The organism is Kordiimonas sediminis (genome assembly GCF_014656395.1).
GTDB classification, from domain to species: domain Bacteria; phylum Pseudomonadota; class Alphaproteobacteria; order Sphingomonadales; family Kordiimonadaceae; genus Kordiimonas_A; species Kordiimonas_A sediminis.
Map to the genome: position 1 here is coordinate 1611920 of NZ_BNCI01000001.1, position 57671 is coordinate 1669590.

The following is a 57671-nucleotide window of genomic DNA, read 5'->3' on the forward strand; positions in this document are numbered from 1 at the left end:
AGCGCATAGCCGTCCATTGCAGAATTGGCGAAAGGCGGTACCTGCACAGAGGAGATAATATCTTCAGCTAGCACCATGCTGATCGCATCGGTCAGGGCGATTTCTGTGTGGGGGAGAGGGGATGCCTCCGCCATTATAATATTTAATGCATCTGTGTAAGAAATCATGATGATGATGCTTGCGTGCCTTGCCAGCGTTGAACCAGGTCCGTGTCGATATCCAGCAAGTCCAGAATGCGACCAACACTATGATTGATTATGTCGTCGACTGATTGCGGACGGGTGTACATGCCGGGCATTGGGGGGGCAATAATGGCGCCAATGGAACTGGCCCGCGCCATTAATTCAAGGTGCCCGGAATGCAGGGGCGTTTCCCGCGGCATCAGTATCAGTTTACGGCGTTCTTTCAGGCACACATCTGCTGCCCTGGCGATGAGATCATCTGCATAGGAATTTGCAATGGCGGAAAGGTTTTTCATGGCACAAGCGGCGACAATCATGCCGTCTGTTTTAAAGGAGCCACTGGCGATGGCTGCACCAATATCACTGTTTTTATATGTCGTGGTCGCCAGTTCTTCGACGCTTTTGATCGTGTGATCCGTTTCAATGCCGATATTCATGCGTGCAGTTTTAGACAGGACAAGGTGTGTTTCTACGCCGGGCACAGCTTTAAGTGCCTCCAATAGACGTATGCCGTAAATACAGCCACTTGCACCACCTATGGCGACGATCAGTTTCATTGCGGTTCCTTCTTGCGGGTTCTTTTTATTTATACAGGAACCATGCCAAGGGGCTAGAGAAATATCAATCTCTCCCTCTTCTCTCACAAAGAGTTTAGCTAGTTCATCTCGGGCATATTGAAGGCGTTTATATTGCCTAAACCTTGAGTCGTAAAAGATGTTGTGGCGTGGATTGGTTTGGACATGAAAAGGCCCCTGGCGAACCAGGGGCAGTCTCGAGCAAGGCGGAATTAGTTCCAAAATCCAGGACTAAAGCACCGCATCCGGGTAGTATCCCGGATGCGGTCACCATGTAGTAATCGGTCAGCTTTGTCTAGCATTAATTATGGTATATTAATAAATATTGATAAAATTAAAGTATACAGTATGAAAATTAATAGTTTTATTTCATTTTTATTTCATTGTGTCTGAATAGTTGTATTAATAGCATGCATTCATAAGTCTGGACGGTGGTTTTTAAACACTTTATGGTGGGCATTGTAGGGTTAGTTCAAGAGTAGTGGGGACAATATGCCAAATGGTCTGGAAGCAATTGACAGTGCGATTGTCGCGATTGAGCCGGTAACGCAGCTGGGGCTGGCACTTATTCTGATAATCGTGATGTTCAGTGTGGCACTTGGGCTGGGGATTGGGGACTTTCGTCTGGTGTCAAAGCGGCCTATGGCTGTTTTTATCGGTGCGGCCGCACAGATGGTTGGCTTGCCTCTGATGACGCTACTATTGATCAAGGTCATTCCTCTGCCTGCGTCTGTTGCCCTTGGTATGATCATTGTTGCCAGTTGTCCGGGGGGTAATGTTTCAAACTTTTACACAGTTCTGGCGCGCGGCGATGCCGCTTACTCGGTGACGTTAACGACCATATCCAGTTTGGCCGGGGTTGTGTGGGTTCCGTTTTCTATTTTATTCTGGTCTTCTTTTCATGCCCCTGTCGAATCGCTGGTTGATGCTATCGCGCTGGATAAAGTTACCTTTATCCTGCGGATCGTTGGATTGTTGGGGGTGCCGCTCCTGCTTGGGATGTGGATACGTCATAAACGGCCAGACCTCGCCAGAAAGATACAAAAGCATGCAGTGCCCGGTTCGGTTATTTTATTACTGATGGTAATCCTGATTGCGTTATTTGATAATGTCGAGCTGTTTACAGACTTTGGCCCCTTATTGTTACCTGTAGTCGCGGGACATAACGCCCTGGCCTTTCTCCTTGGATGGGGTGTGGGGTGGGTCTTTGTTGCCTCGGGCAAAGACAGACGCGCGCTGACTTTTGAAGTCGGCCTGCAGAATGCTGGCTTGGGGTTGTTGATTATTCTAAGCCATTTCGAACATGCTGCGGGCGCAGCGGTTGTGACAGCAATGTGGAGCATGTGGCATTTTGTAGGCGGTTTCTCAGTATTGGCGCTGTACCGCATACGGGACAAAATTGCAAAACGGCCCGAATGACGCGCATATTTGAACCTTCGGTATGTTTGGGCTTGTCAGGCTGGCCAGTCGGTGTTTAAGGTCTTTTATTGAATGTTGTCCAGTGTAGTGGGAGGATCAAATGGCAAATGGTGGCCGCTTGGAAATTGAAAGTGTTAAAGACAAAGTCAGCGCGGAAGAATGGAAAATCAGGCAGGATCTTGCAGGATGTTACCGTGCAGTAGCAGCGTTTGGCTGGGATGATTTGATTTATACGCATTTGACCGCGCGTGTTCCCACGGAAGATGGATCCCATGCATTTCTGATTAATCCCCTTGGCTTGATGTTTGATGAAATCACTGCATCGAGTCTCGTGAAAATCGATACAGATGGCAATAAGTTGATGGACAGTCCATTTCCGGTAAATGCGGCAGGTTTTACTATTCACAGCGCCATTCATACGGCAAACGAGAATGCGGGCTGCGTGATGCATCTCCATACACCATACGGGATTGCTGTCTCTAATTTAAAAGAGGGGCTTAGCCCAACGTGCCAAAGTGCTATTTTCCCGTGGGCCAAGATTGCATATCATGATTATGAAGGGCTGGCCGTGCGGCCGGATGAAAAGGAACGACTTGTTGCCAACATGGGTGATAAGGAAGTTCTGATACTGCGGAATCACGGTACACTTACTGTGGGTAGCTCGGTTGGTGAGGCTTTCCAATATATGTATTTTCTGGAATTTGCCTGCAAGACGCAAATCCTGACAATGAGTGCAGGTGGTGAACGTCATGAGATGGCAGACTGGGCGATGGAGAATACTATCCGCGATATGATGAAACCAACCGGTGAGCAAGGCATTCAAATGATGTGGTCTGCAATGATGCGCCGGATGGAACGTCTGGACCCAAGTTTTCTGGACTAGGGTTTTGAACAGGCAACAGGGGCTTCATCTGTAAGGTGATATGAAAAAGGGACGGGTGATATGCCCGTCCCTTTTTCATTGTGGGTCGGTGATCTGTTTGAGAACTATCCCCACAGTGCGGGTGGGAATGTCGCAATTCTATTGTCGGTAAAGCTTAGACCATCCGGGCGATCTTTCTGAAGCAGCAGAGGGCCATCCAGATCAACAATGCTGGCATCGCCCGCTAGTAACAGGGCAGGGGCCATGGCAAGGGAAGTGCCGACCATACAGCCGACCATGATATCAAGCCCCGCTTCTCTGGCCGCTTCTTTGAGTGCTAACGCTTCAGTCAGTCCGCCGGTTTTGTCCAGCTTGATATTAATCATGTCATACTTGCCGACTATGTCAGACAGACTTGCCGTGTCATGACAGCTTTCATCTGCGATGATCGGGATGGGGCGCGCTAATGTCTTCAGGGCCTCGTCATTACCTGCGGGCATTGGCTGTTCTATTGCCTCAATACGCAGTTTTTCCAGTGCCGGGACAAATGATCTATAGTGGTCAGCATTCCAGCCTTCGTTTGCATCAACAATGATCCGGGCGTTTGGTGCGCCTTTTCGAACTGCCTCAACCCGCTCAAGATCGCCGTCTCCGGCTAATTTGAGTTTTAAAAGCGGCATATGCTGGCATTCAAGCGCTTTGGCATGCATGTTGGCTGGTGTGTCAACGGACAGGGTGTAGGCAGTAATGATATTGTCAGGGGCGCTAATGCCGACCATATTCCAGACACGTTTTCCTGCTTGTTTCGCTTTCCAGTCCCAGACGGCACAGTCAACGGCGTTGCGTGCGGCGCCTGCCTTCAAGGCTTCGCCAACCAGGCATGGATCTGCGCTTATCTTTATCGCAGCAGCATCAATTTCAGCAATTACGCTGTCTATGCTTTCACCGTACCGGGCATAGGGAACGCATTCTCCGCGTCCCGATATGCCGTCTTTGGTAAAGGTGGCGACGACAACATCTGCGGCCGTTTTTGACCCGCGTGAGATCGTAAAGGTGCCAGCAATGGGCCAGCTTTCGTGTGCGGCGATTAGCATGATGCAAGGGCATCCACGAGTGCGTCAACTCCCGTGCGGACTGGGTCAACTGCAGGCAAGCCAAACTGGTCGCTTAATTCCTGTAGATAGGTTGTTGCTTCTGCTTCACTGAGCGCAGAGGTATTGACAGCAAGCCCAATGAACTTGGCATTCGGGTTGGTCAAACGTGCGCAGCGCAGATTCAGATCCATACAGTCTTCGATAGAAGGCAGAGGATAGTCGACACCGCGCATGGTTTTGCGGGTCGGCTCATGACACATGATCAAAGCATCAGCTTGGGCACCGTGCAGTAGCCCCATGGAAACGCCCGCGAATGAAGGGTGGAACAGGGATCCTTGTCCTTCGATCAGGTCCCAGTGATCCGGATCGTTCGCCGGGGCAATCTGTTCCACTGCGCCGGAAATGAAATCAGACACGACGGCATCAACAGAAACACCGCTTCCCGCGATAAAGATGCCGGTCTGACCGGTAGCCCGAAAGGTGGCTTTCATGCCTCTTGCCAGCATGGCGCATTCCATCGCGAGTGTTGCGTACATTTTACCAACGGAGCAATCTGTTCCCACCGCAAGTACACGCTTGCCTGACCGTTTTTCACCACTGCCGCATTCAAAAGTGCCATCAGCATGCCTGACATCAAACAGATCAAGGCCCTTATCGGCTGCTTTTTTACTGACATCTGCAATCTGTGTTAAGCGGGCGTGCAGGCCGGATGCTACGTGATATCCGATGTCCAGTGCTTCCATGATACAGTCGTGCCACTCTGCGGAAATCTTGCCGCCACGAGTTGCAACACCGATGACAAGTGTGCGCGCGCCCTTGTCCCATGCTTCCTGAAGTGTCATGTCTTGCAGGCCAAGGGTAGCCTTACAGTCCCAAAGACGCAGTTGACCTACACATTTTTCTGGTCGCCAGTCTTTAATCCCTTGCGCAGTTTTGGCCGCGAGTTGATCTTTGGCGTCGCCCAGAAACAGTAAGTAAGGTGCCTGCAAATTAATCATGATAGCCTCTTTTCAAAGAAAAATATTCAGTAATGAATTGCCAGATATTTACCGGGATCAACAAACCAAAGCCAGTTATTATTATGGATATTAACGTTTCGATAGTCTGCATTTATGGGGGCAGGTGCGCTATTCCAAGTACAGATAACTTTCATATAAACTGAACTGTGAATTTTTACAAAATCAATCAAGTATAATGTGTATAAATGTTTATTCTTGACTTTATATTTACAGTAATGGGACAGTATAGGTGCTACTTTTCAGGGGGGATGTATGCAGCAGACTAGGCAGTATATTGAAACGCTTGCAGCTAACACTGTACCAGGTCCGATGCTTTTGCAGTCTATTTGCAAGGATGCAGCCACAAATCTGCAGGTAGACTTGGTCAGTGTCTGGTTTTTTTCCGAAACATACGACCGTATTACCTGTGCCTGTCGATATGATGTTTTGGCGGACACGGTGACGTCTGGCGGTACGTTGGGCCGCGCGGCGCACCCTGTTTATTTTCAGCATTTGCTATCGGAAACACGCTTGATAGCACCGGACGTAGAGAAGCGTTCCTACACAGTTGAATTGTTGGATACATACTTTAGGCCGAATAAAATCAAATCTCTCCTGGATTATATATTGGTGCATAATAGTGAGCCGATAGGGGTTATTTGCTGTGAAAATCGCAGAACAACCCGCGACTGGAGAGAAGAAGATGTGCGGTATCTGAATATGCTCGGTACGATGGCTGCGGCGGCGCTGTTCCAGTCTCGGTCAGAGTTTCTGTAAGTTCCTCCGCAAATTTAGTAGTTAAACCATCTAGACTGGTTGCCGTAGTAGGATGGCATAAAGCTAAAGTGTGACGCGCCAGGATACACTTACGAAATCCATTTTTAATTCAGGTATATTTAACGCTATAAAGACGGTACCGTATCAGCCTGGACGACCTTTTATATGCAAACACCTTCTTATATGCAAACACCTTCCCGACCCGTACTTTCAAACCAAGCAGATATTCATGAAAGTCTGGACAAGACTGTCTTGCGGCATTTGACCTCTGAGAACCTGCGACCCATCGCTGATCACTCCCTGAAGGCGTTTGACCAAGCTATTGGTTTCCTACAAACGGCTCCCGAAAGGCCGTGGATATTGGATGCCTGCTGCGGTGTTGGGGATAGTACACGTGCGTTGGCGCGGCAATTCCCTGATCATCTTGTTTTGGGGGTGGATAAATCTATCAAGCGTTTGCAAACGGAAAGGCAAGACCCTGAGCCAGGCAATATGTTGCTGCTGCGAACTGACCTGAATGACTTTTATCGCTTGGCTGCCTCTCATGGCTTGCGGCCGGACAGACACTATATCTTATACCCAAACCCCTGGCCCAAGGCTGCGCACCTAAAACGCAGATGGCACGGGGCACCGGTCTTCCCTGCGATTGTTGCTGTTGGCGGGATTATGGAGTTACGCTCCAACTGGGATGTTTATTTGCGTGAATTTGCCCGCGCTTTGGAACTGGCTGATGTCAAATCAGTGATCGAACCATATGAAGCGACCGACCCGATCACCCCTTTTGAGCGAAAATACCGTGATAGCGGTCAGCCGCTATGGCGACTGAAAGTCCACCCTTAAGCAGCGTTTTGCGATTGCCTCAAAGGGTGGTATTCGCGCGGGCACACTGGTTAAAAAGGCGGCGTGCAGGCGCTGATCAGGCAGCATTCCTCATCACCAATGGTTCGAAATCTGTGGGGTAGGGTGCTGTCAAAATAGTAGCCGTCCCCGGGGCCAAGGATACGACGTTCATCCCCGACGGTCACTTCCATTCTGCCGCTGATGATAATGCCAGCTTCCTCGCCGGGATGGGACAGGGCCGCCGCACCAGAGGACGTGCCAGGTGCGGATACTTCCTTGATCATCTGTAGCATCCGTCCTTTGCTTGATTTACCCATTTGTAGATACTGCACTTTGCCAGTGCCGATATTGACAAAATCTTCTTTGGCGAAAAAGTAAGTGGCAGGCTCAGATGTTTCATCAGCAAAGAACTCAGCAATTGAGATATCCAGACCATCAAGAATGCGCCGCAACAGTCCAACAGAGGGATCGCTTTGACTTTTCTCCAGAACCGAGATGGTGCCATTGCTAACCCCGGAAATTTTCGCTAACTCCCGCTGTGACATGCCTCTGCTTTGTCGAATCTTTCGTATCTGTCTGCCGACATCCATGGTTGCTGCCCTGTTTTTATGTTTAAAATATTAAACAGAATAAGAAAAAGAATATGCTTTTTCAATATGTTGTCGCCAAAGATAAAGCACTTGTAAAAAAGTCATTAAAAACAGATACTTGTGAAAGTGATAAAATTTAGGGACTTTATGTTTGAGGGTGTGAAATGACTGATATGTCAAAAATGAACAACAGATTGGATGCCTTTTGGATGCCGTTTACGCCGAATGCTGCGTTTAAGGCCAATCCGCGACTGATGCAATTTGCCAGTGGCTTTTATTATACGACAACAGAAGGGCGACAGATTCTGGATGGTTTTTCTGGTCTTTGGTGTTCTGGTATTGGGCATGGTCATCCAAAGATCACTGAGGCAATCCAGAAGCAGGCGGCTGAGATGGATTATAGCTCCCCGTTTAATTTTGGGCATCCCAAAGCCTTCGAGCTTGCTGAAGTAATCGCAAACCAGTTCCCCGGTGATCTGGATCATGTTTTCTTCACCAATTCCGGGTCTGAGTCTGTGGATACTGCCCTGAAAATGGCTATCGGGTATCACCGGATGCGGGGCGAAGGTTCAAGAACCCGGCTGATTGGTCGCGTGAACGGCTATCACGGCGTTGGATTTGGTGGAATATCTGTGGGCGGCATGGTGAATAACCGGAAGTTCTTTGGCAGTTTGCTTCCAGGAACAGACCATATGCCATTCCCGTATGACCCTACTGTCAGTGCCTTCACACGCGGTGAGCCAACAGAAGATCCAATGAAATATTTGGCTGAGCTGGAGACAATGATAACCCTGCACGATCCGAGTACCATTGCGGCTGTTATCGTGGAGCCAGTGGTTGGGTCAGCTGGAATGTTCGTGCCGCCTAAAGGCTATTTGAAGCGTCTTCGGGACATTACGAAAAAGCATGGTATTTTGTTGATTTGTGATGAAGTCATCACCGGGTTTGGACGTCTTGGAACCCCGAACGCTGCTACCTATTTTGGTGTTGAGCCTGATATCATTACTTTGGCCAAGGGTATTAACAATGCCGCAGTCCCGATGGGAGCGGTCGTTGCAGGTAAGCATGTTTACGATGCCTTTATCAATGGAACGCAGGCAGGCGTGGAGTTTTTCCACGGCTATACCTATTCCGCGCATCCTTTGGCTGTTGCATCTGGCCTTGCAGCACAAGCCGTCTATAAAGAAGAAGGTGTCTATGAAAATGTGCAGGCCAAAGCAGCATATTTTGAAGAGGCAGTACACAGCCTGAAGGGGGAGCCCTTCGTAGAGGATGTCAGAAACATCGGTTTCGCTGCTGGTTTGACGATTACGCAGGACGGGGACAAGATCGGTGCCCGTGCGGCGGCAGTCTTCCAGGCTACTTACGATAATGGGGTTATGGTTCGGGCAAACGGCAATACCATTGCTATCGCACCGATACTGACGTCCACAGAGGTTGAAATTGACCGCATTGTTGATGCTGTGAAGAAGGCGGTTAATACCGTTTCCTAGTGTTTCTGCTGCTAGGTAGTTGGTTGAGAGTATCAGCAGCAAAACTAAGACTTTTAAATATAGTGAAGCCGGTATCCTTCAGGATGCCGGTTTTTGTTTGTAAAGACGGGTAAAATAGAGAGAATTTTCTCTTCTCATTTGCCACTCGTTAACTAAAAATATGCTAATCCATCAGGACTGGGAACAAATTGGGGCATAGCGAGATCGTGACACAACCAGAATTCAGGCTATTTCTGACACCGACCAAGCTTATCGACAGGGTGGATGATTCATTCATCAAGATCATGCGCTGGTCGGAGATTGATTTATTTCGGCAGCCGATTGGCTTTTTGTTTCCTGCAGATGCCCACGGTCGTCTGGAAAAGCTGATGGATGCTGACATGTCCTTGTTCAAGGATATTGTTTTTCCCAATGTTCCTCTCAGGGTATCAACGGGGGGCTATATCAATTTTGATATGAAGGTTGTCGACCTGGAGGATGGTAAACGCCAACTGGACTTCTATAAGCCTGGCCGACTTGACGGGTCGGCGTCTGATAGTGCGGCTGGTCCGACCGACATGTATAGCTTTTTCAATTTTGTCGAAAAACTTCTGGCCAGTCCCTATGACGGCGATATGGGCGTTACGATGGTTGATGTCGGCGGCCTGCGCGATGACAGCATCCTGGACGAGGCGCAAAAAGCTGAAGTTAAGAAAGAGGTTGAGGCAACCTTAAAGCGTCAGGCGCTGGGTGGTCATGTTGGCATGCTGGATGATGCCAGTTATGGCCTGATCACAACCGGTGATTTTGATGAAGAGTCTTTCGAGAAAGAGCTGGCAACAGTTGCTACAAAGCTCAACATTAATCCCGCTGTTCTTGGGGCGCGGTCTGCCAACATTAAGGTTGATGACCGGGAAATCGACCCTAAGGAACTACGGCAGGCTCTTAATCATAGCAGAGGGGTTTTTCTGGGGGAGATCGAAAGCAAGGATGACCTGGAAAGTCTAACGGGTGTTCTTGATGGCATCAAACATAACAGGCGGTTGATTGAAGATGCACTGCGCGAATATAAATACCGCACCAGTCCACGCCTTGTGATGGATAATGTGGCGACCGTTTCGCTTGCTGTGCTGCAGCAGGGGAAAGTGAATTTGGAACGGCAACTACGTCTGCCGTCAGAAATTATCGTCATGGAGGATCATCCCGATCTGGCATATGCGCATGACATGGCGCAACTGGAAGAATTGATCCGAATGAAAATGCGCCGTGATGACCCATCAGAGCGCGAGAAGGTTGAGTTTTACGATCTGTGCCGGTCGACGCTTGCCTTGCCGGATTTTGAGACAAAGCTGCAGGGCATGATAACCCAAAATCGTGGGGAGGCCAGATTGATTGGGTTCCGCATTAAAGGCATGCCGCCAGTCAAGCGCGGCGGTATTCACTGGGATGTGGTCAAGCGATTGGCAAAGCAGGGACACCCTGTTTGGGTGGACCGGTTCGGGGACGCAGTTGTTGATCCTGGTGCGATGACATTCCTGCAGGGCGGTTTTGTTGAAATGCCCCATGATATGATGAAAAAGCTGGCCGGTCATTTCGACGGCAAGGAAATGATGGCGAAACTTGTTGAGACCTGGAAAGCCCTGAATGTGCAGGTTTTGTCGGCTGACCTCCCCAATTATGAAATGAAAACACTGGCGCAGCAGCTAGGGATTTCGGTATCTGTCGCCGATGATGTGTCTGTGGGCGGCTAGATAGTATTTACCCTTTACCGAAACGGCGTGCCTTCTTTAAAAGCGTCGCTTGCGTGGCAGGGGTGGTTACCAGGCGCGCTGGTTTGATCGTTTTCACTAGAAGGTGAAAAGAATTTTCCCGGTAAAAAAAGGGTGCCGAAGCACCCGATTTTGTCGTTGTCCTAGCAAGTATTATTCTGCGGCTGCATGGCGCAGGGCACGTCCGCTTGTCGCACCTGTATAGCCATTCTTATCAATGGCTATAACGCCGTTTACCAGCACATAATCGATACCCACTGCCAACTGGTGGCTGTCAGTAAAGGTTGCTTTGTCGGCTACTTTGTCTTTGTCAAAGATAACGAGATCAGCAAAATAGCCGGTTTTGATCAGACCGCGGTCAGTCAGCCCCATACGGCTTGCTGGCAGGCCGGTCATTTTCCGGATAGCATCAGACAGTGTTATTATATTGTCCTCGCGGACATAATGGCCAAGAACACGCGGGAACGTTCCATAGTTGCGTGGGTGTGGTGCACCTTCGCCCATGATTACACCGTGCCCGTCAGTCGCAACAGATGTCATTTCATACTGCATGATACGGCGAACATCATCCTCGTTCATAGCATGATAGATAGCGCTACCACCGCCGCGGCTTTCTAGCTCGATTGCCAGCTCAGCCGTGTTTTCGATTGACGTTTCAACACCGCGCTCTTCCAGAATTTGTTTGAAAGTCTTGCCGTTCAGGGAAGGGTCATCCTCAAAAACGGCAACCTGAATACGCGCAGGGTCTCCGCCGCCACGGTCCGTTTTAATCGCGTGGATAATACCATCTTTGATCTTCTGGCGTGTTTCAGGGTCGGCAAGGCGCTCTTTAAGTGCTTCTCTGCCGCCTGCAAGTGACCATGCTGGGAAGATCACGCCAAAGTTTGTGCTGGACGCCGTGTATGGATACTGGTCAAGGGTAACATCCATGCCAGAGGCGCGGGCTTCCTTGATTTTCGCAATAGATTCTTTGCTTTTGCCCCAACTGATCAAACCAACTGCCTTGTGGTGGGAAATATGAACAGGCAGGTCTGCCTGACGACCAATTTCCAGCGCTTCATCCATCGCAGGAAGCAGGCCAATACCCTCTTCGCGCATGTGGGATGCATAAAATCCGCCTGCTTGTGCAACAACCTCCGAAAGTGCAACGACCTCTTCCGTGTTTGCGTAAGTGCCCGGAACATATTTCAGTCCAGTGGACATGCCAAAAGCACCGTCCTGCATTGCCTTGCCGACCAAGGACCGCATTTCTTTAATCTCTTTATCGGATGCCAGTCTGTTTTCGCGGCCCATAACAGCTTTGCGAACAGTATTGTGTCCGATCAGGATGCCGACATTTGGGCCAGCGCCGTTTTGATCAATCGTTGCGAAAAATTCGTCGAGATCAAGCGGAGATCCCCCACAGTTGCCGCCAAGAATTGTTGTGATGCCCTGTTGAACCTTGTTGGAAACAGATGGGTGTTCCAAAACCTGACGGTCAGCATGGGAATGCAGGTCAATAAAACCCGGGGACACAATCTTTCCGCGTGCATCAATGTGATTGGCAGCGGAAGCATCGGATAAATCTCCAACGGCTACAATGAGATCGTCGCGGATGCCGATGTCCGCCTGAACAGCCTCACCACCCGTGCCGTCGAGTATTTGACCGCCACTAATGATAACGTCGAACCGCTGGTCATCAGCGTGTGCAGATACTGAAAATGCCGATAGAATGGCGAATGACATGGTAATAATTATGCTGGGTAGTAATCGCATGAAGTCCCCCCGAGATACTTAAAGACAAAAGATTGTTGTTTATAAACGGAAAATACTGTTTGCGTTTTTCAGCGGTTTGTCAATGATGAGGCACCTTTTAATCTGGAGACTGGAAGCAGATGCAACCGCTGGATGGGATCGTAGTCCTTGATTTATCACGTATTTTAGCGGGGCCTTGGTGTACGCAGATTCTTGCGGACCTTGGTGCCCGGGTCATTAAAATTGAACATCCGGCAAACGGTGATGATACCCGTCATTGGGGACCGCCCTGGTTGAAGGACAAGGCGGGCAATCCGACGAAGGATGCTGCCTACTATCTTTCCGCGAACCGCGGCAAGCAGTCCGTTGCTGTTGATATTGCAACGACCGAAGGGCAGGAGTTTATTCGAACACTTGCAAAATCTGCTGATGTAGTGGTGGAAAACTTTAAGGTCGGCGGGCTGGCTAAATATGGACTGGACTATGCGGGGCTGAAAGAAGTGAACCCCGCGCTTGTATATCTGTCTGTTACCGGATTTGGTCAGACGGGTCCCAGAGCTGCGGAAGCGGGCTATGACTATTTAATTCAGGCAATGTCTGGACTGATGAGTATTACGGGTGTGCCGGACGGTCAGCCCGGTGCAGGACCCATGCGGGTCGGTGTTGCCGTCAGCGATATTACAACAGGCCTGTATGGGGTGATCGGGGTTTTGGCCGCGCTTCGTCACCGGGATAATACGGGCGTTGGTCAGCATGTGGACCTGGCCCTCTTGGACACTCAGGTTTCCTGGTTGGCCAATCAGGCGCAGAACTATTTCAATACGGGTGTGTCGCCTGTCAGAACAGGCGCACAGCACCCAAACCTTGCTCCGTACCAGCCGTTTGAAACACAGGATGGTTTCGTTGTGATTGCCATTGGTAACGATATTCAGTTCAAACGGTTTACAGACTTTATCAACCGTCCTGATCTGGCGGCTGACGAACGGTTTGCAACCAATCCTCTCAGGGTAACAAATCAGGCCGAGCTTGCTTCTATTCTGACGGACATAACCAGACAGCGTACATCCGCCGAGTGGCTGGAAAGCCTGCCAAAGATTGCGGTGCCGTGTGGGCCCATCAATACGATTGAGCAAGCACTTGAAGACCCGCAGGTCAAGGCACGTGGTATGGTTATTGATATGGAGCACAGTACCGCGGGTTCTATTAAGGGGCTTGCGAATCCGCTCAAGTTTTCTGAAACTCCAATTGTGTACGGCAAGGCGCCTCCGACACTTGGAGAAGACACAGATACGCTCAAGAAAGAGTTTGGAAACTGATCTGCCTGACTGAGAAATGACGTTAACTGGATATTTATAGACGTCTGTCACTTTCAAAAAGCGACATAAGCCACCGAAAATCGGATACGTTAATATTGAAACGGGTCGATTTCAGCATATATCAGGGCTTAATTATTTATTAGGGAGTGTTTGGTGGCACAAAAAAGAGAATCTTTTATTCAATCCTTTCTTAGACAGGAGTCTGCAGCAGGGTTTCTGCTGATGGCTTCTGCTGTACTGGCAATCCTTGTCGCCAATACACCTTTGGTTGCACAGTATAATCTGTTGATGGCAACCCCCGTTGAAGTGCGTGTCGGTGCGCTAGAGGTAGCAAAACCACTTCTTCTGTGGGTCAATGATGGATTGATGGCGGTCTTTTTCCTCTTCGTTGGGCTTGAATTAAAGCGCGAGTTTATGGAAGGCGAACTGAAAGACCGGAAGAATATTATCTTGCCGGGATTGGGCGCAATCGGTGGTATGGTTGTGCCAGCGTTATTTTATGTATTTTTTAACAAGGATAATCCTTTTGCATTGCAGGGTTGGGCGATACCAGCTGCGACAGATATTGCGTTTGCCTTGGGGATTTTAGCGCTGTTGGGGTCCAAGGTGCCCACCAGCCTGAAGATATTTTTAACGTCTCTTGCTATCTTTGACGATGTTGGCGCGATTTTAATTATTGCCTTTTTCTATACCAGTAAAATCTCGTTCACGGCGCTCATGGTTGTGGCGGTTTCAGTTGTCTTGCTGTTCATTCTGAACCGACGCGGTGTGCTTGAACGCAGTCTGTATCTTCTGATTGGCCTTGTGATGTGGGTTGCCATGCTGAAATCTGGCGTCCATGCCACACTGGCGGGGGTATTGCTGGCATTCTTTATCCCGATGCGATCAAAGGAAGATCCGACACATTCACCGGTGCGGGAGCTTGAGCATGATCTGCATGCTGTTGTCGCTTATGCAATTCTGCCGATTTTCGCCTTTTGTAACGCGGGTATCGCACTATCTGGTGTTGGGGTTGAGCAATTATTGCATCCGGTGTCTCTGGGGATTGCCACAGGGCTTTTCTTTGGGAAGCAGATTGGCGTGTTCTTATTCTGCTGGGTAGGCATCAAATTTGGTTTAACCAGCCTGCCTGACCGAATGTCCTGGGGCAGTTTGTATGGGGTCGCGGCACTTTGCGGCATTGGTTTCACCATGAGCCTATTTATCGGGTCGCTGGCTTTCGAGGAAACAGGCGTTGATATGATCTTTGATGAACGGCTGGGTATTCTTGTTGGGTCTATTGCTTCTGGTATTGTTGGGTATTTGATCCTGAATAAAAGCCTTAAACCCAAAGAAGCATAAGGCTGCACAGCGTAGCTCTGGATACTTGCAATTTAACGTCGTCTCTGCGGAGGCGGCGTTTTTTGTTGTCCTTGACAAGAGCGAAAAAATACTATAGGGGGTATAGTATATAGAAGTTAGGAAAAGGTCAGATGATCAACGACAAAGACAGACAGGCTATGCTCAACAGGCTGTCCCGGATTGAGGGGCAGCTACGCGGAATTCAAAAGCTGATGGGGCAGGATGTTGCAGACTGTGAAAAGGTATTGCAGCAGATGGCCGCTTCACGAAAAGCGCTTGATAAGGCCGCACATGTGATGCTTGCTTGTGTGATTGATCATGCTGTATCGGGCGGTGATGCTGTTGGGTTTGACGATATTGGTGATCTGATCAGCAAATACGCCTGATGTCCTGATTTGTGACGTGTAATATGGAATGCAAGAGTAAGTATGATGACAAAATTTAAAACTATTGATACTGCGACCTTCAAAGACGTGCATGCCTCGGACGCACCGTTTGTGATCGATGTCCGTACAGCTGGTGAATATAAGGGTGTTCATGTGGACGGGGCACACCTGTTTCCTTTGCAGGATTTGAAGCCAGAGTCTGTTGAAAAGGCGCGTATCGCTGCGGGTAAAGAAGACGGCCCGGTATATGTTCTTTGTAAAGGCGGTCAGCGGGCAGAAATGGCTGCAAAACAGCTGTGTGATGATGTGAAATGCGATGTCATTGTGGTTGAAGGTGGCACAGACGCCTGTGTTACTGCCGGTATGCCGGTTAACCGCGGGCAGGGTGTTATGTCATTGGAACGTCAGGTGCGTATTGCCGCAGGGTTTCTAGTGCTTACAGGTGTTCTTCTTGGAACTTTCGTGGCGCCAGGCTTTTACGGCCTTTCCGGGTTTGTCGGTGCCGGCCTGATGTTTGCGGGTATTACCAACACATGCGCCATGGGAATGTTGATCGCCAAAATGCCCTGGAACAACGCGTAATCTATCTGGCGGGCAAGTACGTAGGTACTTGCTAGGTGCCACTTCTGAGTTGTCACTACGAAGGCCTTTCCTCCTCGCATGGCCTTTGTCCTCCGGCTGCCCAGTCCAGCAATTCAATTGTATGGACAACGGGGCAGCCTCTTTTTTTTGTAAGCTGTGTGATGCATCCCAAGTTGCCCGACGCGATAATATCCGGGCTGCAGGCATCCAGTGATTTTAGTTTTCTGTCTCGCAGGCTGTCAGAAATTTCAGGTTGAAGAAGGCTGAAGGACCCGGCAGATCCACAGCACAGACCTTGTTCAGCGGGTTCCGAGACAGAAAAACCGGCGGCCCGTAAAAGATTGGGTGCAGCATGGGGGATCTGCTGCGCATGGGTAAGCGAGCAGGGACTTTGATAGGCTATATGTAAGGTGCGCATGTCCCGTTTTACGGCGGCACGAACATCTTCTTCTGTGACAAATTCAGACACATCTTTTGCCAGGTTAGAGACTGCTTCTGCTTTGTCTTTGTAGATTGGATCATCAGCAAAATACTGGCCATAGTTTTTGACAGTACTGCCACATCCGGAAGTGGATAGGACAATTCCGGCGATATCGCCTTTCTCTATCTCTGCGTGATAGAGGTCGATCAGTGTCTTCATATGACGTTTTGCCCCATCCTCGCCCATATGATGCGACAGGGCACCGCAGCATCCGGCATTTTCCGGTTTGACTATACGGTAACCAAGCCGGGTCAGAAAACGTTCGGTTGCTTCGTTGATATGATTGCCAACCGCTTTCTGGGCACAGCCAGTCAGTAAAATGACCCGCCCGCGATCAGAAGTTCGTTCAGCCTGCATCAGGGGCTGGTGTTCCTTAACAGACTGCCTTTTATCCGGGATCGTCTGCAACAGGCGCCTCAGAAAGTGCGGGAAGACAGGCGCGACTGGCTTGAACAGACGGCCAATGAATACCGCAAGCGCCATTCGTTTTGGATACGGCAAAATTGCAAGCAGAGTTCTGCGTCTGAGCCGTTCCCCCGGTGAGCGTTTATAGGTTTTGCGGATATGGTCGTGGGCAATTGCCAGCAGGCGTTCGTAATCCAGACCGGACGGGCACCTGTCCTTGCATGCCATACAGCCCAAACATTTATCCAGATGGTCAACAACTTCCGGGCTTGGGGCTTTGCCGGATTCCAGCATCTGTTTGATCAGATAGATGCGGCCGCGGGGGCTGTCGAGTTCATTAAGCGTTGTTTGGTAACTGGGGCAAGTCGCGGTACAAAACCCGCACCGTACACACTTGCGCAAAATTGTGTTGGCATCCGATAGAATAGGATCTGCAAGCTGCGGGGCTGAGAAGTCTGTTTGCATATCAGAAATCTCCGTATAGTTTGCCGGGGTTCAGGATACCAGTGGGGTCAAAGCTTTCCTTCAGCCGTTTTGCCAATGCTTTGATACCTGCGGACGGCGGCAGGATGAAGGGTATTTCGTCCCTTGTCCGTCTGATGGCCATGGCGGTCCCCGATCTGGGCTGAGGACGCCAATTCTCGTCAGGGGCAAGTGCCCATATCAGTCCTCCGCCCCAGCAAATATAATAGTGCTGCAGAGATGATGTATTCAGAAAGTCAGTAACTTCGGACGGGGGTAGTGTAATCCGCCAAAGGGATTGTTGGGAGGCGGCTGGTAGCACGCTTGCGCTGGTGATCTGGTGCCATAGCGTTTCTTCTGTCTCTCCTGTCAGTACCTCACACGATTTTCCGATCAGCCTGATCAAGGCCTCTGTCCGGTCCTGTACAGACGCCTCAGTGCCCTCTAGCCGTATCAAGGCTACGTTACTATCCTCCAGCCCGGCTCGGGCGGCGCAGTCTGTTGGCAGATATGTCAGCCCGGTAGGTTCACAGTTGGACAGGCTGGCTTGATGCAGGGCGTCGATCCCGGCTTGTTGGTCAAGGCCTGCGAACATCAGGGTGCGGGATAAGGTCGGCTTCGGAAGTACTTTAATTGTTATGCGGGTCAGGGCGGCCAATGTGCCAAATGATCCTGTCATCAATTTGGGCAGATCATACCCGGTTACATTTTTCACAACACGACCGCCTGCCTTGAATGGCGCGGCGCGGCCTGTTACCCCCTCAACTCCAAGAATATAATCGCGCACACTGCCGGTGTGAGGCCGGCGCGCCCCGGCGATCCCGGTGGCAATCATACCCCCAAGGGTACCCGCAGCCTGTGTCCCTGATATGTCGGCTTCTAGGGTACGATCAGGATGGAAGGGCGTGAAGGGGAGATACTGGCCCTGTTCATGCAGGGCCGAATATATTTCGCTCATCGGGGTGCCTGCACCGGCGGTTAAAACCAACTCTTCTGGCTGATACAGCTCAATGCCGGAGAAATGAGACATGTCCAGTGTGTGGCTAGCGGGAACAGTATGCCCAAGCGAGGCACGGCTATTACCGCCAATAAGCGATACGGGTGTTTCCGATGATACCGCCCAGGCCAGACAGTCTTGCAGCTGAGACAGATTTGCTGGTTTCATGTATGACGACATGACAGTGCAGTCCTTTTAAAAACGCGGCAGGTCAGGAAACTTCACTGACCCTTTATGGACATGCATATGACCCAGTTCCGCGCATCGGTGCAAGGTGGGAAAGACCTTTCCCGGGTTCAGCCGGTGGTTCGGGTCAAAGGCACATTTGATACGCTGCTGCTGTTTCAGGTCTTCATCGGTGAACATGGTTTCCATCAAATCCCGTTTTTCAACACCGACGCCGTGTTCGCCCGTAAGAACGCCACCTACCTCAACACACAGCTTTAAGATATCGGCACCGAATGCCTCGGCTTTTGCCTGCTCTCCGGCGATGCTGGCATTATACATTATCAGGGGATGCAGGTTCCCGTCACCGGCGTGGAAGACATTAGCAACATCCAGACCGTATTTTTTCGACATCTCTTTCATGGCATTCAGCACATCAGGCAGAGTGTGGCGCGGGATTGTTCCGTCCATACACAGATAGTCCTGCGATAGTGACCCAACGGCAGGAAAAGCCGCCTTTCTGCCGCGCCAAATCGTTTCCCGTTCCTGATCATCACGGCTGATGCGTATATTTGTTGCATTATTGGTGTTGGCAATTGCCTCAACTGTCTGGATCAGGTCGTCGACCTCGGCGCGCCTGCCGTCCAATTCAACAATCAGCATCGCGCCAGCATCTTTTGGGTACCCAAGCTGGCAATAGTTATCAACGGCGGTCAGGGCAAAACTGTCCATCATTTCCATGCCAGCCGGGATGATCCCTGCACCTATGACGTCGCCGACAAATCGCCCACCGTCTTCAACGCAGCTAAAGGCGACAAGCATGGCTTTCGCCACTTCCGGTTTTTTCAGAATACGGACCGTGACTTCGGTAATAATGCCCAATAGTCCTTCTGACCCTGTTAGCAGTCCAAGAAAGTCATATCCGGTATCATCCATAAACTTACCGCCAAACTGCAGTATATCGCCGTCGATGGTGACCAGTTCAAGGCCAAGGATATTGTTGGTCGTCAGTCCGTATTTCAGGCAGTGTACGCCGCCAGAGTTCTCTGCAATATTACCGCCGATAGTGCAGGCGATCTGGCTGGACGGGTCTGGGGCATAATAGAAACCATTTCCTGCGACCACATCAGTTATTCGCTGGTTGGTGACACCGGGTTCCACGACGACGCATCTGTTTGCATAGTCGATATCCTTGACCTTGTTCAAGCGGGATAGCCCCAGCACAATACCGTCAGCGAGAGGAAGCGCGCCCCCAGACAGGGAGGTGCCTCCACCCCGCGGGACAATTTTGATATTGAGATCCCGGCAAATCTTCAGCGTAACCGCCACTTCTTCTGTTGATCCCGGCAGAACAACCAGCATGGGTTTCTGGTGATAGCCTGCGAGCGCATCACTATCAAATGCAGCAAGCGCATCCTGATCCAGTACTAGGCTTTCTGCGGGCAATGATTCCTGTAACCTTGCAATCAGCAGAGGATATTGATCCAGAACGTCTTTTTCGGGTTTGGGCATCAGCACGGCATTATTCTCCAGTTCATAAGGCACGCTAGCAGATTATTTTTCCCGGATACAGAGACAGGATAAAAAGGATTTTAAAAAAATATGGTAACGAACCGCAAAGGCGTCTTATAGTCCGGCCGTGGGTAAGAGGAATCAGGAGTATAGTATGACCGAAATGTCGGTTTCACAGGCGATGAAGGCGCGTTTTTCTGCACGTGCCTTTCTGGATAAGCCTGTGCCAGAAGATGTTCTGACAGATTTATTTGACCATGCTGCGCTTGCGGCATCGGGATGTAATTTCCAGCCGTGGAACGTGCATGTCTTTACCGGCCAGAAGAAATCGGAACTGGAAACAGCCGTCATGGCCAAGGCACCAGAAAGCCCCCTAGGAGAAGGGTCGGATATTAACATCTATCCGTCAAACATGTCCGGTGTGCTTCGGCAAAGGCGGATTGAGTGCGGGGAGCTTCTATACAGCACTCTCGGGATTGCACGAGAAGACAAAAACGCCCGCATGCAGCAGACAATGCAGAATTTCACTTTTTTCGGGGCGCCTGTCGGTATTTTGTTTACTGCGCGGAAAGGATTGGGGGAAATTCAGTATATTGATTATGGTATTTTTATTCAGTCAGTGATGTTGCTTGCGGTAGAGCGCGGGCTTGATACTTGCGCCCAGGCGTTCTGGGCCATGTGGCCTAATACGATACGGGATCATCTGGGGCTTGAAGATGATGAAGTGGTCGCCTGCGGTATGTCACTTGGATATGCTGACCCTGATCACATTGTGAATTCAGTAGATATGCCGCGTGTCAATATTTCAGAGTTTTTAACACGTCACGGAGACTAGGCCCGGGAAGGGGAGGGACAAATGAGAGTAGACGAGTGTTTTAACGTCAGGGACCTGCGTGAACTGGCCCGGCGTAAAGTGCCTGCACCTTTTTTTACATATCTGGATGGCGGATCTGATGACCAGTGGACATTGGCCCGCAACTCCAAGGCATTTGATGACTATCAGTTAATGCCAAATACGTTGGTGGATGTGTCGTCCATTGATTTATCGAATACGGTTTTGGGACAGAAAATGGAATTGCCCTTTTTCCTGGCACCGACCGGCATGTCCCGCTTATTCCATCACGACAGAGAGCTGGGTGCAGCACGGGCGGCAGAAAAATTCGGGACCATGTACAGTCTGTCGACTGTAGGTACAACCAGCATTGAAGAAATCGCAGAGACGGTTAGCACCCCCAAGATGTTCCAGATATATGTCTTTCGGGACCGCGCTTTCACCAAGGAATTCGTGGACCGCTGTAAAGCTGCGAACTATGAGGCGCTGTGTCTAACCGTTGATTTGCCGGTAGCGGGTAATCGGGAAGGAAACCTGCGCGCTGGACACACTATGCCGCCCAAGCCTTCGCTGGCGACATTTATGGGCTTTGCTACCAAGGTTGCCTGGGGCATGGGGCTTTTGAAGGATCGTCAGTTTACGTTTGCCAATGTGGCGCACATGGCAGACGAGGTAAAAAAACGCGGGATCGATCTTTTTCAGTTTATTGGGGAGCAATTTGACAGGTCGCTCGTTTGGGATGATCTTGCATGGCTCGCCGAACAGTGGGACGGTCCGTTGGTGATCAAAGGCATTCTAAGCCCGGATGATGCCAGGCGTGCGCTGGATGCAGGGGCTACTGCCGCAATGATATCCAATCATGGAGGCAGACAGCTGGACAGTGTGCCTGCGCCGATTGATTGCCTTAGACCGATGCGGGATGCCGTTGGTGACAAGATGGAATTGATTGTGGACGGCGGGATTGAACGCGGCACCCAGATTATAAAAGCCCTGGCGATGGGGGCCGATGCCTGTAGCATGGGGAAATCCTACCTGTATGGCCTGGGGGCAGGTGGCCAGGAAGGCGTGGAGCGTATGTTCACCCTTCTAAAGGCGGAACTGGAGCGCAACATGACGCTTTTAGGGGTAACCAAGATTGACGATCTGAACGAACGGCATATCGTTGAATTATGTAAACGGGGATAGGGACATGGGAACAGAAAATAAAGACGGATATTGGAAAGCGAATATATCGCTTTTGCTGAAATTATTAGTGATTTGGTTTGTTGTGTCCTTTGGGGCCGGGATTTTGTTTGTCGACTTTCTCAATCAGTTTGAGGTTCTGGGCGTTAAGCTTGGCTTCTGGTTCGCGCAGCAAGGTTCAATTTATGTGTTTGTTGGGTTGATCTTTTATTACACCCGCCGCATGCGCAAAATTGACGAAGAACACGGCGTGGAGGACTAGGCAATGGATGTTCAAACTCTGACATATCTGTTCGTTGGTGTTTCATTTGCACTATATATCGGGATTGCAATCTGGTCGAAGGTAGGGTCGACCCGAGAGTTCTATATCGCCGGCGGCGGGGTGCATCCTGTTGTCAACGGAATGGCGACGGCCGCTGACTGGATGTCAGCTGCATCCTTTATTTCAATGACGGGTCTTATTGCTTTTTTAGGCTACGACGGATCCGTATATTTGATGGGCTGGACCGGGGGGTATGTCCTTCTGGCATTGTTGCTGGCGCCTTATTTGCGAAAGTTTGGCAAGTTTACAGTCCCGGACTTTATTGGGGACCGCTATTATTCCAAGTCGGCGCGTCTGGTTGCCATTCTGTGCCTGATTATCATCAGCTTCACCTATGTTGCAGGTCAAATGCGCGGTGTCGGTATTGTTTTCTCCCGCTTTCTGGAAATTGAAATTGAAATGGGCGTTCTGACAGGGATGGCCATTGTTTTCATGTATGCGGTTCTGGGCGGAATGAAAGGGATCACCTATACACAGGTGGCACAGTACTGTGTCTTGATATTTGCCTATACGGTGCCTGCAATTTTCATATCCATGCTGGTAACAGGCAACCCTGTGCCCCAGCTTGGCTTGGGCAGTGAAGTGGCCGATACGGGCAAAACCGTTCTGGAGACACTGGATACGGTGCTGGTTGATCTTGGTTTCAACGCCTATACAGAAGGTACAAAGTCCACGATTGATATTTTCGCGATTACAGCGGCGTTGATGGTGGGAACTGCAGGATTGCCCCATGTTATTGTGCGTTTTTTCACAGTGCCCAAGGTATCAGATGCGCGGGTTTCTGCCGGTTGGGCGCTGGTGTTTATTGCACTGTTGTACACGACGGCACCTGCGGTTGGTGCCTTCGCCCGGATTAATTTTATCAACGAGGTTAATGAGACATCATACGCTGAAACGCCAGCGTGGTTCAAAAACTGGGAAAATCTGGGTTTGATCGGCTGGGCCGATAAAAACGGGGACGGCAAGGTTCAGTACAGAGCAGGTGCACCGTTTGAAGGCACCCCCAGTTTTGAAGAAGACAAGCGCGGTCCGCACGGGGAGCGTGTTGTTGTCAACACGGCAACCCCGTCCGCTAATGAAGTCTATGTTGACCGGGATATTATGGTGTTGGCAAACCCTGAAATTGCAAAGCTGCCCGACTGGGTTTTTGCACTGGTTGCAGCTGGATCACTTGCTGCCGCACTCTCGACTGCGGCCGGCTTGTTGTTGGTGATTTCATCCAGTGTGTCGCATGATCTTTTTAAAATGACGCTGATGCCGGAAATAACGGATAAACAGGAGTTGCTGTATGCGCGTCTGGCTGCGGCCATTGCGATTGGCGTTGCCGGATATTTGGGAATTAATCCGCCTGGCTTTGTGGCAGAGGTTGTGGCACTTGCATTTGGTTTGGCGGCGGCAAGTCTGTTCCCGGCAATTCTGATGGGTATATTCTCTCGCAAGATGAACCGGGAAGGCGCAATCGCAGGAATGATCAGCGGGCTGTTCTTTACTGTTGGATATATTACCTACTTTAAGTTCATGAACCCTGACCTGAACACTGCAGCAAACTGGTTCTTTGGTATTTCACCAGAGGGCATTGGTACGCTGGGCATGGTTGTGAACTTTATAGTGGCATATGGTGTGATGAAACTGACCAAGTCCCCACCGCAGGAGGTTGGAGAGCTGATCGAAAGTATTCGTATTCCGTCAGGTGCAGGGGCCGGGCACCACCACTAAGAGTGTGTGGCGCTGCTGTCCAGAAGGGGGCGGCGCTTATCATCGTAAAGATGTGCATGGGGGCGTTTGCCCCCATACTGTATATTGGATATTAGAAGGCAAGCTGCCAGCCAACTATCAGACGATAATCCGTGCCGAGATTATTGTCAGCGCGGTTTTCATCAAGTGGCGCACCAACTTCAACAGCGAAACGGTTTCCCGCCAGACTGCCGTCCCGGATAACATAATTGACACCGCCATATGCCATCCAGCGTTTGCGGGTGCCGTAATCATGCAATTTGCCTTTGGCGTCTTCCATCTCGTCATATGATGTGCGGGCAGAAATGCTGAAAGATGGGGACAGCGTTTTGGACACCCATGCGGTTGTCATCCAGCTATCACCAGACCGCTGGTTATAGGAATTGTCATCCAGCCAGATAACGGCAGACAGCTGACCACCGAACGACCAACCATCCTGAAAGTTGGAATATGTCAGGGCTGGCTTAAAGCCGTAGGATCCGGTGCCAGACTGCATATTCTGGCCAAGGCGCATGCCTGCATCACTTAGGTCATTGTCATCACCTGTTGGCAGGGATAAACCTGCTTTGGCAACAAGACGACTACTGCCAGTATCAAAGACAGGGAAAAGCGCATTAACATTCAGGTCGGTAATGCCAGAGGCGTTCATTTCCATTGGCATAGGAGTCATCCCCATGTCCCCCATGGGCATCATGTTAGATGTCATTTCCTGATCGCTGAAACCAAGACTGGCTGCGAAAGTAACCCAGTCTACAGGGGCATACATAACGCCAGCCATAATCATGGATTTTGACATTTCCTGCGGTCCGATAGCGGAGGTCGGATCGTCCATTTGCATTGTCATATACCGCGCTGATGCCATCCATTCGCCAGCTTTGTGGTAATGGTCAGCCATTACCCCGATAGGGGCATGGTCGTCAACGCGGGCCTGATAGCCATCATGCGCCATAAGTGCAGTTGTGGACATAAGTACAGATGCAGCCGCAGTGGCCACACGAAAAGATTTTGAAAACATTTCTAGTTCCCTGAATAAAAAATATTGGTCGGCCAAACAGGTCAGCCATTTAAGTTTTTAAGTTTGGATGAAACTAGAAAGCCGTAGGAGGGGCGCGCACAGCATCAGAGCGTGTGTCGGGTACTGTTGGAGCTGCTTCTGTATGCCGGGCTAGGGGATCGGCAACACTATGAAGATCGGGACAGTCTGATAATAGGGGATCAGCGGGCGTGTCCGCAGATTCTCCATAGGTACAGGACATGCAGTCCATTGCACCATTTGGTGTATCTTCCCCAAGTGCAGCACCGCAGATAAAGGCAATGCTGAGGGGGCGGCCTGATGCATCTGTTGCAAAAGGGTCATTTGCTGCATTTGCAGCAGAGACATGAACAAGTTGCTGGAAAAATAACAGAAACGCCAGAGCCGCTACCGACAATGATTTGTCGATACGCTCAAGTAGTAGTTGCTGTTTTTTCCCGATATACTTGCTCATACGCGCCAGATATAGCAGTGTTGTTGGGAAGTCAATGCGCTATTCTGTCGCCGCCTGACGGGGAAGGGGCTGCATTGAAATATTGGAGTAGAGCCAGAGGGGAAGTACCATGAAACAGCTTGCGATTATGATTTTCAGTTTGTTCATTAGCGGTGCCGTATATGCTGAGGAGGCAAGCCAAACGGATCAAACTGCTATGGGTGCAGCGATAAAGCTGGCGGAACCAGTTGACCGACCCGGTTTCAGTGTTGCTGTGGTTGATGTCGGGGCCGGTTATATCAGTGGACAGCCATCAGAGGACGCGCTGCGCGGTATGGCAGAAGCCGGTGTGACAACCGTTATCAATCTAAGAACCAAGGACGAGATGAAAGCCCTAGGGTACGACGAAGGCACACTGGTGCAGGAACTGGGAATGAACTATGTGCATATCCCGCTGGGTGGGGATGCACACCCATACAGCCCTGCTGCGCTGGATGCGATGCTGGATGCGATGAAAAAAGTTGAGGGTAAAGTCCTTTTGCACTGTGCATCGGGTCGCCGTGCCAGCCATATGTGGGGCGCTTATCTTGTAAAAGGACAAGGCTTTTCCAGAGAAGAGGCAGAGAAACACGCCCGTGCCGTGGGTCGCGGCGAGCCAGCTTTGGATAAATTGCTGGACACGAAACCAGCTGCGACAGAAAAAAATCAGTAACGTCTGGACGGTGGCGCCAGCGTGGGAAAGAGATCAGGCGGTCAAGGGACCGCCTTTTTAGGTAGAACAGATGAATCTGGTGTCTATCTGCTATCCTGCTCTGATTGAGTGTCGCCGGGTTGCTCCGCTGCCAAAGTGCCTGCTAGCGATGAAAAATCCATAAAGGGTGTGGGATTTGTGCCCAGATATAGCTTTCCGTCTTGAAGGGTGTGATTAAGCACATAGTGACTGTTTTCTGCCTTTAGGACTTGCTGACTGACATAATTGTCCAGAACCTGCTGCGCACCCGCGAAAACCTGTTCCCGCATGTCTTCTGGCATTGTCTGTGGATGGGTTCCTGTCATAGACCATGCTAGCAGATTAATGGCCAGACTGTCATCTGCGGTCAACATGCCCTGACCGGTCAGGGCATTTAGAAGTGCCACCATCATTTGACCATATGTGCCAGCACCCCTGTAGGGCTGCAACGTGAATTGACTGGACGATTGAAGCGTGCCGAAATTCGTTATCACAGTTGAATCATCCACTGATAGTGTTGGCGAATATTCAGACAGCTTAGCAAGTAGAGTAAGTTGCTCCATTTCAGCATCTTTAACCTCAGCAGGTGACGCACCGGTTAAAGCCATCAACCGGATACGCCAGTCAAGCCGTGTGTAAGCATTTATAAGCGCGGGGTCTATATTGGTGGCCTTTCCAGAGACAGCAGTTTTTTCAATGATAAACGGTGCAGTTTCTGTGCCTGTGCTGAGCTTCTGAAGCTCCAGTCTGACGGACTGTTCAAGAAGCCCACTTTCACCGACAATAGTGTTATTGTTGACGGTAAGCGCATCAAGGGAAATGGTCGAACCGCCCTTTGACGTTAGCATCAGGCCACTGAAGTCCAGATGGGTTTCACCAATGCTAATTATTGTGTTGGGCAGTAATTGTCCTGTCGCGCTGAAAGTCAGTGGTTTCATATCAATCACTGTGGCGTCCTGCTCACTGCTGTTATTCAGAGACGAATTTACGCCGTGTATTGCGAAGCTGGAATCGTAGGACCGGTCGGCTACAGCATACTCCATAGTTAGTTCAGCACCGAGAAAGTCAAATGCACTATCATTTTTGGACGATGCTAGTGAAAATGCAGGGATCTCGGCAGAGACATGTATATCGCCGGAAAAGCTGATCACGGTTGTCATTTCCGCGAATGTTGGTGTTAACAGTGTTACAGCAGTATTTTCACCCAGTATAGCTTCGAGTGACATTTCACTGCGACTTCGGGCAAGTTTGAAGCCGTCCGTAAGGAAGAAGGGGCCGTGTTCTACATTATAGTTTAAGTTCAGGGTGCTATCGTCAGAAAGCGTTGGGTCGCCACGGCGTAGGTGATGTGGAAGACTGATAGTCAGTGTCACATCTGTCGAAAACCACCCACGATCCAGCGACATGCCAGACAGCAGTGTTTCGTGTAGCTCTGGCATGGTTGTCTGGCTTAGTTCCCACTGCTGGTGCAGTGTATCTTCTACCTTGCTGCCCAAAAGACCAGGCGTGACAAGCAGTACACCAATGCTGATTGCGGCGAACGCAAAGACACCTTTATTAACCACGTATAAATCCCCCAATTAACGTGCAGTCATGGTGTAACAAAACCATGGATAGTATTTAATGTCAAATTAGGAGTGTTGAACGGCGCTGAAAATGTTACGGGAGCGACATTATCCCGTGATTTTTCTTTTCAGAGCCCGGCCAACAAATCGTAGTTTGGTGCCAAGATCAAATCTGTTCAGGTTGGATTTGACGACACCTTCGGTGAATCTGGTTCGTTTGGAGTAGTCAATATTTACAGCAACAATAACGGGCCGGTCAGTGCTTGCAATATCAAGGGCCTGTTTGATGCCAGTGTCCAGATCATTATTCGTATTGATCCCAACAAAAGCAGCACCAACCGCATCAGCAAATGCTTCATGCTTCAACGGGGGTAGAACCGTACAGGTTTTGCGGTTGTAGGGGATTTCCTGACCTTGCGCGATTTGGCTTAGCTCACCGTCGGCAAAGATAAAATAAACAACGCCCAATCCTTCGGCGCGTGCGGTCAGGGCTTCCATGGCAGTCATGGTGAAAGCACCGTCACCAATAATGCCGATAACCTCCCTGTCGCGGTTCGCGAGTTTAGCTGCATTGACCGCAGGTAAGCAGTAGCCCATGCAATTGAAGTCCGTAGGGGAGATAAAGTCCCGTCCTGCCCGGATCGGCATCAACTCAGCGGTCAGGAATGTATGATTGCCGTCGTCGGTCGCGACAATGGCAGTTTCCGATAAATGGGCATCGAGGGAAGCAAAGAACAGACCTGGATTGACTTTATCACCGCTGTCGTGGGCTGCCCATTCGGCTTTATAGGCTGCTTTTTTTTCTGCGATCAATGCGGCTGGACTTGCTGCACGCGGCGCGTCCATAATGCGGTCCAGTGCATCCGCCAGCATGGGTAGTGCTTCGGCTGCATCTGCTTCGATGCCAACCTTTGCCGGGTAATTCGCGCCGATTGTGTCCGGATTAATATCCAGATGCACCAGATTTTCCGGGACTTGCAGGTCAAAACTGCCTGATGCAATCTCGCCAAACCGGACACCAACAGCCAGCATGGCATCAATACCCGTGAACGCAGCTTCCGAAGCCGGAACAGACGCCTTACCAAAAGACATACCCGTATGCAGTGGGTGGTCAGCTTTAAAAACACCAAGGCCCTGCAGGCTTGTTGATACAGGCGCATTCAGTTTTTCAGCTATGCGAATGGCGGCGTCCATGGCGCGCTTGTTGCCCCAGCCAAGAAAGATACCAGGCTTGTTTGCTGCGGCCAGTAGTTGTGCAGCAGCTTCAATGTCTGCGGGGTCAGGCTTTTTGCCAAGCCGTTCAGGTGGAGTATAGTCTAGAACCGTGCCCGCATCGCCTTTGTATAATTGCAAGTTTACAGGAACCTCAACATAGACGGGGCCGGGCTCACCGGTTGTGGCAATATCATATGCTTTATATAAGGTGGGTACGATATCCTCATGTGTTTCTACTTTAAATGTGGCTTTGGTCAGGGGCGCCATTAATGCTTGTTGATCCATCTCATGCAGTTGAAACTTAGCCTCTGTGTCGGTGCGAGTGCTGCCTGACAGAACAAGCATGGGAATACCGTCAAGATAGGCTTCACCGATGCCACTCATAGCGTGTGTTAAGCCAGCCGCAGGTACGACAACCAGAACACCAATGCTGTCCGATGTCCGGCTGATTGCATCTGCCATAAAGGCGCCGCCTGCTTCGTGGGATACCAGAACCGGTTTAATCTGGTTGGATTTATTCAGTTCGTCATACATTTCAGTTGTATGGACGCCAGGAATGCCAAATGTGTAGCGTACACCCAATTGTTCAAGGGCGTGACGCACTAACCATGCTCCGGATTTTTTCATGTCTGGTTTCCTTTTATGTGTCTGTTCTTTGTTCCAGTAATGTTTCTGCCAGTCGGCGTGCTGTATGAATACAGCCGGACAGGAACGTGCCTTCCAGTGACCGTTTGCCAGAAGCCCCGCCCCCGCCAAAGCCAGTTGCTTCCCCCGCAGCGAATAGTCCGGGGATCACGGTGCCTTCTGTGTTTAATACTTGACCGTGCAGGTTTGTTTGAATGCCGCCCAAAGACTTTCTGCTGATCAAGTGGGTTTTTATCGCAATCAATGGCAGGGCTTTATTGTCCAGAATTGGCTGATATTTACAGGTGCGGATCTTGTCGCCGGTCCACTGGCGCAAATGCTGCAACCGTCTTACTTGATCGTCATTCCACTGTTTGGGGGCGCGTTTAACCTGACTGTCGTACGTCTCCACCGTGTCGCGTAGAGTATGCGCCTTAATATAAGGGCTGTCAGTTCTGCCATTCATTTTTTGCACAAGTTCGTCAAGGGAACCAGCAGCAATAAAGTCGTCACTTTCAGACAACATTGTATCAATTAACCACGGGTCACCACGCAACATGCCGATGATAAACCTGATGGCCTGTCGGTCACGAATGTAGGGGTTGTGATCTGCGCCTGATATGGCCAGTTCCCGACGGGCTATCCTGTAATTCAGTATATGCCATGACCATGGTTTTTCCTGCTGTGCTACTTGCTGGCAAAGAAAGTTGGTATCAAATCCGGTGACAAGCGGCATAGGTCCGATCCGTTTGCCCAAATGGTCACACCACAGACTGGACCGTGTTGGAATCAGGCTCAGGCCGTGGCCATCAAAGCTGGGTTGGGGGTGGGGAACCCCGGCAGCATAATTCCACATTTTGTCCAGATGTGTTACCGCGCCGCCAATTTGACTGGTCGCTTCATGCAGTGCCCCGTCATTATAGGGGTGATTTCCGTTCAGGATATTACCGGGCGCAGCGCCCCAATTTTTCGGCCAATGTTTTTTGACCAGTGGGATATTGCCGCCAATCCCGCCTGTTGTGACAATGACAGTTTCTGCACAGTAGCTTTTTGTATCACCAGCACTGTTGGTTGCCTGCACGCCAGTCACGCTGCCGCCTGTTGTCTCCAGTGCTTTGACAGTTGTTTCAAACTGGATGGTCAATTTTGAGCTGGACCGCGCTGCTGCCTGCTCCAGGTGCGATATTAAAGTATCGGTTAACCGTTTGGCCGTACCCCACAGAACATGATAGCGCGGCACACTGTTTCCAGGTGCATAAAGACCGCGTTCCACCCACTGGACCGCCGGGATGAAGCGAAGCCCCCGCCTGATAATCCAGTCATAGACAAGCGACCTGTTATTTTCTGCATAATCCTGCGCCCACCGTTCGGGCCAATAGTCTTCTGGTTCGAACTCTGCAAAGCTTCGCCAGTCTTTCAGCATCAGATCCGGGCTATCTTTAATCCCCAGTCGTTTTTGTTGAGGCGTTGCACACAGCGACATGCCACCAAATGCCCAGCGTGCGAGTCCACCGAACTCGTCAGCGCGGCACCTGTCCAGAAGCGTAATGTGACGTTTGTCACCTGCTTCCAATAGTTCAAGCGCAACAGTAATTCCAGCGATACCGCCACCAACAATGATGATATCTGACGTCTCTGTCATGTATGTGATTGTGCCTCCCAACACGTCCAGAGTTGTTCATACAACGGAATGGAGAATGGCGCAAAGAAAATACGGAACTGGTCAGTATGAAAAATAAAATTCACGTGTCTGTGGCGAGCTGCACTGACATAGATACACAGTCGTTAACGGACGTGGCTGACAGGTTACCAGGCTCCGTCAGTTGGGATGTTTAGCGATGTACCACAATGCTTACAGTGAACCGCATCTTCGTCATGACGTGCCAGGCCGCATGTAGGGCAGGAGTGGGCTACCTTGCTAGGCCGGAAGATCGTCTGCACCAGGCGCAAGAATAATCCTACACCGAATACCATTATAATGACGGCAACAGCCCGCCCCAAAGTATCAGAGAGGGTAATGTCGCCGAACCCGGTTGTGGTGAGTGTTGTAACCGTAAAATACAGGGCATCCATATAGTTGTTGATGGATTCATTCCGGTCTACTTCAAGCACATAGACAATGGCTGTGATGACGAAAATGAAGACGAAAAGGTTGATCGTGGACTGGATGATTTGTTCATTTTTCCGAAAGAAGAAGAAGCTTTGACGCAGTTCTTTCGCAACATGATAGGACCGCATTAAACGCAGCATCCGAATAACCCTGAGGAAGGCAATATTTTCTACAAAGGCCGATGCCAGCAATGATAGAATGACAATGATGTCTGTAAGCGATTCAAAACGGGATATAAACCGCAGTCGTCCGGGGGCGATATAGAGCCGCGCCAGATAATCCAGAGAAAATATCAAGGCAAATATATAGTCTATCACCAGAATGGTTGTATTAGTCTCTATCATCGACGAGACAATAAACACCAGTATTGTTAGTATATCGAAACTTAACAGGCTGAACCTGAACCGCATGCCAGCTTTAGACTCGCCGTGATATAGGGCGTGAATTTTCTCTTTCGATGTCATGCAGATGCAACCTTCCTATAGCCAAGCTCTTCAGAAAAATGACAAATTCCAGATGGAAACGCAATTGCCTTTCAAGGGAAAGGGCTAAAGTATTACCAATACGTGCCATGTAATACTATGCGTTTTGTTTAAGGTGTGATCCGTAAAACGAGCAAATTAATCTAACATTAGTAGAAAAATGATGTAAAAACTTTCCGTGTCAAGATTTTGTTAACTTTCTTCTTCAACTATTAAATACTGGCTCGCTGCAGTATTGCCGGGCTTTATTCTTGAAGGGCATTTCATGGCTAACCTAAAACAGTTCAAAGAGTTTATTGATTACTGGAAAGAGCTGCGCCATGAAGATCAATTGGTGCCCTATCATGCGGACTTTGAACCACGCCGCATCGCATCTCTTCTACCACGACTGCTAATTGTTGAACATTTACCTGGCAAAGATGAATTTACTGTCCGTCTTGCAGGGACCGAAATTCGTGAAAGATTAGGGCGTGAGATAACCAATACACCGTATGACGACTTTTTCGGGACGGCTAAATTAAATTGGAGAGTTGGTACCGAAACGCTGGACGAGATTTTACAACAACCAGCAGGCGTACTTGGTCGCCGGGAATGGTTGACAGAATATTCATCCTACAATTGTGATTTCATATACTTGCCCTTTAAGGGGCGGGCAGGGGAAGCTAATGAGTTTTTCCTACTGTCCGAATTTGACAAGCCGCTTCATGTTTTAAAAGGTGGGGAGTTCAAGCAGCTAGGGGACGTATCCGAGATATATGCCCTCGACTTGGGTAACGGTATACCGCCATGCTTGCAGTCAATGCCAACATTGGCTATATCCTGAAGGCTGATACATCAAACGTTTAGCTAATTTTAGTCGTCAGGATTTCTCTATGAAATATTTACGGTCCTTTTTTGCTGCGGTGTCCATTGTCTTGGTCGCTTGTGGTGCGGTTACTGCACAGGGTTTAAAATCCAGCAGTAGCAAATATGTTGCCCCTTATACTTTCAACAGCCAATTCCAGCCTGTCTTAGGTGAAAACGGCATGGTTGTAGCCCAAGAGACATATGGCAGCGAAGCAGGGCTGGAGATATTGAAAGCAGGCGGGAATGCGGTTGATGCAGCTGTGGCCACCGGCTTTGCACTTGCTGTGACCCATCCGCAGGCTGGTAACCTTGGTGGAGGTGGTTTCCTTCTGGCATACCTGGCCGAAGAAGACAAAGTCATCGCCATTGATTTCCGTGAAATGGCACCGTCCGCTGCACACCGTGATCTTTTCCTCGATGCTGAGGGCAATGTTGATAACCGTCTTGCACGGTTCAGTATGAAGTCTTCTGGGGTGCCGGGTACCGTGATGGGACTGGTGGATGCGTTGGAAAAATACGGCACAATGTCCCTTAAAGACGTTATGAAGCCCGCCATCCGGTTGGCAGAAAAAGGCTTCCCGATGACATGGGGGCTATATGACTCGCTCGCCAGACGCGTGGAGCACCTGCAGAAAAATCCAGCCGCGAAAAAATACTTCTACAAGGTGGATGGCAGCGTGTACGAACGGGACGAGCTTTTTAAGCAGCCAGATCTGGCGAAAACACTGAAAGCTATCGCCAACAAGGGCGTTAAAGGATTTTACGAAGGTAAGGTTGCAGATCAGATTGTCGCTGCGGTTCAGGCAGAGGGCGGTATCATGACACTGGAAGATCTGAAAGGCTATAAGGCGATTGAACGGGAAGCGGTTAAGGGTACATACCGGGACTTCACTGTTGTGTCGATGCCGCCGCCGTCTTCGGGTGGGGTCCATGTTATCCAGATGCTGAACATACTTGAAGGCTATGACCTGAAAGATATGGGGCACAACAGTGCCGAGTATGTGCACCGACTGACAGAAAGCATGAAATATGCCTATGCGGATCGGTCCAAATACCTTGGTGATCCAGACTATTTTGATGTGCCGATCGCGGGTCTGACAGACAAAGAGTATGCAGCAGCCATCCGGGCCAAGATCAAAGATGACCGCGCTACGCCGTCCAAAGAGATTTCCCCTGCTCCAAAACTGCCGTATGAAAGTAACGACACAACGCATTATTCCACGGCGGACCGTTGGGGTAATATGGTTGCTGTGACATATACGCTGAACTTCACCTTCGGGAATGGCAAGGCCGTTGATGGTGCTGGTTTCCTGATGAATAATGAAATGGATGATTTTTCTGCCAAGCCGGGCACGCCGAATGGGTTTGGTTTGCTGGGCGGTGAAGCAAATGCGATTGAACCAGGAAAACGTCCTTTATCTTCTATGACGCCCACCATGGTTTTCAAAGACGGTAAGCCATACATGGTTACAGGCTCTCCTGGGGGTAGTACTATTATTACGGTGGTTCTGCAGACAATTCTGAATGCGATGGAGTTTGATATGAATGCGGCGGCGGCGACAGCAGCGCCAAGAATTCATCATCAGTGGTTCCCTGACCGGTTGATGGTCGAGCCAGGCTTTTCCATCGATACGCTGCGTATCCTGAAGGATAAAGGCCACATGGTCAAAGCGAACTCTGATGATCCGTGGGATAGAATATTGGGGTCAACGCAGACTATTATGGTGCGTGGTGATGGCCTGTTAATGGGCGCTGCAGACCCACGCCGTCCGGGGGCGAAGGCTGCAGCTTTTTAATGCGGAGGGATCAGAGTACCTGATCGTCTTCCTCGTTCGTATCAGACAATAAACTAAGCGCTGCTTCGGCATCGCTTAGTCCGCTACTGGCAGCAGGAACATCTATTCCTTCTTGATCGTCTGTTCCAGCGCTAATGCTGTCAGCGCCCTCTCCGTCATCGGATGCAGGGATGCTGTCGGTGCCACCTGTACTATCTGTACCACCTGTACTGTCAGTGCCGCCAACACTGTCCGCAGGCTCTTCTGCCCGCGGCAGAAGCGTATTCAGATCAAGGCCGCGCGCAAGGGTGCTGACAACTTTGCCAAAGGGCAAGTCAGCAAGCGCCTGATATTCCTCAAGTGCGAGCTTGGCACGGGCCGTATGGGCCACAGATTTCCCAGGAACGGATATTTCATCAGCCAGATATGCTTTTGCTTCGTCGCTTAGGCTAACTTCAACGGCTGCCTGGTCCGAGTTTGCCGTATCAGAAGTGGCGTCAGCCAAACTGGATTGAAAGCTCTGCTGTGTTTCTGTTGGTGCTGTCTTGTTTCTGCCTAGTCCCTGTGCAGCAGCTGCATTGGCATTGGGATTAATCGTATTCATCGTAGTTTCCTATTGGCTAAGGATACAGATATACTCATAAACTTAAAAACCGTATCAAATTCACTGTGATAGCCCAAGCACGAACTGTGCCATATTGAGACACTATACAAGCATGAGAGTGAAAAGGCAAAAAAGGTCGAATTTTATCAATTCATTAATGGGACATTTATCCGCATGTCGTAGGGTGCTTACAGATTGAACGTAAGGAGTAGAGTATGTCAGATGCAATCAGACAGGCAGCAGTTGCCGCCATTGGTAACACTGTAAAAGTTGCTGTAGCGCAGGACATGGCGCAGAACAGTAAAAAGATACAGGAACAGGCAGCCGCTTCTGCTGCCCCCAGCCCCGCGATTGCAGGCGGCGGTGCCAACGTTGATATGAAAGTCTAGTTGAAGCCCCTTCGCCGGGGCTTTTTCTTTGGATGGTCCTACATAGTAAGTGGGCTCCGTTTGGCATTCTGCCTTGCGGTGTGTCATGGCGCCCCTTGTAGTTATATAGAAGGGTATGTTGCTGATCAGTCTTTTTGAAATGAAGAAGCGCGGAAGGGCCGTATATACTGTTTTAACACTATAAGCCCTTAGAAATAAAAAGCTGGTGTACGGAAATACCGTCACCAGCTTTTTCTATGGTTTCTTCTCGCAGCTAGGGCAAAGTCTGATTGCTGCGATGTAAGCTGCAGGAACCAATCAGATAAGGCCGTTTGTTCCTGACAGCGGTATTTGTTTATTCAACGGTCCAAGTCTGACCGCCATAGACAATATCTTTCAGTGTTCTTTTGGAGCCAGACGCCAGATAATCCACCTGGGCATGAACCGCTTTTTCATACGATGTTTCAGCGGGGCTGTTATAGAGAACACCCATTGCGACAGGTTCCCCGTCACCGGCGCCAAGCTCTGCCAGAAGGCGCGCCATACCGTGATTTTTCTCGTCGTGGGTCAGAATATCATCTTCGGTGACACCGTCTTCACCAATGTTGACAACTTTCAGGCGGAATTCAGCCAGATCAAAGACAATGCCTTTGTTCCTTTCTGCGCCAAAGATCATCTTCTCACCATGTTCCAGTAACAACTGTTTCTCAGGCGCTGCTTTCTTCTCGGTAATATCTGACCAGGCATCGTCGTTATAGACGATACAGTTCTGCAGAATTTCTACAAAGGAAGCACCTTTGAACTCCTTCGCAGCCATGAATACGCCTGGCATGTGCTTTTGTGCCGTGTCCACCGTCCGGGCGACGAAGCGAGCCCCGGAGCCAAGAGCAAAACTGATAGGGTTCAGAGACGGATCAACAGAACCAAATGGTGTCGAGGGTGACAGATGACCTACTTCTGTAGTTGGGCTGTATTGTCCTTTTGTCAGGCCATAAATCTTGTTGTTGAAAAGTAGAATATTCAGATCAACATTCCGGCGCAGCATATGCATGGTGTGATTACCGCCGATGGACAAGCCGTCGCCGTCGCCTGTGATCACCCAAACATCAAGATCCGGGTTCGCCAGTTTCAGCCCAGTTGCAATCGCAGGCGCTCGTCCGTGAATTGTATGAAAACCATAGGTGTTCATATAATATGGGAAACGCGATGAGCAGCCAATGCCCGATACAAATACGGTATTTTCGAGCGTAGCACCCATTTCCGGGAGCGTCCGCTGCATGCATTTCAAAATTGCATAATCCCCACAACCAGGGCACCAACGAACTTCCTGATCGCTTGTGAAGTCTTTGATAGTCAGCTTTGTTTGTTCAGTCATGGCGATTATCCTTCCTCACCAAGAGCCGCATTAATAGCTGCCTGGATTTCGGTAATCTTGAAGGGTTGACCTGAGACCTTGTTCAGCGGTGTTGCGTCCACCAGATACCGGTCCCGCAATACAGTTTTCAGTTGGCCTGTGTTCATTTCAGGTACCAGAATATGGTCAAAGCCAGCAAGCAGGTCTGCCATGTTTGATGGCATTGGGTTCAGGTAGCGAATGTGGATATGGCTAACATCTTTGCCTTCAGCACGGGCAGCTTTCACGGCCTCTGATATAGGACCATAAGTGGAGCCCCACCCAACAACAGCCAGTTTGCCAGATTTTGCGCCCTGATCCACATCTTGAAGAGGAATGTCATGTGCGATGCCCGCAACTTTTGCTGCACGGGTATCCGTCATTTTCTGGTGGTTTGCAGGATCGTAGGAGATATGGCCAGTGTCGTAGCTTTTCTCAATGCCGCCAATACGGTGCATGGCGCCTGGTGTGCCTGGGACAGCCCAGTTGCGTGCCAGTGTTTCTTCGTCCCGTTTATATGGATTGAAACCGTCTTCACCAATTTCTTCCACGAATTTCGCGGGGAACGGCTCCAGTGCATCCATATCAGGCAGTTTCCACGGTTCTGCAGCGTTGGCGATAAAACCGTCAGACAGCAGGATCACGGGTGTCATATATTTTGTTGCCAGACGACAAGCCTCAATAGCGACTTCGAAACAGTCTGCTGGTGACCGGGTAGAGATAACCGGTAGCGGTGCATCACCGTTACGGCCATAAATAGCCTGATACAGATCAGATTGCTCAGTTTTGGTTGGCATGCCAGTTGAAGGGCCGCCGCGCTGCACATTTACAACGACCAGTGGCAGTTCAGTAGATATGGCAAGGCCTAGGGCTTCTGTTTTCAGCGCAATGCCGGGGCCAGAAGAACTGGTTATACCGAGTGCACCTCCGTAGGCCGCACCAAGGGCAGCACAAATCGCTGCAATTTCATCCTCGGCCTGAAAGGTTACAACACCCAGTTCTTTCATTTTGGAAAGCGTATGAAGAACAGGGGAGGCAGGTGTGATTGGATAGCTACCCAGGACAATCTGCAGATTGGCAAGCTGACTACCAGCAACCAGACCCCACGACAGGCTTTCTGAACCTGTCACAGTTTTATAGATGCCCGGCTCCTGTTTCGTTGCGCCGATGGTATAGCGTTTAATCGATGAATGCAGCTCTGCGGTTTCCCCAAACGCGTGACCTGCATTCAGGGCCGCAATATTTGCGTCCGCAATATCAGGAAGTTTGGCAAACTTTGCTTTGAGCCAGTCGATGATCGGTGCACGATTACGGCTGAACATCCAGAGCATAAGACCAAGCGTCCACATGTTCTTACAGCGCAGGGCTTCTTTGTTGCCCAGGCCAAAGTCTTTGACGGCTTCAACAGTCATCTTGGTCGCATCCAGTTCGACCAACTGGTAATGTTCAAGCGATCCATCTTCAAGAGGGTTCGCGTCATAGCCAGCTTTTTGCAGATTACGCTTGGTAAAAGAACCCGTGTCCACAACGATCATGCCGCCGGGGCGCAGTGTTGCCAGGTTGACTTTCAGTGCCGCCGGGTTCATGGCAACCAACACGTCTGGCGCATCGCCAACGGTTTTGATTTTCTTCGCCCCGAAATTAATCTGGAATGCGGAAACACCAAATGTTGTTCCCGCAGGTGCGCGAATTTCAGCAGGGAAATCTGGAAATGTTGCCAGATCGCTGCCTGACAGGGCCGTTGACGTTGTGAACTGGCTACCTGTTAGCTGCATGCCATCACCAGAATCACCGGCGAATCGTACTACCGCTGATTCAAGTACCTGAATGTCCGAACTCATGCATTCATCCTTAGTTTTAGTTACCGGACGGACGTGTCCGGATCAAATCGTCTTCCTTTTAGTGCTTCTGTTACAAAAAGGCGACGAAGTATTTCTTTCAGGGCAGGCTATAACAACTTTTCCTTAAACCCTAGAAAAACCCTCTATAAACAAGTTCGGACCGCGGTCAATGCGTCTTATTGTCAATATCGCAAAAAGACGCCTGGCCGATGACACATTGTCTACCGCATCAGAACGAATTCTTCTGCGCTTGAAGGGTGTACAGCCACTGTTGCATCAAAATCAGCTTTGGTCAGCCCGGCCTTTACCGCAATGCCAATACCCTGAATGATTTCAGCGGCATCGAGACCAATCATGTGGGCGCCAACAACTTTGTCTGTTGCCTTATCGACGATCAGTTTCGTGAAGGCACGTTCATCAGAACCGCCAAGCGTGTGTTTCATGGGGCGGAAGTCTGATGTGAAGACGCTGATTTCGCCGTATTGCTCACGCGCCTCTTCTTCTGACAGTCCGACTGTACCAATAGGCGGCTGAGAGAATACTGCTGTCGGGATTGCATCATGCACTGGCGATGTAGGTTTGCCGCCAAATTCAGTCAGGGCAAAAGCGTGTCCTTCCTTGATGGCCACGGGAGTAAGCTGAACGCGGTCGGTAACGTCCCCGACGGCAAAAATGCTCTCAACGTTAGTGCGGCTGTATTCGTCTACAATTACGGCACCATTTTTCGCCGTCGCGACGCCCGCTGTTTCAAGACCCAGACCGTCTGTCTTTGGTTTGCGGCCAGTGGCATACATAACAGCGCCGGCATCCAGCGTTGATCCATCAGTCAGGGTCAGGCGGACACCCGTACCAGTTTTCTCAATCTTGGTGATATTGGTTTCGACACGCAGATCAATGCCCTTTTTCCGCATTTCTGTGGCCAGACGGTCGCGCAAATCCCCGTCAAAACCGCGCAAAATCTGCTCACTGCGGTATAGCTGGGTTACCTTTGCACCCATGCCGCGGAAGATACCTGCAAATTCAACGGCGATATAACCGCCACCCACAACAACGATATGATCTGGCAGATGATCAAGGTGCAGTGCCTCGTTTGAGGTGATTGCATGTTCGATACCCGGAACGTCCGGCAGCGTAGGCCAGCCGCCAACCGCGATGAGAATCTTGCCTGCGGTATATGTCTTGCCGTCAACTTCGACACTGTTTGGGCCGGTGACGACCGCACGACCATTGATAGTTTCGACGCCCGCACCTTCCAGTGTTTTGATGTAAAGGCCATTCAGGCGGTCAATTTCCTGATCTTTATTCTTTATCAGAGTTTCCCAACTAAAGCTGCTGTCACCAACAGTCCAGCCGTAGCCTTCTGCTGATTCCAGATCTTCCCGGATGTGAGAGGCAAATACCAGAAGCTTCTTGGGGACGCAGCCACGGATCACGCAGGTACCTCCTACGCGGTATTCTTCTGCAACAGCGACTTTAGCGCCAAATCCAGCAGCGATACGACTGGCACGTACACCACCAGACCCTGCGCCAATCACAAACAAATCATAATCAAATGTCATCGTAAAATTCCTGCGTAGTTTTCCTAGTCATACCGGGACATAATCAATCTGCCAATAGTTCCAAGGCTTGCATGCCCGGGTTTTTCATCACATTATCGAGATTATTTTCTTGGATTGGAGTTTTGAAATGGATTTAAGCGGTAAATCAGCAATTGTGACAGGCGGTGCGTCCGGCCTTGGAGAAGCAACGGTTCGTCACCTTGCGGGCAAGGGCGCAGCAGTTGTGATCCTGGATATGAACGAAGACCGTGGTCAGGCGTTGGCCAGTGAATTGGGCGGGTCGGTTCATTTCCACAAGACGGATGTAACCAGCGAAGAAGACGTTGCTGCTGCGATCAAAGTTGCACTGGATGAAAGCGGCCGACTTGATATTGCTGTAAACTGTGCTGGCATTGGCCCACCGGTGAAAATACTGGACCGGGAAGGCAACCGAAATCCGCTGGATCATTATAAGAAAATTGTCGGCATAAATCTGGTCGGTACATTTAATGTTCTGTCACAGGCAGCAGAAGCCATGGCAAAAAATGCGCCGGGTGAGGATGGGGAACGCGGTGTTATCATTAATACAGCGTCTATTGCAGCCTTTGAAGGGCAGGTTGGGCAAACAGCCTATGCATCCTCAAAGGGGGGTGTTGTCGGGTTGACGCTACCCGCCGCGAGAGAGCTGTCCCGCAATGGAATCCGGGTAAATACGATTGCGCCGGGGTTCATTCATACACCACTGTTTGACAGTTTGCCTGAAAAGGCGATTGAAAGCCTTGTCGAACAGGTGCAGTACCCGAAACGCCTTGGCAAGCCTTCAGAGTATGCGTCCCTTGTGGGACATATTGTTGAGAACCGCTATCTGAACGGGGAAACCATTCGGATGGATGCAGCTGTACGCATGGCGCCGCGCTAACGTTTGGTGGCGGCCCCTCTTGCGACAGGCAAGGGTAAAGTGAAAACGAAAAAAGGGGCTCTGACAGCCCCTTTTTAGTGTTAAAAACCGCGGGTTTTATAAGTCCATAATACGGTCAATGTCTTTGGCGATCTGCGGCCGTTTGTCCAGAAGACTGATGCCGACAAACAGGATCATGGACGCCAGCATGGCAATGAAGCCAGGGCTTATGCCGTAGGGGACCGTGATCTCAAAGACCTGAAAGCTAAAGTTAATGATTAGGCTGAAGGTAATCGACGTAATCGCGGCTGCCTTTGTCGCCCCTTTCCAGTTCAAACCAAACATCACGACCGGTACAAGGGCGGCGGCAAATGTGCCCCAGCCAAAAGTACCGAGAATGGCAACCAGTTTACTGCCGTAATAATAACTGTAGAGCGCAAAACAGGCGGCAATTACAGACAGGACAATCGTTGCAACACGGGCCCACCAAAGCTCGCGGTCCAGTGACCGTCCCCGGATTGCGCGCGGAATATCATGAATGATAGCCGCAGCCCCGATATTCAGAAATCCGTCTGCTGTTGACATGATAGCAGCAAAAAGCCCAGCAAACACAATACCAGCCAGCAGGGGATGTGCGTAGGTGGACAAAAAGACCGGGGCTGCTTCATCTGCACTGGAAAGTGGCGGTGCAACATCACCCAGAACCAGCGCCCGCATAACAACACCAACACTGATCCACAGCATGGCAGCAATCGCATACCCGATCACGGTAATGGGCAGGATGACCTTGTTGTCACGGATCGACTTATTCATCATCATTTTTGTGACAACATGGGGCTGGCCGGCAAGGCCTAGACCAAACATGAAACACCAGGCGATAGATGCCATTGTGCCAAGCGTACCAAACGGCATGATCGATTCACTGTCGGTTTTCAGCAGAGTTTCTGACACCTCAGCCATGCCGCCGGGGAAGACATCAATGGCGGTGATAACAACCAGCGCGCCAGCGACAATCATAATGCCCCCTTGGACCAGATCGGTGTAAACACTGGCAATAATACCGCCCGTTACACAGTAAAAGATCAGGATTGCTGAGGAAAAGACCACGCAGGTAAACAGCGAGATATTCGCAAACATCTCCGAGGCAGACAGCACGGACTGCAGAACCAGTCCCATCGCCAGAATTTGCGTCGCCATATAGCCTAACACACCCAAAAGGATGGTGATGGCGGTTAACAGACGGGCGGCTTCACTATCATAGCGGGCTGCGATCACGTCAGGCAGGCTGACTGTGTCGCGGGCTTCAGCGACCATACGAATACGTATTGCGACCAAATAAAATCCAAGGGCATAGCCAAGGGTTGATACAGTCATCCAGACGGATGACATGCCAGTCGCATATACAAGCCCCGGACCCCCGACAAATCCAAAACCCGACAGGGTAGAGGAAAATACGGCGAGGGAAATAACAACAGGGCCCAAACCCCGGCCTGCAACGAAAAAGTCACCGGCAGACTTGGTGCGGCGCATGGCCCAAATACCAACCCAGATACAAAGCCCCATATAGGCGGCGACACATGTCAGGATAATTTCCTGGCGAAACTCTTCCATTATCCTGCCTCCGCTTCTGCTTTTCGAGTGGCGTTAATCTCTGCCATCAGTTCAGTGAAGGCTTTTTCATCTTCTTTGGGGAAGATGAAGGTATCAAACCCGAGAAAATAGGTTGCCGTGTAGGTTACAAGCGAACACCACAGGCCATAAACAAACCAGGCGGTCGGCTCCGGGAAACCCAGGAAGATGGTTGTTTCGCCTGTTGCAAGGTAGGTTTCGTAGCTGGTGTACATATTGTGCCAGACATAGAGGGACGCTAAACCACCCACGGAAAGCGCAGCGCGCACGAGATTAGTCCTGCGGTGCCTGGAGATGCCCAGGTACAGTAAAAATGGCACCATGCTAAACAAGGCGACCATGAACCAGTAGGGGGCTCTGCCAATTGGGGCAAGCCGCTCTGCGCCGTCTCCACCAATATCTATATGAGCAATAGTAGGATGATCAAGACCGGCTGCATTGGGTGTTGGATCACTGATCAGCACAAATGAAATAATAGCCCCCATGCTGACCAGCAGCACGAAGATGACATGGATTGGTTTCACGGTATGATTTCCTCCCCAGAAATTACCTCTGATAAATTTCAACGCTTGTTGAAACATGCACTGTATAGAAAGTCAATCTTGATTTTGTGCCTGATTTCGGGCATTAGAGCAACCCACGGGCTTCGAATGCGCCTGCCGTCCGCTCCCATTTGGGTTGGTGAAGTCATTCGAAATTACTTTGTTTTCGCACAATTCATAAAGAATAGCGATGACAGCAACGCGGACACCTGTACGACCATGCTATTCGCAATGAAATGCGAGACAAGTTATGATAACTATTACACAAATCAAAGCCGGGGCAAAACGCCTGCGGTCTTTTTTCTCTGACAAAGATATTAAATTAAGCCACAGTGATGGTCTGGAGGCTATGGCCTTTGCCCATGGTTTTCGGGATTGGAATACCTGTTCCGCTACACTGCGAGATTCAGAGGGCAGTTTCCGTCCGCTTCTGGGGGACAGGGTCATTGGTGCGTTTCGGGATCAATCTGCGGTGGGCCAGATTACGGCTTTGTCCATGATCAGTCCCAAACCAAAATATGCACCTGATGCGTTAAAGGTTAAAATCAAGTTTGACAGCCCGGTTGATGTGATTACTTCGGAACGGATGCAGGGGCTAAGAAGCTATATGTGGCTGTTTCTGGATAATCAGGGCCACACAATTGACCGTTTGGGACGCCCGGACGGCAATGGCTGCTTCCGTATTGACGGACGGTAACGTCAAAAACTCTTTGACCTGAAAAACTTTTAAGGCACTGTTCTGGCTGCCCGGCAAGTATTTGCCGGGCAGTTGCATGTATGTTTGTTTCTATCATTTCGGGGGAGGGGTTTGATGAAAAATAAGATTTTACCAGTTGCACTTGCGGCGGTGATGGCCACTGCTGCATTTGCTGGTCCGACGGCACTGGCACAAGATACGGCACTGGCACAAGATGAAGGTGCATCAGTTGAGGCAATGTCACTCTTTGGGGAGCCTTTGCGGGCTGCAGCACCGTCAGCGCGTATGTTGGAGCAATATCAGCAGGCGAAAGAGGCCTATGAGCAGTCGCCTTCTGATGCACTTGCCTTGATTTGGTATGGTCGTCGCACGGCCTATCTTGGGGAGTACCAGAAGGCGATTGAGATATTCTCAAGAGGGATTGAAAAACACCCCAAAGACGCCCGCATGTATCGTCATCGTGGACACCGGTATATTTCTGTCCGTGAGTTTGATGCAGCTATTGCCGACCTTGAAGCTGCTGCAAAGCTGATCGCCGGGCAGAAAAATGCCATCGAGCCTGACGGTATGCCCAATAAATATAATGTGCCGCTGACGACAACACACGGCAATATCTGGTACCATCTTGGTTTGGCTTATTATTTGAAGCAGGATTTTGAAAATGCCTACCGGGCCTTTAGTGAAGGGCACCGCATCAGCACAAATGATGATGGCACAGTGTCTACGGCACACTGGCTATATATGATCCTGCGACGTCTTGGGCGGGAAGATGAAGCAGAAGCGATTTTGGAAGACATTCATCCCGGCATGACAATTCTGGAAAATGGTGATTATCTCCGCCTATGCCTCTTTTATAAAGGTGATTTGTCAGAAGAAGGTTTGGGGGAAATCAGTGCCAATACACCGGGGGGCTCTGCTGCCGCGTACGGTCTGGCCAACTGGTATTATTACACGGGGCAACAGGACAAATCTGATTTACTGTTAGAAGAAATTCTGACCGGTTCCAGCTGGAGCGCTTTTGGCTATATCGCTGCCGAAGCGGATCTGGCAGCGCGTCGGTGACAGGAAGCTGGCAGCAAAGCTAAAAAAATACCCCGGCGCATAGGGACGCACGGGGCAAAGAGATGAACTTGGAAGAAAAGTGAGTGGATCACTCAGGGCAGCACGTTGTTCGTGTTGCCCTGATATTTATTGGGGTTTATTTCCCCGAGTTGTCGACACTTAGAATATATTTGGCGATAGCGATTTGTGTTTCGCGACCCAGATAATTCTGTGGCGGCATTTCAGGTGCCTCAAGACGTTTTTTGAAAGGCTTGTTGATATAGTCAGCCAGTGCTTCGGGCTCATCTTCATATATGGCCTGAATTTCTGATACTGGTGGCCCGATCAAGGTGCCTTCAAAGGCGTGACAGCCGGTGCAGACTGCATAATAGCCGCGTTTTCCGACGCGCTTTTCAAAGTCTTCTTTTACATCCCCTTCTTCGAGCGCATAGGGTGCCGCAGGCTCTGGCAGAGTTTTAGTGCTAATCGAAGCCGTCATCGTAGCTGCCTGATCGCAGGCACCATAATTGTCCAGACCGATTGTGCGGTAGCGACTACCATTGACAATACATTTACCTTCGCCTTTTGGTCCGCTGATAGCCTCTGTATCAATGATATCAGGCCCGCGGGTGGACATATTAGCCAGTGCAAGTGCTTTGATGTCTGTGACAGGGTTATTGCCGTTATTGTGCATAACGTTTGTCAGAATAGTCACCCGGTCTGAGTTAGGCTCGGAATCTGGGTCATTCGCCGCGGCACCAAATATGTTCAGGTCCGTGATGGTGATCCCGGCATTGTCGTTCCCGCTGATAATATTGTCTTCAACAATGACATCATCGGCCGCCATAATCAGAATACCTGTACCGGGCGGAATATTGGATACGGTCGACCCCGGTGCACCAAAGTTTTCATGATTGTTATTCAAAACGAAGTTTTTGCGGATAATAACATCGTAGGTAGTCTTAATTGGCAGGCCCGGTGTGATAAATGCCAAAATGCCGCCCGTGTTGTTATAGGTATAGTTACCTTCGACCAGCGCATGGCGAGAGTTTTCAATTTCAATGCCTGCGACGCTGTCAAAAACTTCGTTGGCAATGACGTCAATATTGTCTGACATGCCCACATAGATGGCGGCGTCAGCAATCTGGGAAACCACATTACCAGAAATCAGACCGTTTTTACCAAGCTGTGGGAAAATGCCGTAAACGCCTGCATCATCAATGATGTTGTTCCGGATAATGAAGTTGTTCCCTGCCTGGCCCATAATGCCGTTACCTTTGAACCGCTGGATACGGAAGTTTTCAACAAGAAAGTTGTTCCCGGAATATAAAATCGCATCGTTCAGGTCGCTTTTACCATCAGCATCAGAATCGCCGTCCAGTGTAGGCCATTCTCCTTCAATCACGACACCAGATAAGGTGATGTCATCCTTATCGACATATACAGTCTCATGATAGGTGCCAGGGTAGACCTGAATTATATCGCCAGGTTTTGCAGCGATGACAGCATCCTGGATAAGCTGACCTTCCCGTACCTCATGGATAGTACCTGATCCGCCAGAGCCGGCTGCAAGCGAGCTTTGACCACTATTGGTGAACAGGGGATTGGTACTTACGGTTTGTGTGACTTCCCGATCTTTCGGTGCAGGTTGTCCTGCAACACCGAAATAGTAGCCTACGGCCAGTGCAATCACTGGCAGAAGCCATTTAAGCGCGGTTTTCATATGTTCCTCCTATTCATCAGGTGGTGTTGTCGTTGCCATAGATGGTGATAAATATTGCTCGGTAAATTTTTTCTGGAAAGCATCCGCAGAAACGGGCGGCAAGCCAGAGGGAACTTTCTCCGGTGTTTTTGGTTTCATGCTTTCATCTGTCAGAGCGCCGAGAAAAGCGACCAGTTGATCCAGCTCTTCCTCGCGCATATTAGGTTCCCAGATATGCCAGTGAACGCGGACTTCCTGCCCTTCGGGTATCGCATGCCCGCGGCCATCGTTATAAAATTTAACGGCTTCCCGCATCGTTTTCAGGGCACCTGAATGCATATAGGGTGCGGACAGCGCAATGTTGCGCAGTGTTGGAACTTTGAAAGCTGCGCGCATAGTAGGGTCATCAAAAGTCTTCTCTGCACCAACATCAAATGGCATGCCTTCTGGTTCGGGTGTTACGATGACAGCGGTTTCCTGATTGGTAAACAGAGGAGGCGTGTGACATTCACTACAGCGTGCCACAAATGACCGGAAAAGATTCAGTCCGGCTATTTCCTCTTTGTTCAGGGCATCATGATAGCCGTGGGCATATTGGTCGTATCGACTATTGAAGGATACCAGACTTGCTTCAAAGGCCGCGATGGCGTGATAGATTTGGTCTAAGGTGATTTCATCGGCGGGGTTGGTGCCAAATGCATCAGCAAACATGTCCCGGTAGGCGGGAATATTGTTCAGGGTCGCCAGTAAGTTTTCTGGCGTGTTAGCCATCTCTATTTCTGAATATAATGGGCCGAGCATTTGCTCTTCCAGTGATCCGGCCCGAACGTCCCAGAATAAACGTTTGAGAAATCCAACATTCCACAAAGAAGGGGCAGATCTTGAGGCACGGGAACCGTTCGGTCCCATGCTGGTACCCAAGCCGTCAGCAAAGCCCTTATCAGGATCATGGCAGGTAGCACAGGACATGGAACCATCACCGGATAATGCAGGATCAAAAAATAAATACCGCCCAAGATCAATTTCTTTGGCGGTAAATCCGTCCCGAATGTCAGGCAGTCCCGTTTTCAAACCACCGATGCCGTGGTCCTGTAATGATGGATAAAGCTGATAGAGGCTTCTGAATTTACAGGCTCCGTTCGACAGTTTTTCAAAACTGGGCGGGCAGGCCTCGGATAATTTGAAAGTATCTTCTCTGTGTGTCTGCGCCTTGGTGACGGCACTATGCTGTGTGGAAGCGGCGGTTTGTGGTTCTTGCGCCTGCATTGGCATCATATTGTTGCCGCCTACGGCTATCATCAGGCCAAATGCGCTTACCACGGCAAAATGCTGCATTTTCATAAAAGCACCAAGTCGCATCGCAGGCAGGCTGCGACCCCAATTTTATTTGTTTAACACACCTTTTCCTGTACGATCCGGTGATCGCTTTACGGAAAAGAACCCCTCCCAAGCGACTGGCAGTGACAGCCGCAAATCTATAAATATGAAACTTTTTCACATTTTGCAAGGATTATGATTTTAGACGCTTTGTGCAGGTGAATGGTAGGCGGGGGCAGCTTAGTGCGGCAGCTGTATAGCTGGTGCGTTTAGTCTACAAATTCATTCACGAGATCATAGAGGTCACCGCGGTAATAGGACCGGGTAAACTCAACAGCATGCCCGTCAATGTTATATCCTCGTCGTTCCAAAAGCAGGCTGGCTGCACCTTCTTTCAAATGGAAATGATCTGCCAGATCACGGGTAAGGTTGACGGCTCTGATGCGCTGGATAGCCCGTATCGGGCGGTGGCCAGTTTGTTCCAGTGCAGTGTACAGGGAATCCTGCACATCATCCACGCTATGTAATGTAAAGGCGGGAACTGTGGCATATTCGACAGCCATTGGACGATCATCAGCTATGCGAACCCGTTTGAAACGCATTACAGCGGTGCCAGGACCCAGACCAAGGGCGAGACTTTCTTCAGGGGTGATAATACCTTTGGTGCGGGAAAGCCATAGATTGGTCGCAACCCACCCCCTGGACGCAAGATCCTCGGTAAAAGAAGACAGGCGCGTCAGGCGTTTTTCCATATGGGTGGTGACAAAAGTGCCTGCCCCTTGTTTCTTGGACAGGAAGCCACTTTTGACAAGGCCGTTCAGTGCCTTGCGAACTGTAATTCTGGAAATCCCAAGTTCCGAGGCAATCTCACGCTCGGCAGGCAGGGCATCTCCTGGTGATAAAACACCTTCTTCGATAGATGCCTGAATTTTCCGCTGCAACTGATGATACAGCGGCAAGCGTTCGTTTTCCTCAAGGGGGCCAATGGATTTAACAAGGGGCATATGCACTCTGGTCTTTATGTATTTATCAAAACTGTAGCACGACATTAGTACCATTGGAATACCAGTTTGGCTTGTTGGTATTTCCGTAGACATGCCCCAACAGACTGGTATCATGGCCCAATGGTATGCAGCGCCAGAGAGTAGTGTTATTTTACCTAGCGGTACGCATAAGAGTGTCACTGACATCCACAAGGCGGATGGGAAAGGTATTCACAGCATGGAAATGCCATTTGATCTGGTCATCTTTGGTGGATTTGGTGATTTATCACGAAAAAAACTGTTGCCTGCATTATACGCTGGATTTGTTGCAGGACATTTACCCCCTGACACGCGCATTTATCTGACGAGCAGAAAGCCGCTCACGGAAACTGTACCATCGTTTTTACAAACGGTATTCGACGAAACCATACCTGCTTGCCCCGTTGAGGTAGACACGCTGAACGCCTTTGCTCGTCAGGTGATTCCGATTGCTTTGGATCTCAGTAAAGCTGGTGATGACTGGACGGGGTTACAAGCTACGCTTTCTGTTGATCATACACGTCCACTGGTTCATTTTCTTGCCGTGCCGCCGCGGGTCTTTACCAGCACAACGGACCTTCTTGGACAGTATGCTCTAAATACAGCAAGAGCGCGCATAGTTCTGGAAAAACCCCTGGGCCATGACAGGGAAAGCGCCCGCGCGATTAATGACGCTGTGGCTAAGTCCTTCACTGAGGAGCAGACGTTCCGGATTGATCACTATCTGGGGAAAGAGGCAGTTCAAAACCTGCTGGCGCTGCGTTTTTCCAATATCCTGTTCGAAGAATTATGGAACAAGAATATTGTCGACCATGTTCAGATCACAATTGCAGAAGATCAGGGCGTCAAGGGACGGGCGGAGTTTTATGAGGGGATTGGCGCCATGCGTGATATGGTGCAGAGCCACTTGCTGCAGCTTTTATGTCTGGTTTCCATGGAGGCACCAGCGACGCTTGATGCTGCCAGTATCCGGGAAGAGAAATTAAAGGTTCTGCGTTGCCTTAAGCCTTTATCGGGTTCCGATATCGACGATAATGTTGTGCGTGGTCAGTATGCGGCAGGCGCAATTAAAGGGCAGGCTGTGGGTGCGTATACCGAGGACCTACGGCTTGAAGCACCATCCCGTACGGAGACGTTTGTCGCCATTAAGGCGCATATTGAGAATTGGCGCTGGGCCGGCGTTCCCTTTTATCTGCGTACCGGCAAACGAATGACGGAACGATTTGCAGAAATCATTATCCAGTTCAAATGTGTGCCTCATGCGCCTCAAAAGGATTGGCAGCCGGACCTGCGTCCCAATAAATTTGTCATTCGCCTTCAGCCAGAAGATCATCTGGCGCTTAGGTTCATGGTCAAACATCATGGCGGTGTTGGTGATAAACTGCGTGAAGTTGATATGAATTTGGATGAAAACATCCATGATGGTGCCGTGCGTCTTGGGCCTTATCTTCGGTTAATTCTTGATGCGGCAGCAGGTAATCAATCGCTTTTTGTGCACCGGGATGAAGTCGGCATGGCCTGGCAGTGGGTTGACCGGATCGTTGAACACTGGGACACGGATGCCTCTGGCCCGGTCGATTATCCCGCTGGGACATGGGGGCCGTATGAAGCCCATGACCTTCTGGCCCGTGATGGCAGGAAATGGTACAGACTGTAATTGTCTTGACCGACCTGGGCAGATGGCACTGATATTTGAAGGGGCTGGGGCGCTCGTATGGGGTGAATGTCCAGTTTCAGCAAGAAAGCGGCTTTATTCGCACTTTTCGGGGAATTCTGTCTTTACTTCACGGGGGCAGATGCGCGAAGGTGCCGTCTGATTTTATACAAATGGGAAGACTGATGAAACCTAACTTTATTACTCTTGATAGCGAGAAACACAAGTCACTGAAGCTGGCAGACGGCAATAGCTACAGTCAGATCAAAGATGAGAATTTAGCGCCTTTGACCATCCATGAATTTGTGCGTGTTTCTGCCAATATGCCGATTGTTTTCATTCCCACGGGTCAGGAAAATGGTTTCCGTGCGGTTGCGATGATGGGACTTGCGCAGGAAGAAAACCTGTTTGTTGGCGAGGATTCTGTGTGGGACGGCATTATTGTACCGGAAAGTGCAACGATTTATCCATTTGGTCTAGCCAATGACGAAAAGGATAAAACGAAGGCAGTCTTGTCCTTTGATGAAAACTCTGACCGTTTCACAGAAGACGGAGAGGGACGTGCCCTGTTTAATGACGACGGTACGCTAACAGAGTTCCATAATGATGCCCTGACGTTCATTCGTCAGCACTGGGAAAATATGCAGATGACAATGGCTGTTTTAAAGCAGTTTGCAGAGCAGGGGCTTCTAAAGCCATTTGGTGTTGCACTGAACCGTCCGGGCGAGACAGAGCCATACACAATTGATGGTTTCCACATTATGGATGAAGACAAGCTTCAGGAACTATCTACGGAAGATTTCGACACACTGCGTAAGCGTGGATTATTGCCTGCGATTTATGCGCAGTTGACGTCCATGCAGCAGTTTAATGCCCTGGCACGTCGCAAGTTCGCACCGAAATAATACTATCTATTTAGATATTGCAGTATGGGGGGCTTTTCAGCCCCCTTTTCATTAGCTGCGGTGGTTGTCTATGTCCAAAGAAAAGCCCGGCCAACAGGATTGACCGGGCGATTTTTGAATTTCTCAGGGTTGATTATTCAGCAGCAGACGGAGACTTCCTGCCTGTAAACATCTCAACTATTTTCCTCTTTAGGCCCGCGAACAGTTTGCCAATATCAAGACCAATTGCAAACAGGGATGGCACCATGAACAGGGTGACAAAGAAGGCAATCAAGACACCTGATGCCAAGGCAACGACAATCGGCTGCAGGAAGGCGGCCTGAATTGACCGTTCCATCATCATTGGCACAAGCCCAACAAATGTGGTTACCGAGGTCAACAGAATAGGGCGGAAACGGGCCACGCCTGCTTCGACGATAGCTGTCATCGGATCCATGCCGCGTTCTCGGAGCTTGTTACAGTAATCAACCAGAACAAGGTTGTCGTTTACAACAACCCCCGCTGCTGCTGCGATACCAAAGTAGCTAAAGATTGCCATCGTCATGTCGGTGACAAAGTGGCCGTAGATAGCGCCGACAAAGGCATAAGGCATTGCAACCATGATGGCAATTGGCTGCCAGTAACTTCTGAAAGCAATCGCAAGCAGAGTGTACATCAGGAAGAATGCTGTGACGTACAGAGATAGAACATCCTGAACGAAACGTGCTTCACCCTCTGATTGGCCAATCGGGTCAGTAGTCACGCCTGGATATTTTTTCTTCCAGGAAGGATAGAAGTTTTCTTCCAGATCCTTTGTGATTTCTGACCGGGTGTTATCTTTCATATCCGCACTAACACGTGCCGCACGGTTAAAGTTCCAGCGGCGTATGCCTTTAATACCAGGGGCAAACTCCAGGTCAGCAACGGCTTTCAGCGGAACTTCACGGCCATCAAGTGTACGAATCCGCATTTCGTTCAGGCTTTCCAGATTTCGCCGCGTTTCTTTAGGGTAGCGTACAAAAACCTTCACAGACTGACCTTGTCTTGGAATGCGCTGTACCTCCTCGCCGTAATAGGCTTGGCGAACCTGCCGCGTAACTTCTGACATTGTTAGTCCGAGCTTCTCTGCACCAGGTTTCAGATTGATGCGCATCTCCTGTGATCCGCTTTCAAGGTTGTTGCGAACATCATAGAGATTTTCATAGGTTCTAAGCTGTTCTTCCAACTCTTGCACCGCAGAACGGAGTGTATCTAGATCAGGGTGACGGACTGACAGCTCAAAGCCCGGGCTGCTGTTACCGTTTTTATACTGAACAGAGACAGCTTTCGCGTCAGGAATATCGCCAATCAATTCCCGCAACCGGATAGAGGCATCTTTCGCGCTCATGTCACGGACTTCTGGTGGGGCCAGTTTCACAATCGCAATAACGCTGTCACGACGGGAACGGGTGTACCAATTCTCAATCAGTTTGCCTTCACCATCAGTTCTTGCGTCAACCTCATCAACCAGCTTTTTCTCTGCCGTTTGAAGCTGTGCAAGAATTTCAAGCGCACGGTTATAGGATGTGCCTTCTTCAAGGGTAACATCAACGGTGATCTGGTCACTTTCGATTTCGGGCATAAAGTCTTTTTTGACATAGCCAATCGAGAACATGCCCATGCCAATGACAAAGACCACAATGAAGATAGCGAACGTTAAATAACGATTCTTTACTGCCCAGCTTCCCAAGCGACGATAATGGCGCTGTGCAAAGTTGGTGATACTGTCTGCAATTGACTTCTGGAACCGTCCGAATGCGCCCAGTTTTTCACGAGGCTTCATATTCGCCAGGTGTGCCGGCAAAATCAAAAGCGATTCCACAAGTGAGAAGATCAGTGCAGTGACAACCACCCACGTGATGTGACGCGTAAATTCAGACGTGCCGCCATCATCAATGAAAATCCACGGCAGGAATGCAATGATTGTGGTCAATACCGCAAAGATAACTGGTTTGGCCACCATCTGGGTACCAAAGACAGACGCAGTAATCCCGCCACCGGTTTTTTGTGCTTCTGAGTGAATACTTTCGCCGACCACAATGGCGTCATCCACCACAATCCCCAAAACAAGGAGGAAGGCAAAGGTTGAAAGCATGTTGATCGATACGCCAAGTGCAGGAAGAAGAATGAAGGCCCCAGCATAAGCAGTAGCGATACCAACCGCAACCCACAAGGCAACCTTAGGACGCAGTGTCAGCATCAGGATAATCAACACAAGTACGAGACCTGAGCCAGCGGCTGAGCCAATGGTGTTCATCCGGCTTTCAAAGGCTTCATTATCATCGGTCCACAAAGTAAGGGTGGTGCCTTCTGGAAGGGATGCTTTTCTTTCATCAATCCATTCGCGGACGGCCCGTGATGCGGTTACAATATCCATAGTTTCAGATGTTTGAATCTGCAGCAGGATAGCAGGGACACCGTTTAGCGTTGCCAGAATTTCAGTGTCTTCAAAACCATCAACAACAGTTGCCACATCGCCAACACGGATGGTTGCACCGTCCTCGGTCTGACGCAGGATGATGCCGGCAAAGTCTTTTTCAGTGTCTGCAAGCTTCCGTGCAGTAATGGAAAAACTACCTGCTTCTGTGCGGATGGAGCCGGCGGAACGGTTCAGAGAATTATTGCGAATTGCCTGCGCAACTTCATCGAATGTCAGGTTATACCGGCGCAGTTGGCTTTCACTGATTTCAATGGAGACTTCTTCGTCACGAACGCCGAACAAGTCAATGATGGAAACACCCGGCAGTCGGGTGGCTTCGCGGCGCAGTTCTTCGGCCAGATATCGGAGGTTTTTCTCGCCGATATCACCGCTGACGGCGATACGCATAAACTCGTTACGGTTCACAAATTGGCGAACGATCGGTGGTTCGATATCGCGTGGCAGACTGGAGATGGAATCAACCCGGATTTTCACGTCATTCATGAATTGTGAAAAGTCCGCGCTACCGGTCGCCAGAATAACAACGGTGCCGCTGCCTTCATTGGCGAAAGACCGTACCCAGTCAATATTATCAAGGTCACGAACTGATTCTTCAATTCGTTCGACAATCTGTTGCTCTACATCTTGCGGGCTGGCACCGGGCCAGACAACGTTGATTTCAAGCCCGGGAAAGCGAACCTGTGGTTCCATTTCCCGTTCCATGGAAAAGAAGGAGATAGTACCAGCAAGGAAGATACCAATCATCAAGAGGTTGGCGGCAACAGAATTGCGTGCCCACCATTCAATAATCTTATTCATGATCTATCCCCTTACTGACTGGAAGCAGGAGCAGAGGTGCTATCGGCTTTTGCGTTTCGCGTAATAGCCGTTGCTTCCATGCCGTTATAGGCTGTGCGAACTGGCGAGGTTACAACCTTTTCACCAGCTTCTACACCGCTGGACACATAAATGTGCGTGTCAGATGTATATATAATATCCACAGTACGAATGTGCAGAATATCGTCTTCAATGACATATACCTGATCGTCACCCCGCAGTGCATCCCGCGGCATGATCAGGGCGTTCTGAGCGTTCACACCTTCGATGTTAGCAGAGACAAACATACCAACAGCAAGTGGCATGCCGTCTTCATCGGCACCAGCGCCGTATGGGTCGTTCACTTCTGCAACCGCATAGAAAAGGCGTGTTTGCTTATCAACAGCGGCGTGGGTGCGAACAATTTTGCCAGACCATGTATGAATATCTCCGCCTACAGTAGCGGTAAGAGTTACGTTCGGCGCAGGCTTGTTGGCACTGGCATTAAAGCCAATTGGCATATTCAGTTCAGCAAGCTGCTTGTCTGTCAGTGGAAGTTTAATTTCGACTGTGTTTGTCGCAAATACGCTGCCTAGCTTCGTGCCTGCATTTACGTATTGTCCAAGACCAACTTCGCGGGACAAGACACGCCCGGGGAAAGGAACAGAGATCTTCGTCCGTTCCATATTCAGGCGGGCTTCAGACAGATCTGCTTGTGCGGCGCGCAGTTTTGCCTGCGCCTCAGCTACTTGTGGCTTATTGAGGGCAAGCGGCGTTGGTTCGCCTTCGTGAACCCAGTCTTTCCATTGCTGTGCCTTGATTTTTGCATCAGCCAGTTCCTGTTCTAGGCGGACCTCTGCTTCTGCAACACGCGCTTCAGCGCGGGTAAATGCCAGTCTATAGTCGGCATCATCGATTTCAATTAACATTTGATTGGGGGAAAATTCACCACCGGCAGCAAAACTTTCAGAGACATTAACGATACGTCCAGAGACCTGGGGTATCAGATCAATCTGGGTCTTTGCCTTTACTTCCCCTTGCGTGGTAACGGCAAGCGTCACGGTGTCAGAACGCACATCATCAACATACAGCGATGTCGGGCGCGGTGGTTCATTTACTTTTTCGGGGGCTTCTTTGGCTTCCGCCATCGCCATGACAGCAATAATTCCACCTGCAATCACAGCCACTGGTGCTACCAGCTTGACAATCTTATTCATTTTTTCCTCGCTTTGTTATGTGCAGCTTTTTCGCCACTTTTTTTATAACTTCCTACATATAGGAGCCTTATGTCCATTTGTCATCACTTTTTTCTCGCAAGAGGCGAGGTTTCTTCATGGACAACAGCTGGGTCGCGTGTAAGTATTTCTGTCTATAGTCTTAGTACAGATGCCCGAACGCAAACATGGAACTGTAGATGATGCGCACTGACCCTTGTTTTGAAGTTGTTGATTTAACAAAAGTTTACGGCGAGGGCGAAGCGGAAGTGCGTGCCCTCCGGGGCGTATCTTTGACAATATATTCGGGTGAAAATATCGTTCTTCTTGGGCCGTCCGGTAGCGGCAAATCAACATTACTAAATATTCTGGGGGGCTTGGACAGTGCGACCAGCGGGGCGGTGTTTTTTGAAGGGCGCAACCTGACTGAGATGACAGATTCGGAACTGACCCAGTTCAGGCGCGACCATATAGGATTTGTGTTTCAAAATTATAATCTGATGCCGGGGTTGACGGCCGAGGAAAATGTCGAGCTGGTTACGGAAATTGCAAAAAACCCGCTGCCCGCCAAAGAGGCACTGGACATGGTTGGGCTTTCGGCGCGAACCGATCATTTTCCGTCACAGCTTTCAGGCGGGGAGCAGCAGCGGGTAGCAATCGCACGGGCAATCGCGAAACGACCACAGGTACTTTTTTGTGATGAACCAACAGGTGCACTGGACAGCCAGACAAGCCATCTGGTTTTGAAGGCACTTGACCGGGTTACCAAGGAATTGGGTGCAACAACCTTGATGGTGACCCACCACCGGGGGATTGCGCCGATGGCGGACCGTGTTATCCGCTTTAAAGACGGCAATATCGACCAGATAGAGGTCAATGAAAATCCCGTTTCGCCAGAGGAAGTGGTTTTGTGATTCTCAGACGCCACATATTTGAACGGATACTTGGGCTGTTTCGGCCCCTTGACCGGAAGCTGTTTCGCGGTGTTCGCGGCCTTGGTGCACAAGTGATTGCCGTATCCGTTGTTGTTGCGTGTGGTGTAACCTTATTTATCACAATGAACGGTACGGTCACGTCCCTGAGTACTACGCGGGATACTTATTATGACCGCTATAATATGGCGCATATCTGGGCCCCGGTAAAAAGGGCGCCGATGGTACTGCGCGATCAGATTTCAGATATCCCCGGGGTGCGCCGGGCCCGCGGCAGGA

At 50.1% G+C, this 57671-nt stretch carries 51 protein-coding genes (2 of these 51 running past the window's edge); 25 read left to right on the forward strand and 26 right to left on the reverse strand.

The window, feature by feature from the left end; translation table 11 throughout:
* Both IE181_RS07135 and IE181_RS07140 read right to left on the reverse strand, forming a co-directional pair.
* Window positions 1-167, reverse strand: partial view of a molybdopterin molybdotransferase MoeA gene (locus IE181_RS07135; RefSeq protein WP_191251274.1) — the start only. 1063 nt of this gene lie to the left of the window's left edge; the window shows 167 of its 1230 coding nt (coding positions 1-167); it begins with the start codon at window positions 165-167; its stop codon lies beyond the left edge, outside the window.
* The gene (locus IE181_RS07140; protein ID WP_505744272.1) at window positions 164-772 is read right to left on the reverse strand and encodes a UbiX family flavin prenyltransferase; all 609 of its coding nucleotides are present in this window, start codon (window positions 770-772) and stop codon (window positions 164-166) included. The genes IE181_RS07135 and IE181_RS07140 overlap by 4 nt, the downstream gene beginning before the upstream one ends.
* A gap of 477 nt (window positions 773-1249) precedes the next feature.
* Here IE181_RS07140 and IE181_RS07145 point away from each other — a divergent pair, with 477 nt between their 5' ends.
* Together IE181_RS07145 and IE181_RS07150 are read left to right on the forward strand one after the other, a co-directional pair.
* A complete protein-coding gene (locus IE181_RS07145) occupies window positions 1250-2176 on the forward strand; it encodes a bile acid:sodium symporter family protein (protein ID WP_191251278.1) in 927 nt (308 codons plus the stop codon).
* 100 nt (window positions 2177-2276) lie between these two features.
* Entirely contained in the window at window positions 2277-3059 is a 783-nt protein-coding gene (locus IE181_RS07150; protein WP_191251280.1) for a class II aldolase/adducin family protein, read from the forward strand.
* Window positions 3060-3163: 104 nt separating this feature from the next.
* Here IE181_RS07150 and dgcA read toward each other — a convergent pair whose 3' ends face one another.
* Both dgcA and dgcN read right to left on the reverse strand, forming a co-directional pair.
* Window positions 3164-4132: an N-acetyl-D-Glu racemase DgcA gene (dgcA, locus tag IE181_RS07155; protein WP_191251282.1), complete on the reverse strand. Its 969-nt coding sequence runs from the start codon at window positions 4130-4132 to the stop codon at window positions 3164-3166.
* On the reverse strand, window positions 4126-5127 hold the full coding sequence (dgcN, locus tag IE181_RS07160; RefSeq protein WP_191251607.1) for an N-acetyltransferase DgcN: 1002 nt from the start codon (window positions 5125-5127) through the stop codon (window positions 4126-4128). Before dgcN ends, dgcA begins: the two co-directional genes overlap by 7 nt.
* Window positions 5128-5403: 276 nt before the next feature.
* Between dgcN and IE181_RS07165 the strand changes: the two genes are divergently transcribed.
* On the forward strand, window positions 5404-5907 hold the full coding sequence (locus IE181_RS07165) for a GAF domain-containing protein (protein WP_191251284.1): 504 nt from the start codon (window positions 5404-5406) through the stop codon (window positions 5905-5907).
* A 165-nt stretch (window positions 5908-6072) separates the two neighbouring features.
* Complete coding sequence (gene trmB / locus IE181_RS07170; protein WP_229819208.1) at window positions 6073-6747, forward strand: tRNA (guanine(46)-N(7))-methyltransferase TrmB; 675 nt, start codon at window positions 6073-6075, stop codon at window positions 6745-6747.
* A 50-nt stretch (window positions 6748-6797) separates the two neighbouring features.
* Here the strand turns inward: trmB and IE181_RS07175 are convergent, their stop codons facing one another.
* On the reverse strand, window positions 6798-7337 hold the full coding sequence (locus IE181_RS07175) for a cupin domain-containing protein (protein WP_191251286.1): 540 nt from the start codon (window positions 7335-7337) through the stop codon (window positions 6798-6800).
* A gap of 164 nt (window positions 7338-7501) precedes the next feature.
* On the opposite strand from IE181_RS07175, the gene aptA reads away from it, so the two are divergent.
* Both aptA and IE181_RS07185 read left to right on the forward strand, forming a co-directional pair.
* Window positions 7502-8830: an omega-aminotransferase AptA gene (aptA, locus tag IE181_RS07180; RefSeq protein ID WP_191251289.1), complete on the forward strand. Its 1329-nt coding sequence runs from the start codon at window positions 7502-7504 to the stop codon at window positions 8828-8830.
* Window positions 8831-9036: 206 nt separating this feature from the next.
* Window positions 9037-10560: a hypothetical protein gene (locus tag IE181_RS07185; RefSeq protein ID WP_191251291.1), complete on the forward strand. Its 1524-nt coding sequence runs from the start codon at window positions 9037-9039 to the stop codon at window positions 10558-10560.
* Between the two features lie 171 nt (window positions 10561-10731).
* Here the strand turns inward: IE181_RS07185 and IE181_RS07190 are convergent, their stop codons facing one another.
* Window positions 10732-12333: an N-acyl-D-amino-acid deacylase family protein gene (locus IE181_RS07190; RefSeq protein ID WP_191251293.1), complete on the reverse strand. Its 1602-nt coding sequence runs from the start codon at window positions 12331-12333 to the stop codon at window positions 10732-10734.
* Between the two features lie 119 nt (window positions 12334-12452).
* Here IE181_RS07190 and IE181_RS07195 point away from each other — a divergent pair, with 119 nt between their 5' ends.
* From IE181_RS07195 to IE181_RS07210, 4 genes are all read left to right on the forward strand, one after another.
* Window positions 12453-13628: a CaiB/BaiF CoA transferase family protein gene (locus IE181_RS07195; protein WP_191251295.1), complete on the forward strand. Its 1176-nt coding sequence runs from the start codon at window positions 12453-12455 to the stop codon at window positions 13626-13628.
* Window positions 13629-13781: 153 nt separating this feature from the next.
* Entirely contained in the window at window positions 13782-14969 is a 1188-nt protein-coding gene (gene nhaA, locus IE181_RS07200) for a Na+/H+ antiporter NhaA (protein WP_191251298.1), read from the forward strand.
* A 131-nt stretch (window positions 14970-15100) separates the two neighbouring features.
* Window positions 15101-15355 (forward strand): metal-sensitive transcriptional regulator, encoded by a 255-nt coding sequence (locus IE181_RS07205; RefSeq protein WP_191251300.1) that lies wholly within the window; start codon window positions 15101-15103, stop codon window positions 15353-15355.
* A 42-nt stretch (window positions 15356-15397) separates the two neighbouring features.
* Window positions 15398-15937: a rhodanese-like domain-containing protein gene (locus tag IE181_RS07210; RefSeq protein WP_229819212.1), complete on the forward strand. Its 540-nt coding sequence runs from the start codon at window positions 15398-15400 to the stop codon at window positions 15935-15937.
* Between the two features lie 55 nt (window positions 15938-15992).
* On the opposite strand, the gene glcF is transcribed toward IE181_RS07210, so the two are convergent.
* The 3 genes from glcF to IE181_RS07225 are packed head-to-tail and all read right to left on the reverse strand — an operon-like array spanning window position 15993 to window position 19959.
* Window positions 15993-17288 carry a glycolate oxidase subunit GlcF gene (gene glcF, locus IE181_RS07215; protein WP_191251302.1) on the reverse strand — a complete coding sequence of 432 codons (1296 nt, stop codon included), beginning with the start codon at window positions 17286-17288 and terminating at the stop codon, window positions 15993-15995.
* Between the two features lies 1 nt (window position 17289).
* The gene (locus IE181_RS07220) at window positions 17290-18462 is read right to left on the reverse strand and encodes an FAD-binding protein (RefSeq protein WP_191251304.1); all 1173 of its coding nucleotides are present in this window, start codon (window positions 18460-18462) and stop codon (window positions 17290-17292) included.
* Window positions 18463-18477: 15 nt separating this feature from the next.
* Window positions 18478-19959 carry an FAD-linked oxidase C-terminal domain-containing protein gene (locus IE181_RS07225; protein WP_191251614.1) on the reverse strand — a complete coding sequence of 494 codons (1482 nt, stop codon included), beginning with the start codon at window positions 19957-19959 and terminating at the stop codon, window positions 18478-18480.
* Between the two features lie 154 nt (window positions 19960-20113).
* On the opposite strand from IE181_RS07225, the gene IE181_RS07230 reads away from it, so the two are divergent.
* From IE181_RS07230 to IE181_RS07245, 4 genes are read left to right on the forward strand one after another with little or no spacing between them, the layout of a single operon-like run.
* Entirely contained in the window at window positions 20114-20794 is a 681-nt protein-coding gene (locus IE181_RS07230) for a nitroreductase (protein ID WP_191251306.1), read from the forward strand.
* Window positions 20795-20815: 21 nt separating this feature from the next.
* A complete protein-coding gene (locus IE181_RS07235) occupies window positions 20816-21976 on the forward strand; it encodes an alpha-hydroxy acid oxidase (protein ID WP_191251308.1) in 1161 nt (386 codons plus the stop codon).
* Window positions 21977-21980: 4 nt separating this feature from the next.
* The gene (locus IE181_RS07240) at window positions 21981-22235 is read left to right on the forward strand and encodes a DUF4212 domain-containing protein (RefSeq protein ID WP_191251310.1); all 255 of its coding nucleotides are present in this window, start codon (window positions 21981-21983) and stop codon (window positions 22233-22235) included.
* Window positions 22236-22238: 3 nt separating this feature from the next.
* On the forward strand, window positions 22239-24011 hold the full coding sequence (locus IE181_RS07245) for a sodium:solute symporter family protein (RefSeq protein ID WP_191251312.1): 1773 nt from the start codon (window positions 22239-22241) through the stop codon (window positions 24009-24011).
* 91 nt (window positions 24012-24102) lie between these two features.
* On the opposite strand, the gene IE181_RS07250 is transcribed toward IE181_RS07245, so the two are convergent.
* Together IE181_RS07250 and IE181_RS07255 are read right to left on the reverse strand one after the other, a co-directional pair.
* Window positions 24103-25044, reverse strand: coding sequence for a transporter (locus IE181_RS07250; protein WP_191251314.1), 942 nt, complete (start codon window positions 25042-25044; stop codon window positions 24103-24105).
* Window positions 25045-25117: 73 nt separating this feature from the next.
* Window positions 25118-25516: a hypothetical protein gene (locus IE181_RS07255; RefSeq protein WP_191251316.1), complete on the reverse strand. Its 399-nt coding sequence runs from the start codon at window positions 25514-25516 to the stop codon at window positions 25118-25120.
* Window positions 25517-25625: 109 nt separating this feature from the next.
* Here IE181_RS07255 and IE181_RS07260 point away from each other — a divergent pair, with 109 nt between their 5' ends.
* Window positions 25626-26207, forward strand: a complete 582-nt coding sequence (locus IE181_RS07260) for a protein tyrosine phosphatase family protein (protein WP_191251318.1) — start codon at window positions 25626-25628, stop codon at window positions 26205-26207.
* A gap of 83 nt (window positions 26208-26290) precedes the next feature.
* Here IE181_RS07260 and IE181_RS07265 read toward each other — a convergent pair whose 3' ends face one another.
* From IE181_RS07265 to IE181_RS07280, 4 genes are all read right to left on the reverse strand, one after another.
* The gene (locus IE181_RS07265) at window positions 26291-27790 is read right to left on the reverse strand and encodes a DUF945 family protein (RefSeq protein ID WP_191251320.1); all 1500 of its coding nucleotides are present in this window, start codon (window positions 27788-27790) and stop codon (window positions 26291-26293) included.
* Between the two features lie 108 nt (window positions 27791-27898).
* The gene (locus tag IE181_RS07270; protein WP_191251322.1) at window positions 27899-29632 is read right to left on the reverse strand and encodes a thiamine pyrophosphate-binding protein; all 1734 of its coding nucleotides are present in this window, start codon (window positions 29630-29632) and stop codon (window positions 27899-27901) included.
* 13 nt (window positions 29633-29645) lie between these two features.
* Complete coding sequence (locus IE181_RS07275) at window positions 29646-31271, reverse strand: FAD-binding dehydrogenase (protein WP_191251324.1); 1626 nt, start codon at window positions 31269-31271, stop codon at window positions 29646-29648.
* 164 nt (window positions 31272-31435) lie between these two features.
* Window positions 31436-32203, reverse strand: coding sequence for an ion channel (locus IE181_RS07280; RefSeq protein ID WP_191251326.1), 768 nt, complete (start codon window positions 32201-32203; stop codon window positions 31436-31438).
* A gap of 283 nt (window positions 32204-32486) precedes the next feature.
* On the opposite strand from IE181_RS07280, the gene IE181_RS07285 reads away from it, so the two are divergent.
* Both IE181_RS07285 and ggt read left to right on the forward strand, forming a co-directional pair.
* Window positions 32487-33044 carry a PAS domain-containing protein gene (locus IE181_RS07285; protein WP_191251328.1) on the forward strand — a complete coding sequence of 186 codons (558 nt, stop codon included), beginning with the start codon at window positions 32487-32489 and terminating at the stop codon, window positions 33042-33044.
* Between the two features lie 49 nt (window positions 33045-33093).
* Window positions 33094-34863, forward strand: coding sequence for a gamma-glutamyltransferase (ggt, locus tag IE181_RS07290; protein WP_191251330.1), 1770 nt, complete (start codon window positions 33094-33096; stop codon window positions 34861-34863).
* Between the two features lie 10 nt (window positions 34864-34873).
* On the opposite strand, the gene IE181_RS07295 is transcribed toward ggt, so the two are convergent.
* Complete coding sequence (locus tag IE181_RS07295) at window positions 34874-35446, reverse strand: hypothetical protein (protein ID WP_191251332.1); 573 nt, start codon at window positions 35444-35446, stop codon at window positions 34874-34876.
* A 215-nt stretch (window positions 35447-35661) separates the two neighbouring features.
* Between IE181_RS07295 and IE181_RS07300 the strand changes: the two genes are divergently transcribed.
* Complete coding sequence (locus tag IE181_RS07300) at window positions 35662-35835, forward strand: hypothetical protein (RefSeq protein WP_191251334.1); 174 nt, start codon at window positions 35662-35664, stop codon at window positions 35833-35835.
* 334 nt (window positions 35836-36169) lie between these two features.
* Here the strand turns inward: IE181_RS07300 and IE181_RS07305 are convergent, their stop codons facing one another.
* From IE181_RS07305 to gor, 3 genes are all read right to left on the reverse strand, one after another.
* Window positions 36170-37189: a 2-oxoacid:ferredoxin oxidoreductase subunit beta gene (locus IE181_RS07305; protein ID WP_191251336.1), complete on the reverse strand. Its 1020-nt coding sequence runs from the start codon at window positions 37187-37189 to the stop codon at window positions 36170-36172.
* A gap of 5 nt (window positions 37190-37194) precedes the next feature.
* Window positions 37195-39048 carry a 2-oxoacid:acceptor oxidoreductase subunit alpha gene (locus IE181_RS07310; protein WP_191251338.1) on the reverse strand — a complete coding sequence of 618 codons (1854 nt, stop codon included), beginning with the start codon at window positions 39046-39048 and terminating at the stop codon, window positions 37195-37197.
* 221 nt (window positions 39049-39269) lie between these two features.
* The gene (gor, locus tag IE181_RS07315) at window positions 39270-40607 is read right to left on the reverse strand and encodes a glutathione-disulfide reductase (protein ID WP_191251340.1); all 1338 of its coding nucleotides are present in this window, start codon (window positions 40605-40607) and stop codon (window positions 39270-39272) included.
* A 127-nt stretch (window positions 40608-40734) separates the two neighbouring features.
* Here gor and IE181_RS07320 point away from each other — a divergent pair, with 127 nt between their 5' ends.
* Window positions 40735-41505 (forward strand): 3-hydroxyacyl-CoA dehydrogenase, encoded by a 771-nt coding sequence (locus IE181_RS07320; protein ID WP_191251342.1) that lies wholly within the window; start codon window positions 40735-40737, stop codon window positions 41503-41505.
* Window positions 41506-41601: 96 nt separating this feature from the next.
* Here the strand turns inward: IE181_RS07320 and IE181_RS07325 are convergent, their stop codons facing one another.
* Window positions 41602-43095: a sodium/proline symporter gene (locus IE181_RS07325; RefSeq protein WP_191251344.1), complete on the reverse strand. Its 1494-nt coding sequence runs from the start codon at window positions 43093-43095 to the stop codon at window positions 41602-41604.
* A complete protein-coding gene (locus IE181_RS07330) occupies window positions 43095-43637 on the reverse strand; it encodes a hypothetical protein (protein ID WP_191251346.1) in 543 nt (180 codons plus the stop codon). Before IE181_RS07330 ends, IE181_RS07325 begins: the two co-directional genes overlap by 1 nt.
* A 268-nt stretch (window positions 43638-43905) precedes the next feature.
* Here IE181_RS07330 and IE181_RS07335 point away from each other — a divergent pair, with 268 nt between their 5' ends.
* Together IE181_RS07335 and IE181_RS07340 are read left to right on the forward strand one after the other, a co-directional pair.
* The gene (locus IE181_RS07335; protein WP_191251348.1) at window positions 43906-44352 is read left to right on the forward strand and encodes a glyoxalase superfamily protein; all 447 of its coding nucleotides are present in this window, start codon (window positions 43906-43908) and stop codon (window positions 44350-44352) included.
* A gap of 114 nt (window positions 44353-44466) precedes the next feature.
* Entirely contained in the window at window positions 44467-45414 is a 948-nt protein-coding gene (locus IE181_RS07340; protein ID WP_191251350.1) for a tetratricopeptide repeat protein, read from the forward strand.
* A gap of 136 nt (window positions 45415-45550) precedes the next feature.
* Here the strand turns inward: IE181_RS07340 and IE181_RS07345 are convergent, their stop codons facing one another.
* The 3 genes from IE181_RS07345 to IE181_RS07355 all read right to left on the reverse strand — a co-directional run bounded on the left by IE181_RS07345 (window position 45551) and on the right by IE181_RS07355 (window position 49416).
* Window positions 45551-47116, reverse strand: a complete 1566-nt coding sequence (locus IE181_RS07345) for a parallel beta-helix domain-containing protein (RefSeq protein WP_191251352.1) — start codon at window positions 47114-47116, stop codon at window positions 45551-45553.
* Between the two features lie 9 nt (window positions 47117-47125).
* On the reverse strand, window positions 47126-48436 hold the full coding sequence (locus tag IE181_RS07350; RefSeq protein ID WP_229819214.1) for a cytochrome-c peroxidase: 1311 nt from the start codon (window positions 48434-48436) through the stop codon (window positions 47126-47128).
* A gap of 245 nt (window positions 48437-48681) precedes the next feature.
* Window positions 48682-49416 carry a GntR family transcriptional regulator gene (locus IE181_RS07355; RefSeq protein ID WP_191251354.1) on the reverse strand — a complete coding sequence of 245 codons (735 nt, stop codon included), beginning with the start codon at window positions 49414-49416 and terminating at the stop codon, window positions 48682-48684.
* A gap of 112 nt (window positions 49417-49528) precedes the next feature.
* Here IE181_RS07355 and zwf point away from each other — a divergent pair, with 112 nt between their 5' ends.
* On the forward strand, window positions 49529-51091 hold the full coding sequence (gene zwf, locus IE181_RS07360; RefSeq protein ID WP_191251356.1) for a glucose-6-phosphate dehydrogenase: 1563 nt from the start codon (window positions 49529-49531) through the stop codon (window positions 51089-51091).
* A gap of 182 nt (window positions 51092-51273) precedes the next feature.
* A complete protein-coding gene (locus IE181_RS07365) occupies window positions 51274-51993 on the forward strand; it encodes a SapC family protein (protein ID WP_191251358.1) in 720 nt (239 codons plus the stop codon).
* 133 nt (window positions 51994-52126) lie between these two features.
* On the opposite strand, the gene IE181_RS07370 is transcribed toward IE181_RS07365, so the two are convergent.
* Together IE181_RS07370 and IE181_RS07375 are read right to left on the reverse strand one after the other, a co-directional pair.
* Entirely contained in the window at window positions 52127-55249 is a 3123-nt protein-coding gene (locus tag IE181_RS07370; RefSeq protein ID WP_191251360.1) for an efflux RND transporter permease subunit, read from the reverse strand.
* 11 nt (window positions 55250-55260) lie between these two features.
* A complete protein-coding gene (locus tag IE181_RS07375) occupies window positions 55261-56463 on the reverse strand; it encodes an efflux RND transporter periplasmic adaptor subunit (protein WP_229819216.1) in 1203 nt (400 codons plus the stop codon).
* Window positions 56464-56663: 200 nt separating this feature from the next.
* Between IE181_RS07375 and IE181_RS07380 the strand changes: the two genes are divergently transcribed.
* Together IE181_RS07380 and IE181_RS07385 are read left to right on the forward strand one after the other, a co-directional pair.
* Window positions 56664-57374 (forward strand): ABC transporter ATP-binding protein, encoded by a 711-nt coding sequence (locus IE181_RS07380; RefSeq protein ID WP_191251620.1) that lies wholly within the window; start codon window positions 56664-56666, stop codon window positions 57372-57374.
* Window positions 57371-57671, forward strand: the start of a protein-coding gene (locus IE181_RS07385; protein WP_191251362.1) for an ABC transporter permease. 2099 nt of this gene lie beyond the right edge of the window; only the first 301 of its 2400 coding nucleotides appear in the window; it begins with the start codon at window positions 57371-57373; its stop codon lies off the right edge, out of view. Before IE181_RS07380 ends, IE181_RS07385 begins: the two co-directional genes overlap by 4 nt.

Coding starts and splice junctions, on each gene's coding strand:
- IE181_RS07300 (WP_191251334.1), top strand. CDS start 35,662: ATGTCAGATGCAATCAGACAGGCAGCAGTTGCCGCCATTGGTAACACT.
- IE181_RS07260 (WP_191251318.1), top strand. CDS start 25,626: ATGAAACAGCTTGCGATTATGATTTTCAGTTTGTTCATTAGCGGTGCC.
- IE181_RS07220 (WP_191251304.1), bottom strand. CDS start 18,462: ATGTCGTCATACATGAAACCAGCAAATCTGTCTCAGCTGCAAGACTGT.
- IE181_RS07205 (WP_191251300.1), top strand. CDS start 15,101: ATGATCAACGACAAAGACAGACAGGCTATGCTCAACAGGCTGTCCCGG.
- IE181_RS07190 (WP_191251293.1), bottom strand. CDS start 12,333: ATGCGATTACTACCCAGCATAATTATTACCATGTCATTCGCCATTCTA.
- IE181_RS07365 (WP_191251358.1), top strand. CDS start 51,274: ATGAAACCTAACTTTATTACTCTTGATAGCGAGAAACACAAGTCACTG.
- IE181_RS07225 (WP_191251614.1), bottom strand. CDS start 19,959: ATGCCCAAACCCGAAAAAGACGTTCTGGATCAATATCCTCTGCTGATT.
- IE181_RS07250 (WP_191251314.1), bottom strand. CDS start 25,044: ATGTTTTCAAAATCTTTTCGTGTGGCCACTGCGGCTGCATCTGTACTT.
- IE181_RS07150 (WP_191251280.1), top strand. CDS start 2,277: ATGGCAAATGGTGGCCGCTTGGAAATTGAAAGTGTTAAAGACAAAGTC.
- IE181_RS07280 (WP_191251326.1), bottom strand. CDS start 32,203: ATGACATCGAAAGAGAAAATTCACGCCCTATATCACGGCGAGTCTAAA.
- IE181_RS07370 (WP_191251360.1), bottom strand. CDS start 55,249: ATGAATAAGATTATTGAATGGTGGGCACGCAATTCTGTTGCCGCCAAC.
- IE181_RS07350 (WP_229819214.1), bottom strand. CDS start 48,436: ATGAAAATGCAGCATTTTGCCGTGGTAAGCGCATTTGGCCTGATGATA.
- IE181_RS07175 (WP_191251286.1), bottom strand. CDS start 7,337: ATGGATGTCGGCAGACAGATACGAAAGATTCGACAAAGCAGAGGCATG.
- trmB (WP_229819208.1), top strand. CDS start 6,073: ATGCAAACACCTTCTTATATGCAAACACCTTCCCGACCCGTACTTTCA.
- IE181_RS07380 (WP_191251620.1), top strand. CDS start 56,664: ATGCGCACTGACCCTTGTTTTGAAGTTGTTGATTTAACAAAAGTTTAC.
- IE181_RS07375 (WP_229819216.1), bottom strand. CDS start 56,463: ATGAATAAGATTGTCAAGCTGGTAGCACCAGTGGCTGTGATTGCAGGT.
- IE181_RS07240 (WP_191251310.1), top strand. CDS start 21,981: ATGGGAACAGAAAATAAAGACGGATATTGGAAAGCGAATATATCGCTT.
- IE181_RS07335 (WP_191251348.1), top strand. CDS start 43,906: ATGATAACTATTACACAAATCAAAGCCGGGGCAAAACGCCTGCGGTCT.
- IE181_RS07145 (WP_191251278.1), top strand. CDS start 1,250: ATGCCAAATGGTCTGGAAGCAATTGACAGTGCGATTGTCGCGATTGAG.
- IE181_RS07235 (WP_191251308.1), top strand. CDS start 20,816: ATGAGAGTAGACGAGTGTTTTAACGTCAGGGACCTGCGTGAACTGGCC.
- dgcA (WP_191251282.1), bottom strand. CDS start 4,132: ATGCTAATCGCCGCACACGAAAGCTGGCCCATTGCTGGCACCTTTACG.
- IE181_RS07270 (WP_191251322.1), bottom strand. CDS start 29,632: ATGAAAAAATCCGGAGCATGGTTAGTGCGTCACGCCCTTGAACAATTG.
- aptA (WP_191251289.1), top strand. CDS start 7,502: ATGACTGATATGTCAAAAATGAACAACAGATTGGATGCCTTTTGGATG.
- IE181_RS07275 (WP_191251324.1), bottom strand. CDS start 31,271: ATGACAGAGACGTCAGATATCATCATTGTTGGTGGCGGTATCGCTGGA.
- gor (WP_191251340.1), bottom strand. CDS start 40,607: ATGACATTTGATTATGATTTGTTTGTGATTGGCGCAGGGTCTGGTGGT.
- IE181_RS07210 (WP_229819212.1), top strand. CDS start 15,398: ATGATGACAAAATTTAAAACTATTGATACTGCGACCTTCAAAGACGTG.
- IE181_RS07230 (WP_191251306.1), top strand. CDS start 20,114: ATGACCGAAATGTCGGTTTCACAGGCGATGAAGGCGCGTTTTTCTGCA.
- IE181_RS07245 (WP_191251312.1), top strand. CDS start 22,239: ATGGATGTTCAAACTCTGACATATCTGTTCGTTGGTGTTTCATTTGCA.
- IE181_RS07310 (WP_191251338.1), bottom strand. CDS start 39,048: ATGAGTTCGGACATTCAGGTACTTGAATCAGCGGTAGTACGATTCGCC.
- IE181_RS07345 (WP_191251352.1), bottom strand. CDS start 47,116: ATGAAAACCGCGCTTAAATGGCTTCTGCCAGTGATTGCACTGGCCGTA.
- IE181_RS07355 (WP_191251354.1), bottom strand. CDS start 49,416: ATGCCCCTTGTTAAATCCATTGGCCCCCTTGAGGAAAACGAACGCTTG.
- IE181_RS07320 (WP_191251342.1), top strand. CDS start 40,735: ATGGATTTAAGCGGTAAATCAGCAATTGTGACAGGCGGTGCGTCCGGC.
- IE181_RS07295 (WP_191251332.1), bottom strand. CDS start 35,446: ATGAATACGATTAATCCCAATGCCAATGCAGCTGCTGCACAGGGACTA.
- IE181_RS07255 (WP_191251316.1), bottom strand. CDS start 25,516: ATGAGCAAGTATATCGGGAAAAAACAGCAACTACTACTTGAGCGTATC.
- IE181_RS07165 (WP_191251284.1), top strand. CDS start 5,404: ATGCAGCAGACTAGGCAGTATATTGAAACGCTTGCAGCTAACACTGTA.
- IE181_RS07340 (WP_191251350.1), top strand. CDS start 44,467: ATGAAAAATAAGATTTTACCAGTTGCACTTGCGGCGGTGATGGCCACT.
- glcF (WP_191251302.1), bottom strand. CDS start 17,288: ATGCAAACAGACTTCTCAGCCCCGCAGCTTGCAGATCCTATTCTATCG.
- ggt (WP_191251330.1), top strand. CDS start 33,094: ATGAAATATTTACGGTCCTTTTTTGCTGCGGTGTCCATTGTCTTGGTC.
- IE181_RS07305 (WP_191251336.1), bottom strand. CDS start 37,189: ATGACTGAACAAACAAAGCTGACTATCAAAGACTTCACAAGCGATCAG.
- zwf (WP_191251356.1), top strand. CDS start 49,529: ATGGCCCAATGGTATGCAGCGCCAGAGAGTAGTGTTATTTTACCTAGC.
- IE181_RS07325 (WP_191251344.1), bottom strand. CDS start 43,095: ATGGAAGAGTTTCGCCAGGAAATTATCCTGACATGTGTCGCCGCCTAT.
- IE181_RS07195 (WP_191251295.1), top strand. CDS start 12,453: ATGCAACCGCTGGATGGGATCGTAGTCCTTGATTTATCACGTATTTTA.
- IE181_RS07285 (WP_191251328.1), top strand. CDS start 32,487: ATGGCTAACCTAAAACAGTTCAAAGAGTTTATTGATTACTGGAAAGAG.